The sequence below is a fragment of the Pedobacter sp. GR22-10 genome, assembly GCF_026239715.1.
Lineage (GTDB): Bacteria > Bacteroidota > Bacteroidia > Sphingobacteriales > Sphingobacteriaceae > Pedobacter.
Genome location: NZ_JAPIVR010000001.1, coordinates 1 through 57,671, shown reverse-complemented (window position 1 = coordinate 57,671; position 57,671 = coordinate 1). Strand labels below are relative to the sequence as shown.

38 protein-coding genes (1 of these 38 running past the window's edge) are annotated in these 57,671 nt (G+C 40.2%); 23 read left to right on the top strand and 15 right to left on the bottom strand.

The features are described from left to right. The 6 genes from cmk to OQX64_RS00165 all read left to right on the top strand — a co-directional run. Window positions 1-308: the 3' end of a (d)CMP kinase gene (gene cmk / locus OQX64_RS00190; protein WP_265816967.1), read on the top strand. It extends 373 nt beyond the left edge of the window; 308 of the gene's 681 nt are visible here — the last part of the coding sequence; its start codon lies off the left edge, out of view; its stop codon occupies window positions 306-308. 182 nt (window positions 309-490) lie between these two features. Further along, window positions 491-1,321 carry a 3-keto-disaccharide hydrolase gene (locus tag OQX64_RS00185; protein WP_265816966.1) on the top strand — a complete coding sequence of 277 codons (831 nt, stop codon included), beginning with the start codon at window positions 491-493 and terminating at the stop codon, window positions 1,319-1,321. 55 nt (window positions 1,322-1,376) lie between these two features. After that, entirely contained in the window at window positions 1,377-2,882 is a 1,506-nt protein-coding gene (locus OQX64_RS00180) for a TPM domain-containing protein (RefSeq protein ID WP_265816965.1), read from the top strand. Window positions 2,883-2,937: 55 nt separating this feature from the next. Further along, window positions 2,938-3,996, top strand: a complete 1,059-nt coding sequence (locus tag OQX64_RS00175; protein WP_265816963.1) for an SH3 domain-containing protein — start codon at window positions 2,938-2,940, stop codon at window positions 3,994-3,996. A gap of 363 nt (window positions 3,997-4,359) precedes the next feature. After that, window positions 4,360-6,294, top strand: a complete 1,935-nt coding sequence (gene rpsA, locus OQX64_RS00170; protein WP_029288947.1) for a 30S ribosomal protein S1 — start codon at window positions 4,360-4,362, stop codon at window positions 6,292-6,294. A gap of 373 nt (window positions 6,295-6,667) precedes the next feature. After that, window positions 6,668-8,335, top strand: coding sequence for a beta-N-acetylhexosaminidase (locus OQX64_RS00165; protein ID WP_265816961.1), 1,668 nt, complete (start codon window positions 6,668-6,670; stop codon window positions 8,333-8,335). Here OQX64_RS00165 and OQX64_RS00160 read toward each other — a convergent pair. Further along, a complete protein-coding gene (locus OQX64_RS00160; protein WP_265816960.1) occupies window positions 8,332-9,258 on the bottom strand; it encodes a helix-turn-helix transcriptional regulator in 927 nt (308 codons plus the stop codon). The genes OQX64_RS00165 and OQX64_RS00160 overlap by 4 nt on opposite strands. Window positions 9,259-9,511: 253 nt before the next feature. Here OQX64_RS00160 and OQX64_RS00155 point away from each other — a divergent pair, with 253 nt between their 5' ends. The 7 genes from OQX64_RS00155 (at window position 9,512) to OQX64_RS00125 (ending at window position 19,274) form a co-directional block, all read left to right on the top strand. Next, window positions 9,512-11,017, top strand: a complete 1,506-nt coding sequence (locus OQX64_RS00155) for an aldehyde dehydrogenase family protein (protein WP_265816959.1) — start codon at window positions 9,512-9,514, stop codon at window positions 11,015-11,017. Window positions 11,018-11,166: 149 nt separating this feature from the next. Further along, a complete protein-coding gene (locus OQX64_RS00150; RefSeq protein ID WP_265816957.1) occupies window positions 11,167-11,541 on the top strand; it encodes a DUF779 domain-containing protein in 375 nt (124 codons plus the stop codon). A gap of 106 nt (window positions 11,542-11,647) precedes the next feature. Beyond that, window positions 11,648-11,854: a hypothetical protein gene (locus OQX64_RS00145; protein WP_265816956.1), complete on the top strand. Its 207-nt coding sequence runs from the start codon at window positions 11,648-11,650 to the stop codon at window positions 11,852-11,854. A gap of 698 nt (window positions 11,855-12,552) precedes the next feature. Then, window positions 12,553-13,107 carry a bifunctional pyr operon transcriptional regulator/uracil phosphoribosyltransferase PyrR gene (gene pyrR, locus OQX64_RS00140; RefSeq protein ID WP_088300974.1) on the top strand — a complete coding sequence of 185 codons (555 nt, stop codon included), beginning with the start codon at window positions 12,553-12,555 and terminating at the stop codon, window positions 13,105-13,107. 93 nt (window positions 13,108-13,200) lie between these two features. Then, window positions 13,201-14,130, top strand: coding sequence for an aspartate carbamoyltransferase catalytic subunit (locus OQX64_RS00135; RefSeq protein WP_010600217.1), 930 nt, complete (start codon window positions 13,201-13,203; stop codon window positions 14,128-14,130). A gap of 418 nt (window positions 14,131-14,548) precedes the next feature. Continuing rightward, a complete protein-coding gene (locus OQX64_RS00130) occupies window positions 14,549-17,572 on the top strand; it encodes a tetratricopeptide repeat protein (RefSeq protein ID WP_265816954.1) in 3,024 nt (1,007 codons plus the stop codon). A 1-nt stretch (window position 17,573) separates the two neighbouring features. Further along, window positions 17,574-19,274: a TonB-dependent receptor gene (locus OQX64_RS00125; protein WP_265816952.1), complete on the top strand. Its 1,701-nt coding sequence runs from the start codon at window positions 17,574-17,576 to the stop codon at window positions 19,272-19,274. A 91-nt stretch (window positions 19,275-19,365) separates the two neighbouring features. Here the strand turns inward: OQX64_RS00125 and OQX64_RS00120 are convergent, their stop codons facing one another. From OQX64_RS00120 to OQX64_RS00105, 4 genes are read right to left on the bottom strand one after another with little or no spacing between them, the layout of a single operon-like run. Beyond that, window positions 19,366-20,967 carry a SusD/RagB family nutrient-binding outer membrane lipoprotein gene (locus OQX64_RS00120; RefSeq protein ID WP_265816951.1) on the bottom strand — a complete coding sequence of 534 codons (1,602 nt, stop codon included), beginning with the start codon at window positions 20,965-20,967 and terminating at the stop codon, window positions 19,366-19,368. A 3-nt stretch (window positions 20,968-20,970) separates the two neighbouring features. Next, window positions 20,971-24,072, bottom strand: coding sequence for a SusC/RagA family TonB-linked outer membrane protein (locus OQX64_RS00115; protein ID WP_265816950.1), 3,102 nt, complete (start codon window positions 24,070-24,072; stop codon window positions 20,971-20,973). 31 nt (window positions 24,073-24,103) lie between these two features. Then, window positions 24,104-25,096: a FecR domain-containing protein gene (locus OQX64_RS00110; protein WP_265816949.1), complete on the bottom strand. Its 993-nt coding sequence runs from the start codon at window positions 25,094-25,096 to the stop codon at window positions 24,104-24,106. Between the two features lie 46 nt (window positions 25,097-25,142). Then, window positions 25,143-25,784, bottom strand: coding sequence for an RNA polymerase sigma-70 factor (locus tag OQX64_RS00105; protein WP_265816947.1), 642 nt, complete (start codon window positions 25,782-25,784; stop codon window positions 25,143-25,145). A gap of 285 nt (window positions 25,785-26,069) precedes the next feature. Between OQX64_RS00105 and OQX64_RS00100 the strand changes: the two genes are divergently transcribed. Both OQX64_RS00100 and OQX64_RS00095 read left to right on the top strand, forming a co-directional pair. Further along, the gene (locus OQX64_RS00100; RefSeq protein ID WP_265816946.1) at window positions 26,070-29,189 is read left to right on the top strand and encodes a SusC/RagA family TonB-linked outer membrane protein; all 3,120 of its coding nucleotides are present in this window, start codon (window positions 26,070-26,072) and stop codon (window positions 29,187-29,189) included. A 17-nt stretch (window positions 29,190-29,206) separates the two neighbouring features. Further along, window positions 29,207-30,844: a SusD/RagB family nutrient-binding outer membrane lipoprotein gene (locus OQX64_RS00095; RefSeq protein ID WP_265816945.1), complete on the top strand. Its 1,638-nt coding sequence runs from the start codon at window positions 29,207-29,209 to the stop codon at window positions 30,842-30,844. Between the two features lie 223 nt (window positions 30,845-31,067). Here the strand turns inward: OQX64_RS00095 and OQX64_RS00090 are convergent, their stop codons facing one another. From OQX64_RS00090 to OQX64_RS00050, 9 genes are read right to left on the bottom strand one after another with little or no spacing between them, the layout of a single operon-like run. Then, window positions 31,068-32,447 carry a YeiH family protein gene (locus tag OQX64_RS00090; protein ID WP_265816944.1) on the bottom strand — a complete coding sequence of 460 codons (1,380 nt, stop codon included), beginning with the start codon at window positions 32,445-32,447 and terminating at the stop codon, window positions 31,068-31,070. Window positions 32,448-32,463: 16 nt separating this feature from the next. Then, on the bottom strand, window positions 32,464-33,906 hold the full coding sequence (locus OQX64_RS00085; RefSeq protein WP_265816943.1) for a phytoene desaturase family protein: 1,443 nt from the start codon (window positions 33,904-33,906) through the stop codon (window positions 32,464-32,466). A gap of 11 nt (window positions 33,907-33,917) precedes the next feature. Then, complete coding sequence (soxC, locus tag OQX64_RS00080; protein ID WP_265816941.1) at window positions 33,918-35,162, bottom strand: sulfite dehydrogenase; 1,245 nt, start codon at window positions 35,160-35,162, stop codon at window positions 33,918-33,920. Next, window positions 35,162-35,761 carry a c-type cytochrome gene (locus OQX64_RS00075; protein ID WP_265816940.1) on the bottom strand — a complete coding sequence of 200 codons (600 nt, stop codon included), beginning with the start codon at window positions 35,759-35,761 and terminating at the stop codon, window positions 35,162-35,164. The genes soxC and OQX64_RS00075 overlap by 1 nt, the downstream gene beginning before the upstream one ends. 3 nt (window positions 35,762-35,764) lie before the next feature. Further along, window positions 35,765-37,447: a hypothetical protein gene (locus OQX64_RS00070; protein WP_265816939.1), complete on the bottom strand. Its 1,683-nt coding sequence runs from the start codon at window positions 37,445-37,447 to the stop codon at window positions 35,765-35,767. 28 nt (window positions 37,448-37,475) lie between these two features. After that, window positions 37,476-38,810 carry a DoxX family protein gene (locus tag OQX64_RS00065; protein WP_265816938.1) on the bottom strand — a complete coding sequence of 445 codons (1,335 nt, stop codon included), beginning with the start codon at window positions 38,808-38,810 and terminating at the stop codon, window positions 37,476-37,478. A 7-nt stretch (window positions 38,811-38,817) separates the two neighbouring features. Then, entirely contained in the window at window positions 38,818-39,732 is a 915-nt protein-coding gene (locus tag OQX64_RS00060) for a cyanophycinase (protein ID WP_265816937.1), read from the bottom strand. Window positions 39,733-39,741: 9 nt separating this feature from the next. After that, the gene (locus tag OQX64_RS00055; protein ID WP_265816936.1) at window positions 39,742-41,094 is read right to left on the bottom strand and encodes a RagB/SusD family nutrient uptake outer membrane protein; all 1,353 of its coding nucleotides are present in this window, start codon (window positions 41,092-41,094) and stop codon (window positions 39,742-39,744) included. A gap of 15 nt (window positions 41,095-41,109) precedes the next feature. Then, complete coding sequence (locus OQX64_RS00050) at window positions 41,110-44,229, bottom strand: SusC/RagA family TonB-linked outer membrane protein (protein ID WP_265816935.1); 3,120 nt, start codon at window positions 44,227-44,229, stop codon at window positions 41,110-41,112. A 633-nt stretch (window positions 44,230-44,862) separates the two neighbouring features. Between OQX64_RS00050 and OQX64_RS00045 the strand changes: the two genes are divergently transcribed. The 8 genes from OQX64_RS00045 to OQX64_RS00010 all read left to right on the top strand — a co-directional run bounded on the left by OQX64_RS00045 (window position 44,863) and on the right by OQX64_RS00010 (window position 55,936). After that, window positions 44,863-46,593: a hypothetical protein gene (locus OQX64_RS00045; protein WP_265816934.1), complete on the top strand. Its 1,731-nt coding sequence runs from the start codon at window positions 44,863-44,865 to the stop codon at window positions 46,591-46,593. Next, complete coding sequence (locus tag OQX64_RS00040) at window positions 46,593-47,300, top strand: MotA/TolQ/ExbB proton channel family protein (protein WP_088300989.1); 708 nt, start codon at window positions 46,593-46,595, stop codon at window positions 47,298-47,300. Before OQX64_RS00045 ends, OQX64_RS00040 begins: the two co-directional genes overlap by 1 nt. Continuing rightward, entirely contained in the window at window positions 47,300-47,701 is a 402-nt protein-coding gene (locus OQX64_RS00035; protein WP_088300990.1) for an ExbD/TolR family protein, read from the top strand. The genes OQX64_RS00040 and OQX64_RS00035 overlap by 1 nt, the downstream gene beginning before the upstream one ends. Beyond that, a complete protein-coding gene (locus OQX64_RS00030) occupies window positions 47,701-48,519 on the top strand; it encodes an energy transducer TonB (protein WP_088300991.1) in 819 nt (272 codons plus the stop codon). The genes OQX64_RS00035 and OQX64_RS00030 overlap by 1 nt, the downstream gene beginning before the upstream one ends. A gap of 140 nt (window positions 48,520-48,659) precedes the next feature. Then, window positions 48,660-49,949: a bifunctional folylpolyglutamate synthase/dihydrofolate synthase gene (locus OQX64_RS00025; protein ID WP_265816932.1), complete on the top strand. Its 1,290-nt coding sequence runs from the start codon at window positions 48,660-48,662 to the stop codon at window positions 49,947-49,949. Window positions 49,950-50,018: 69 nt separating this feature from the next. After that, complete coding sequence (gene pafA, locus OQX64_RS00020) at window positions 50,019-51,677, top strand: alkaline phosphatase PafA (protein ID WP_265816931.1); 1,659 nt, start codon at window positions 50,019-50,021, stop codon at window positions 51,675-51,677. 391 nt (window positions 51,678-52,068) lie between these two features. Further along, entirely contained in the window at window positions 52,069-52,437 is a 369-nt protein-coding gene (locus OQX64_RS00015; protein WP_265816930.1) for a VOC family protein, read from the top strand. 127 nt (window positions 52,438-52,564) lie between these two features. Continuing rightward, window positions 52,565-55,936 (top strand): methylmalonyl-CoA mutase family protein, encoded by a 3,372-nt coding sequence (locus tag OQX64_RS00010; RefSeq protein WP_265816929.1) that lies wholly within the window; start codon window positions 52,565-52,567, stop codon window positions 55,934-55,936. A 60-nt stretch (window positions 55,937-55,996) separates the two neighbouring features. On the opposite strand, the gene OQX64_RS00005 is transcribed toward OQX64_RS00010, so the two are convergent. Beyond that, on the bottom strand, window positions 55,997-56,977 hold the full coding sequence (locus tag OQX64_RS00005; RefSeq protein WP_088300995.1) for an acyl-ACP desaturase: 981 nt from the start codon (window positions 56,975-56,977) through the stop codon (window positions 55,997-55,999). Window positions 56,978-57,671 lie beyond the last annotated feature (694 nt).

Sequence of the window (57,671 nt, the reverse complement as noted above, 5' to 3'; positions counted from 1 at the left end):
TTGTAATGGATGGCCGCGATATCGGCACCACTGTTTTCCCAAATTCCCCGTTAAAGTTTTTCATGACAGCTGATCCGAAAATCCGGGCAGAACGCAGGTTTAAAGAGCTGGAGAGCAAGGGTAATAACCTCACCACACTGGAGGAAGTTTTTGAAAACCTGGCCCATCGCGATTATGCAGATACCACCCGTAAAGAAAGCCCTTTGGTTCGTGCTGATGATGCTATTATTTTAGACAATACCAATTTAACACAAGACGAGCAGCTGGCTTTCGCCATAGGAAAAGTAGAACCTTTGCTGGATCGGTAAGGCGGAGAAGTGGATTCGTTGTCCAGATGCTGAAGCTGATTAGGATTTAGCGGTGTAGCACTTAATGCTTTTCAAATAATCGTTTACCGGTACCAGCAACGCTGAACTGAAATTGCCAGGTGAACACTATTTCCCGGAGAATAAAAAAATTCATATTTTTAGCAGCTAACCACTAAGCCGCTATGAAATTAAAATATTCCCCGCTCCTGTTTCTTTTTTTTATTTGTTTAAATTTTAATGTCCTGGCGCAAAAAGGCTGGATTAATCTTTTCAACGGAAAAGATTTGAAAGACTGGAACATTAAAATTGCCAAACACAATTATCAGGATAATTACGCCAATACCTTTCGGGTCGAAAATGGCTTAATGAAAGTGAGTTATGATGGTTACCAGGAATTTGACCAGCAATATGGCCATATCTTTTACAAAAAGCCTTTTTCAGCCTATTTATTAAAGGTAACCTATCGGTTTGTAGGCAAACAGGCCAAGGGTGGTGAAGGTTGGGCACTGCGCAATAGTGGCGCTATGCTGCACTGTCAGGATCCGGCAACGATGCTGAAAGATCAGGACTTCCCTATTTCTATTGAAGCACAAATTTTAGGTGGCGATGGAGAACATTTACGGCATACCAGTAATGTCTGCACCCCCGGTACGCTAATCAATTATCAGGGTAAACTTTTTACCGATCATTGTCTGGATTCAAAGTCGAAAACTTATTCCGGAGAACAGTGGGTTACTGCAGAATTTCTGGTTCTTGGAGATTCTGTCATTAAACACATCATCAATAAAGAAGTGGTATTGGAATATACCAAGCCCCAAATTGGCGGTGATAATGTTTCCAATTACGATCCCAAAGTAAAAATTGATGGCACCCCTTTAAAATCCGGCTATATCTCGCTTCAAAGTGAAAGTCATCCCATTGAATTTAAAACCGTTAAACTTTTTGACCTGAAACCTTACCTGAAAAACAAAACAAAACTTGATCAGGTAATTAATCAACTGTTGGAAAAGTAAGGTTAATTATCTATTGCTATAATAAGCATCATAAAACTTAAATTCCGATAGATAAATGATACGCCTACCCCATTCTTTCATCAAAAATTTTATACCTGTTATATTTTTATTTATAACGACAATTGCTTTCGGACAAAAAGCTTATACCGTAGCAGAACTTCCAGATCCTAAAAAACATGGCGGAGGCTGGGTCAGTGATCCCGATCAGATTTTAACACCTGACGATATTTTACAGATTAACAGCACGATCTCTACATTCGAAAGCAAAACGAATGTTCAGGTAGCTATTGTCATCGTGAAAGATTTTGACCACAATCAGGAAGATTTCGATTTTGCTTACCACCTCTTTAACACATGGGGAATCGGATCAAAAACCAGCAATAATGGTTTACTTTTATTTATAGCTAAAGACCGCCGCAAGTACCGGTTTATCACCGGAACGGGGATTGAAGGTGTTCTACCCGACGTAAAGCTTAAACACCTGGCAGAACAAAATTTAATTCCGGCTTTCAGGGAGAATAATTTCGGCACCGGCATTATCAATACCATTGATGCTATTGGCATAATTATTTTAAATCCAGATAACCACGCAGAACTAAATCAATTTTTCACACAAAAGGACAGCAATAGTTCATTAGAGAACTTTTGGATTCCCATGTCGCTCATCATTTTAGGCTTTTGGGCTGTTTTTAAAATTGTAAATAAGCAGTCTAATAAGGAAAAGAAATCAAAATCTTCAAAACAGGAAAGTTATGATCCTGCGCTTATTAAAGGCTGTGCCGGCTTTATTTTTTTTGGTTTCCTTTTAGTATTCGCCATAGTATTTTTCGGAGGGTTCGATCTTATTGAAAAAATAAAACTAGCCCAAATACCTATTATTGCTTTTATTATTTTATCCATCATGCTTTTCTTCAGGTATTTGTTTTTCATTGCCTCCATCAGAAATCAACACCAGGACGATAAAAATTTCTTTAATGCAGTTAAGGCTTTTCATCAGAAAAACTGGTGGCTAATCTTTTTTTCTCCGTTCATCATCTTTGCGATTATCAGGCACCTGATCAAGAGAGCTAAAACTAATGATCGTTTTAAGCCTGTGTTAGATAGCAAAAACGACGAGATGATACGTGTTGATAGGGATATTAACATAGAGGGAAGTCCTTATTTAACACCAGGGCAACGTAAAGAAGAAGTGGAGAAAGTATACGATTACGACATTTGGGAAAATACCGAGAAAACAGAGCATGTTATTAAAAAATGGCCTGCTGAAAAATTCGACGATTATTTGGAGTGCCCGGCCTGTGGATTTAAAACCTACAAATTAAATAAAAAAATCACAACCAAATCTGCAACCTATAGCCATGAAGGACAAGCCAAAATCATTAATGAGTGCAGCTTCTGCAAAAAAACTGAGTTTATCAGATGGATCACACTGCCCATGTTGGTTAAGTCAAGCAGCTCATCATCGGGTTCATCTTCATCAGGCAGCAGTTCTTCATCGTCCTCTTCAAGTAGCTGGGGCGGTGGCAGCAGTAGCGGTGGCGGCACCGGAGGAAGCTGGTAAAGGCTTACTTTTAGATTCTTTTCTGTGCTAATCAAAACTATTTTATAATTTTGGCATGCTTGGCACAATGTCTGCGCTGAGCGTAATTGCCAAATCATTCTTTACAGATTTGCAGAATCCCAATATTATGACCAGAATTTTCTTCTTAGTTATTGCGCTTTTTATTTTTTCCAGCCAGGTAATGGCTCAGGATTTATACCGTGTAACTGCGGATAAACTGAGGGTTAGACAATCCAAAGACGCAAACAGTAAAGTAATTGCCAATATCATCCAAAATGAAAAAGTGACCGTTTTAGATGCCAGTGATGCCAAATTTTATAAGATCAAACTTCGCAATAAAGAAGGCTGGGTAAGTAAAGATTTCCTTGAAAAAATTGCTGCACCGGCCCAGGCTGAACCAGCAAAAACCGGAACAACAGCACCTGCTGCAGTTGATACGACAACGTCCGCGAATAAGGATATTTACAAGGCCACTACAGATAACCTAAGGGTAAGATCAAGTGCAGACCCGAAAAGCAAAGTAATCGGATACCTACCTGAAAATGAAAATGTTGCCGTTTTGGATTCCTCCAACACGAGTTATTTCAAAATTAAAGTGTCAAATGGCGAGGGTTGGGTAAGCAAAGCGTTTTTAGCCAGGGTATCACCCGTAAATAAACCGGTTGCGAAAAAACCTGCGGTATCGGTTGAAGTACCGCAGATTGCCAAAGATTATTCAAATATCATTCTGTTTGCCATTGTTGCACTGGTTTTTGGCACCATTCTTTATTTTATTTTTAAATATTCCAATCAGAATAAAATACTGATTGGCATTTCTGCAATAGTGGTTCTGGTGGTGGTTTATTTTTGCTTTGTTACATTTATACAGCCCAAAACAGTTTCAGGAACTTATATCAGCGATAGCGACACCCAATATAAAACTTTCGACTTTGGAACACAGGATTCTGTTGTGGTAAAAGATACCTATACTGATTCTACTTTTAAAGCAAAGTATGTGATTGAAGGCGATATGATCAAACTTTATGATCAGCAAAATATGATTTTACTGTTGATCAGGGATGAAAAAACGCTGGTTGGAGAAGGTTTTACAAGGGGGACTTTTAAGAAGAGATAAATCTGGATCATAACATTAATTATCTTTAAAAGCTATTGTTGATAACAATGAGTATTTTTTTGCAAAGGCTTTGTTTATAAACCCGGTAGAGCGGATAGCCCACAGCGCAGCGAGGACTATAAGCGATGACGGGACTACTGTATCCGAAGAATTACTGCACCTTCATTTACAAAAAAATAATAAAAATCACATTCATATCATTTGAATTTTACAATTTAGATGCGGAAATAAATGCAGCATAACGAGTGGTAGAATCTTAATAACCTAAAAATCAGCAACATTTATTAAAAAAATCTTTTCTATTAATTAAAATATTTTTACCTTTGCAGTCCCTAAATAGGGAAAAAAGGAGATAATTAATTAATGGCTAAAAAACAAGTAGCAGAAAAAGAATTAGCAGCTAAAACAGCTGAACTTCAGGGAGAAGGCGGACGCCTGACTGAAAAAGAAACGATTGAATCAGAAGCTGATTCAGTTTCGATCGAATCGATTAAATCATCATTAGCAACACCAACCGAAGATTTCGACTGGGATGCAGATGAAAAAGTTTTTGGTAATTACAATGATGCAGACCGTAAAAAGTTTGAAGATATGTATGCCGGAACATTCAATCAGATCACTAAAGGTGAAATCATTAGCGGTATCGTTGTTTCTATTAACAACAAAGACGTCGTATTAAACGTAGGTTTTAAATCAGACGGTTTAGTTTCTACTTCAGAATTCCGTGATACACCAGATCTTAAAATCGGCGATTCAGTTGACGTTTTCGTTGAAGCACCAGAAGATGCTAACGGTCAATTGATCCTTTCTCGCAAAAGAGCAAAAACCCAAAGATCATGGGAAGCGATTAACGAGGCACTTGAAAATGATAGAATCATCAACGGTTTCGTTAAGAGCCGTACTAAAGGTGGTTTAATTGTTGATATCATGGGCGTTGAAGCTTTCTTACCAGGATCTCAGATTGATATTAAACCTATCCGCGATTACGATGTATACGTGGGTAAAACAATGGAATTTAAAGTTGTTAAAATTAACCATGAGTTTAAAAACGTAGTTGTTTCTCATAAAGTGTTAATTGAAGACGATTTAGAAAGCCAAAAAGTTGAAATCGTTTCTAAATTAGAAAAAGGACAAGTATTAGAAGGTACTGTTAAAAATATTACTGACTTCGGTGTGTTCATCGATTTAGGTGGTGTTGATGGTTTACTTCACATTACTGATATTTCTTGGGGCCGCATAGAGCATCCGAAAGAAGTATTATCATTAGATGAAAAAATCAACGTGGTTGTTTTAGATTTCGATGATGAGAAAAAACGTATCGCTTTAGGCTTAAAACAATTAACGCCACACCCTTGGGAAAATTTAGATGCTAACTTAGCTGTTGGTTCTAAAGTAAAAGGAAAAATCGTAACTGTTGCAGATTACGGTGCTTTCTTAGAAATCATCCCTGGTGTTGAAGGTTTAATCCACGTGTCTGAAATGAGCTGGTCACAAAACTTAAGAAATCCACAGGAGTTCTTAAAAGTTGGTGATGAGATCGAAGCTGAAGTGTTAACTTTAGACAGAGACGAGCGCAAAATGAGCTTAGGTATTAAACAATTATCTAACGATCCATGGCAAGAAGTAGCTGCTAAATTCCCTGTTGGAAGCAAGCACCAGGCTACTGTTAAAAACATGACTAACTTCGGTGTTTTTGTTGAAATCGAAGAAGGTATTGATGGTTTGATCCACATCTCTGACTTATCTTGGTCTAAAAAAGTAAACCACCCTAACGAATTCACTAAAGTTGGTGATGTATTAGACGTAGTTGTTTTGGAATTAGACGTTGATAACCGCAAACTAAGCTTAGGTCACAAACAATTAGAAGAAAACCCTTGGGATACTTTCGAAACGATCTTTACTTTAGATTCGGTTCACCAGGGTACTGTTGTTAAAGTAACTGATAAAGGTGCTGTGATTGCTTTACCATATGGTGTAGAAGGTTTCGTACCAACTAAACACATGGTTAAAGAAGATGGTACTTCAGTTAAAGCTGAGGAAACCAATGACTTCAAAATCATTGAATTCAACAAAGAAGCAAAACGTATCGTAGTATCTCACGCCCGTATCTGGGAAGAGGTTAAAGCTGAAGCGGTAGCAGAAGAAAGAAATGCTAAGAAAAAAGAAGCTAAAGCTGCTGTAACTGCGGTTAAAAAAGTTAAAGATTCTGTAGAGAAATCTACTTTAGGAGACTTAGACGTATTGGCTCAATTGAAATCGCAATTAGAAGGCGAAGAAAGCAAAGCTAAAAAAGGCTAGTTCTTTTTAACTGAATATATTAATCCCGATAGCGAAAGTTATCGGGATTTTTTTGTGTTCAAAGTTTTCGTCATTGAGAGGAGGCTTTTCAGCCGACCAAGCAATCTTATTTTCATTCACTATATAAGAAATGTAAGAACATTAAAGAAATTTGCAACATGAGCTTATATTTTTCTTAGATGCCTTATATCGTCAATCATAATTAGAAAACCAAAGTAATAGCTCATCGGCAACTCCTGCCCCGCTATACTTGCTGCCGTGAAAAACGGCATTCATCCTATCGGGTTTATGTAACATCAGTAGTTCGTTCTGCCCAACCATTTCCTTTCATCCGCCTATAATTCTTACTTTTGAAAAGGAAAATCCTTTTATAATGAAGAAATTTATCTTTTTGTTTCTAGTCTTAAATGCTTTCAAACTTTCTGCACAGGAAGTTAATATCATCCCGCTACCTGTTCAACTCGATATAAAGCAAAAAACTTCACCGTTTACCATCGATCAAAACACACTGATTATTGCGCCTGACTCTCTAATTAACAGCATCTCGTTTTTCACAGATTATCTTTCGAAATATTATGGCATTGTGATCGGCAGAGATAGTACTTCCAATAAAAAAGACAACGTCATCAAGCTGCAAGTAAATACGATCAAAACTTTAAATCCAGATCGGTATGAGCTTTTTTCAGATGATAAGCAAATCCAAATCAGTGCTTCATCCCCAAAAGGAATTTTCTACGGCATCCAAACGTTAATTCAACTGCTACCCTATTCCCGTAAAGCTTTTCCTGTTCAAATTCCTTCGGTTTCTATTGTCGATTATCCACGCTTCGATTACAGGGGAATGCACCTGGATGTGAGTCGCCATTTTTTTGACGTAGCTTTTGTAAAGCAATACATTGATTATTTAGCACTTCATAAAATGAATTATTTCCACTGGCATTTAACTGATGACCATGGCTGGAGAATCGAAATAAAAAAATACCCAAAATTGACAGAGATAGGTGCCTGGAGAGAGGGCAGCATTATAGGTTTGTGGCCTGGAAAAGGGAATGAAAACATTAAATATCAGGTATTGCCAACGGAAGTGAAAATTACGCCAAAAGAAGCTGTGATCAAAACAGACGGCATTAAACACGGCGGATACTATACCCAGGAACAGATTAAGGATGTAATTGATTATGCGGCTAAGCGCTACATTACCATTATCCCGGAAATTGAAATGCCTGCACACAGTATGGCTTTACTTGCCGCCTACCCGAAATTAGGAACCGAGCCAAATAAAAAATACGAAGTTGCCCAAACCTGGGGCATGATGAACAAATACAACAATGTACTACAGGCTTCTGACACGACATTCAAATTCCTGGAAAATGTATTAACTGAAGTGATGGATTTATTTCCATCGCCATATATTCACATTGGTGGTGATGAAGCTGCTAAAGTTTGGTGGAAACAATCGTCCGTTTCGCAACAGATTATGAAAGCAAATGGCTTAAAAACAGAAAGCGAGCTACAAAGTTATTTCATCAGAATGATTGAAAAATTTGTAAAAAGCAAAGGCAAAACCATTATTGGCTGGAATGAAATTTTACAGGGTGGCCTGGCCCCAAACGCAGTTGTAATGAGCTGGCAGGGCGAAAAAGGTGGCATTGAAGCCGCAAAGCAAACCCATAAAGTAATCATGACTCCTGAAGACAAGTTTTATTTTAACCATGCCCAATTTGTCCAGGAAGATAGTTTAACGGCAGGCAAAGCTTCCCTCCTTGCTGATGTTTACCAGTATGACCCTCTTCCTGCCGAATTAAATACCGAACAAGCAAAATACATTTGGGGCGGGCAGGGTTGTTTGTGGAGTGAGTACATCACCAATCCCGTAAAAGTACAATATCAGCTTTTCCCAAGGTTAGATGCGCTGAGTGAAATTTTGTGGAGTCCGAAAAACAAACGAAATTATCCGGATTTTAAAAAACGTTTGAAAACTCAATTTAAACGCTATGATTTGATGGGCATCACCTATTCCGAAAAATATCTGGAAAATTAATGAATGAGCTGTTTTGACATTTGTAACTGATAGTTACCAGGTGTAATACCAACAACCTTTTTAAAAATTCTGATGAAGTAATTGGCATCATTAAATCCAAGTTCATAACTAATTGAAGTTACCTTTGCCCCAGATTGCGCCAGTAAAACCTTTGCCCTATTTATTTTCTCAGTCAGGATAAAATCATTCGGACTAATGCCTAACTCCCGCTTAAATAACCTGTAAAAACTTGCTTTGCTCATACAGGCTTTATCACTTAAACTCTTGATACTAATTTTCTCGCTTAAATTTGATTTAATATAATTCAATACAAAGGCCAGTGGATTTTGATTAAGGTTATAGGCCTCATCAGTGATGGTTTTGAAGTTTTGCATTTGCATAATCCTGACTAAAAGTTCTTTGAGGGTTAAATCTGCCAGAACATCTTTTTCTTTTGCGCCTTCTGAACAAATCCTGATTACTTTGTTAATGAGGTATGCAATTTCTTCATTGTTGTAAAAATGATACTCATCGTAATTTAACAACCATTTTTCATCGCTTCCCTCTTTAGGAAAGAATTCGTTCAGGTAAGCTATTGTTTTTTTAATCTGATCCTGATCTATAGCGAGTGCTATACACTGTGTCGGACTACGGTGGCTTGCTTCCGGAAAATCAATTTTCATGGTTACAGAAGGCGGAACAATAACCGTTTGCCCTGGAAAATAATCAAATCCATTTTTATCAAAGAGATGCATGACCTTTTTTCCTCTTAACATACTTGTAATGACGAAATCATTAAAAGTTAGCGGCACCAGGTAAGATTCTGCATAAGTTTCAAAAACGTTTAATTCGCAATGTGATAAAGTATATGAAGTTCTGTTTTCAACTAATGTTTGTAATTTTTCGATTTTACTTAAACTGACCTGGTCTAATATATGTGGCATAACAATAAAGATTTTGGTTAGAGCGCATTGCTGATTACTCAAATATATAGATAAGTATTTTCACAAAGGCCATACAGACTGCAACAATAATGCTATTACTTGATGCAATTATACTACCTCTACAGGCGGATTTACCATTAGGTTTGTATTAACCAGGTCTTCATTCGCTAAAAATCATGATGAGCAATTCGATCTAAACTTGATTTAGTGAAATGCTTTGGGTGTTTTTATCATTAAAAAATCAATAATAATTATGGAAAATTTAATCGAGAAACCAACATTTAAATCCCATTACGATAACTATATCGGCGGAAAATTCGTAGCGCCAGTAAAAGGTGCCTACTTTGATAACATCTCTCCGATTGACGGAAAGGTTTTTACAAAAGCCGCTCATTCTACCAAAGAAGATTTAGAACTTGCTGTAGATGCCGCACATGATGCTTTCCAAACTTGGAGCAAAACTTCATCAACTGAACGGAGCATCATTTTGAATAAAATTGCTCAACGTATGGAAGATAATTTAGAATATCTGGCCACTGTAGAAACGATTGATAATGGTAAGGCCGTTCGTGAAACATTAGCTGCAGATTTGCCTTTAGGCATTGATCACTTCAGGTACTTTGCTGGTGTAATCCGTGCGGAGGAAGGCTCACTTTCAGAATTGGACGCCAATACGGTTTCGCTGATTGTACACGAACCAATTGGTGTAGTGGCACAGATTATCCCCTGGAATTTCCCGCTGTTAATGGGGATCTGGAAACTGGCTCCTGCCTTAGCCGCAGGTAATTGTGTGGTCTTAAAACCAGCAGAAAGCACACCAATTTCCATCATGGTTTTGATGGAGCTCATTGGCGATTTATTGCCTCCGGGCGTAATCAATGTCGTAAACGGTTTTGGCGCAGAACTCGGACGTGCATTAGTTACCAATCCTAAAGTTTCAAAGGCAGCTTTCACCGGATCAACACCAACAGGTAGATTGGTGATGCAATATGCAACTGAAAATATTATCCCGGTTACTTTAGAGTTGGGTGGAAAATCGCCAAACGTTTTCTTCAGTTCTGTGATGGATGAAGATGATGCGTTTTTAGATAAAGCAGTAGAAGGTGCGGTGATGTTTGCCTTAAATCAGGGTGAAATCTGTACTTGTCCGTCTCGTTTGTTAATTCAGGAAGATATTTATGAAAAGTTCATCGCCAAAGTAATAGAGAGAACGGAGTCTATTAAAATCGGTAGCCCATTAGATCGCACTGTGATGATGGGTGCTCAGGCCTCGAAAATTCAGTTTGAAAAAATTGCCCAGTACATTAAATTAGGAAAAGAAGAAGGTGCAGAAGTGCTCACAGGTGGCGAGGTGAATGAATTACCTGGTGAGCTGGGTGGCGGATATTATATTAAACCCACCATTTTTAAAGGGTATAATAAAATGCGGATTTTCCAAGAAGAAATTTTTGGTCCGGTGCTGGCTGTAACCACTTTTAAAACAGTTGAGGAAGCGATAGAGATCGCGAATGACACACTTTACGGTTTGGGTGCAGGTGTTTGGACCAGAGATGCACATGAGCTTTACCAGGTGCCGAGGGCCATTCAGGCTGGTCGCGTTTGGGTAAATCAATATCACTCCTATCCTGCAGGTGCGCCATTTGGGGGGTATAAACAATCGGGTGTGGGAAGAGAAAATCATAAAATGATGCTCGGTCATTATCGCCAGACTAAAAATATGTTAATCTCTTACGATAAAAATAAATTAGGTTTCTTTTAGTTAGATCATGGCTTATGGTGAATTAGCTTATAGCCTGATGTTTCTTAAGAACCTAATCATGAGATAAATGAGACGAACATCACGGCTATAAACCATGAACCATATAACTATCAAAATATGAAGCGACATAAAACCATCTATACACTATTATGATAGCGCGAATAGACAGTACAGGGAAAGCTAAAGAGCTGATTGCAATTCTTAAAGAAAAACATGGGGAGCTCATGTTCTATCAAGCCGGAGGATGCTGCGAAGGCACACAACCCCAATGCTTCGAAAAAGGCGGCTATTATCTACGCATGAGAGATGTTTGCCTTGGAGAAGTAGAAAGTTGTGAATTCTGGGTGGACAGAGATCTTTTTGAATATTGGAAATTTTCACACTTTACGCTGGATGTTTTGGATGGTTTCGGCGTTGGCGGATTTTCATTGGAAACACCTTTGCAAAAAACTTTCAAAATCCATTATCGCCTTTTTACTGAAGAGGAACTTAAAAATCTGGTACCTGTTAAAACTGCAGATTAAATACTATTTTTTCTTTTAAGGTCAGTTCGGCATAATCCGGCTGACTTTTTTATTTTATGGCAATTGGTATTGAAAATAAATACAATCTTTGCATCAAATTATAACCATGAGAAAAGTTTTTGCAGTTGCTTGCACCATCTTCACCTTATTTCTTTTAAAAGAAACCGTGAATGTTTTTATTACCGATGAAGCAGATATTGTGAAACAACGTGGAATTTTCATCGTGATTTGGCTAAGCATCTTTATTCCGTTTTTAATCTTAAGTCTTTGGTTATGGTCGCCTAAAAACAAGGACCGAGATGCAGAACAGTAAGCATTAATCTATCGGTCCTTGTCCAGACGAACGAAACAAAGAATCCAATTTATTTATAGTTTCAAGCTTGGCCATTATAGCCCATTATGATTTCTGTTGGTGCAACGCAAATCAATAAAAAGGTAGGACGAAAGGCAGAAGTTTATTGATTAAGATAATCGCTATTGCCCAAATAATTATCCCGCAGATTTAGAGGACTTCCGCAGAAGCGAATAGTAAAAATCTGCGAAATCATTTTGATCTGAGGGCAAAGCCAGGCATAACCTTATATCACTTTACAGCGCACGAGTTCGCTTATTTAATTCTATATTTATTAATAACCAACCAAGAAATAATCGCTATTGCTTAAATAATTGTCCCGCAGATTTAGAGGACTTCCGCAGAAGCGAATAGTAAATCTGCGAAATCACTTTGATCTGCGGGCCAAAGCCAGGCATAACCTTATGTCATTTTACAGCGCAAGATTTAACTTATTTAATTCAATATTTATTATAACGAACTAAGAAATAATCGCTATTGCTTAAACAATTATCCAGAAAACATCAATTAGCCTATCGGTCCGGTGTCACACCGACCGAAAACAAAAAATTAAATTTTAAATGTTGCTACAGAAGAATTTAGCATACAAACTACAAAACAATAGACATCTAACTTTTCTACCTTAAAACATTTTTCTATATTTGCCCAATCCTTCTCCAATGCAAAAGAAAACAATCTTTGACGGACAAAAAATTCAGATTACAATTAAGCGGCTTTGCCATCAGTTAATTGAAAATCACGACGATTTCGCAAATACCGTTCTAATTGGCATTCAGCCAAGAGGAATCTTTTTGGCTGACCGGATTCACCAGGAACTGCAACTCATTTTAAAAAATAAAAAAATCCTTAAGGGCAATCTCGACATTACCTTTTTCAGAGATGATTTCCGCAGAAAGGATGGTTTGGTAACAGCGAGCAGCAATTCCATCGACTTTATTATCGAGGGAAAAAAAGTTGTGCTGATTGATGATGTATTATGGACTGGCCGAACCATCAGGGCAGCACTTGATGCCTTGCTGGCATATGGCCGTCCGGAAAAAGTAGAACTGCTGGTGTTAATAGACCGCAGATTTAGCAGGCATTTACCCATCGAACCAGATTATACGGGCCATGTGGTAGATAGCTTAAATTCACAACAGGTGAAGGTTACCTGGGCAAGCGAAGGAGCAGAAGACAAAGTGATTTTATTATCTGAACCACCCTTGCCAAAATAAGCATAAACGCTTTACGGAGGGTATTTTGGCATAGAGCGCTATCTGACAGTTAATAACATTATAATAAACAGATAAAAAACAATACTATAGAAAATGGCAGCAGACAAACTATCAACCCGACATCTTTTAGGCATTAAAGATATTAACCGGAATGATATCGAATTGATTTTCGAAACTGCAGATAATTTTAAGGAAGTAATTAACAGACCAATCAAAAAGGTTCCTTCACTTCGTGACATTACCATTGCCAATATCTTTTTCGAAAACTCTACCCGAACAAAACTTTCATTCGAACTTGCTGAAAAGAGACTTTCGGCTGATGTGGTTAATTTTGCAGCCTCTTCCTCCTCTGTAAGTAAAGGCGAAACACTGATTGACACCGTAAATAACATCTTATCGATGAAAGTGGATATGGTAGTGATGCGTCACCCTTATGCCGGTGCAGGTCAGTTTTTGAGTAAACACGTTAAAGCGCAGATCGTAAATGCCGGAGATGGGGCACACGAACATCCAACACAGGCTTTGCTTGATGCTTTCTCTATCCGTCAGAAATTAGGTGATGTTTCCGGAAAAAAGGTCGTCATTGTTGGTGATATTCTCCACTCCAGGGTAGCCATCTCTAATATCCTTTGCCTGCAGCGTTTAGGTGCAGAAGTGATGGTATGCGGCCCGACAACATTGATACCAAAACACATTCATCAACTGGGCGTGAAGGTAGAACATAACCTGATCAAAGCGCTAAACTGGTGTGATGTAGCCAATATGCTCCGCATTCAACTCGAGCGTCAGGACATTAAATATTTCCCGTCATTACGGGAATATGCGATGATGTACGGTCTAAACAAACAGATTCTGGATAACCTTGATAAAGAAATTATCGTCATGCACCCCGGCCCGATTAACCGAGGCGTAGAAATTACCAGTGATGTAGCCGACAGCAAACAATCCATCATCCTGGAACAGGTAGAAAATGGTGTGGCGGTAAGAATGGCAGTGCTTTATTTACTGGCAAGCCAGGGTTAAGTTTGGAGTTTTGAGTCCAAAGTCTAGCGTCCGGCATTAGTATTAGTAGTGGGTTGTAAAAAATATTCAGGAATTGAAAGCATGTTTCCGGACCTGACAGAGATAATTAATCTTCAGCTTCTTTACTATAATGGCGGATGCGGCGGCACAAATAAACAACTGTACCAATGACGAATGACTATTGAACTCCTGGCCGAAATAAACCTCCTTTTTCAACAATCAGATCTACCCTGATACCAAACTAAAAAACCTTTCGTTAAAGTGTGTTATTAACAGATGTTAATTACTTATGTTGATAAACAGCAATACTATTTTTAATTTAGTACCAACCCTATTTGAAACCGATGGAACCTTTAAGCCTTAATCTCCTGCAATTATGGATTATAACGGCATCATCTCATGAAAAAGATATAGCATAATGAAAAAAAAATACTTATTAATTCCGCTACTTTTGGCAGGAAGTTTTAGCTCGTATGCACAGGTTAGTGCCGTCCAAAACCTCAATAAAAACTATCAAACCGGCTTAGAATTATTAGATAAAGAAAAATACACTGCTGCGGCACAACAGTTTAAGCTGGTAGAACAGCATCTTTATAAACCCTCTACCCAGACAGAGAGTAATGCCGAATTATCCCTGTTAAAAGAGAATGCAAAATTTTATGCTGCAGTTTGTGCACTTGAATTAACGAATAGCGATGCAGAAAGCTTGTTTCAGGCATTTATACGCGATTATCCACTCAATCCAAATACCAAACTGGCCTACTTTTACGTGGGTAAAACTTATTTCGGACAAAAAAACTATCAAAAAGCTTTAGAATGGTTTGAAAAAACTGATCCCTCTACGCTTTCTGCCAAGCAGAGAAACGAATACCAGTTTAAGCAGGGTTATTCTTATTTCGAATTAAAACAATATGATAAGGCAGAACCTTTGTTTGAGCAGGTGAAAAAAGAGGAAGGCGATTTCCAGGAAAGTGCCACCTATTATTTCGCCTACATCAATTACCTGAACAAGGAATACAAAACGGCATTGGCCAACTTCGAAAAGTTAAAGGGCTCTCCAACTTATGAAGCGAGTTATCCTTATTACATCACTTCGATGTATTATTTGGATGAACGCTATGATGATGTGATCAGCTATGCGCTGGAATCGATTCAAAAAACGAAGCAACAGTTCGAACCGGAAATGCTGAGCCTGGTTGCCGCTTCTTATTTCGCAAAATCAGACTTTAAAAATGCTGAAAAATATTTTGCTGAATTTTATGCGAAAGATAAAAACGACACCAAAAACAATCTTTTTATTTATCAGTATGGTTATTCCCTATTACAAAATAAAAAATATAAAGAATCTGTAGCGGTACTCGAGAAATTAAATTCGGACGATGTTTACCTTCAAAACGGAATGCATACTTTGGGTAAAGCATTTATCCAGCTCGGTAATAAACAAAAAGCACAAAGCGCTTTTTTCAGGGCTTCACGTTTAGATTTTGATAAAGGCATTCAGGAAGAAGCCTGGTTAAGCTATGCCAAGCTGAGTTACGAACTGGATTTCCATCAACAGGCTTTGGAGGCCACACAAGGTTTTTTAAAGGCTTTTCCTAAATCACGTAAAATAAATGAAGCCAAAACCTTATTAGGCGAAGTTTTATTAACCACTAAAAACTATCAGGCCGCAGTAGATATCTTGGAGCCTATTCCAGATAAAACTTTAGAAGCCAGAGAAGCCTATCAGAAGGTGACTTATTTCCGGGGTTTGGAATTTTATAACGAGCGGGCATTTCCTAATGCATTATCTATGTTTTTACGTTCAGATAAATATCCTGAAGATAACGAAATCTATGCATTAAACACCTATTGGAAAGCTGAATCGATGTATGAGTTACGTAAATTCGGTGAAGCAGTATCTACTTTTGAGAAATTCCTTAAACTGCCTGGTGCAGACAAAACAGGTGTTTACAATTTCGCAAATTATGCCTTAGCCTATGCTGCTTTTGAAGATGAAAAGTACAGCAAAGCCGCTAATTATTTCGAGAAGTTTTTAGCCGGAAATGATAAGGACCAGAAAACAATTGACGATGCCACCATCCGTTTAGCCGATTCATACTTTGTGAATAAGAGCTATGGTCAGGCGATGAGCAATTACAATAAAATCATCAGCAGACATACTTCTTCAGAAGATTATGCAACCTTCCAGAAAGGAATGATCCAGGGATTGGAAACGCAATACGATGCAAAAATTGCAACCATGCAAAGCTTGTTATCACAGTTTCCAAATTCGAACTATGCTGATGATGCGGGTTTTGAAACGGCTTATACCTATTTTAACAAAGGTGATTTTGATAAATCTAAATCTGATTTAGTGGCTTTAGTAGCCAAATACCCGCGAAGCAGCTACGTACCAAAAGCTTTGGTAACGATTGGTTTGGTTCAATATAACCAGGATCAGGATGATGCGGCTTTAGAATCCTTTAAAAAGGTAGTGACAGAATATCCTGCCGTAGATGAATCCAAACAGGCAATGGAATCCATCAAAAATATTTATGTAGACCGTGGCGATGCGAATGGATTTATCAACTATGCAAACACCACTCCACTTGGAAATTATTCTAACACGGAGCAAGACAACATCATTTTTGCCGCAGCAAACAACCTTTACTTAAAGGGCGATGCCAATGGTGCTTTTCAAGCCGTAAACGCCTACTTTGATAAATTCCCAAAAGCCATTCATACTAAGGAAGCCAAATTCATCAGGGCAGAATCTTTAGTAAAATTGAATCGTCCGGATGAGGCCATTGCAGATTATGAATTTATTTTGAACGACTGGACGAGCGATTATACCGAACGTTCGCTCGTGAGCATTTCCCAGTTGTTCCTGAATCAGAAAAAATATAACGAAGCCATTGTTTATTTAAAACGTTTAGAAACCACCACTGATTACAAATCTCACTATGGTTTCGCCATCAACAACCTGTTAAAGGCTTACACCGCCCTGAACATGCCAGATGACATGATTAAATATGCACAGCTGACGAAAGAATCGGAAAAAGCTTCCGAAGAAGAAAAAAACAGTTCTGGTTTATTCTCTGGTAAAGCTTATTTACTGAAAGGTGATACTACCGCTGCGGTAAAAGAATTTAAAAATGTAGTGGCTAAAACCAAAACCATTGCTGCAGCAGAGGCAAAATACAATCTTGCGCTGGTAGAATATAACAAAGGCGATTACAAAACATCTTCGAAAACCTGTTTCGACCTGGTTAACAATATGGCATCTTATGATTATTGGGTAGCGAAAGCATTTATCCTGTTATCAGATAATTATGTTGCATTGAAAGATAACTTGCAGGCAAAAAGTACGCTTTTAAGTATCATTGATAATTACGAAGGCAAGGATGATATCATCCCAACAGCCAAAGAGAAACTAGAAAAACTAAACCAGAAGAAGTAAGATGATGAAGTCAATTAAATATATATATAGTTCACTGTTTTTTATAGCTGCCGGATTAATGACTGCGCAGGCGCAGGAAAAAAAGACAGAGGAAAAAGCAGTGGTTAATGAAGAGATTGAAGTGGTTCGTCCGTACAAGCCTATCTTGGCAGAAGCAGTAAAACTAAGAAGGAGTCCGAACCTGGATGACGTAAAAATCTATAAGGCAAAACTGAATTACAGCATTACTGACAGAAAGCTGGAAATTAACAGCGATATCCAAAAATTACAGGCACAAGCTGTAGCGGATGAAAAAGAAAGTATCTTAATTAATAATTATGTTAAAGGTGGCATAGGTAACCTGGGTACTATTTTTGGCGAAGCTTATTTTAACAATGGAAAAGATGAAGGTTTGCAGTTTGGTGGTTATTTCAAACACTTTAGTCAGGAAGGGAAACTAAACAAACAAAACAGCAGCGACCAGCAATTGAGTGTTTTCGGTCGCAGCATTTTAGATCAGCACACCGTAAGTGGTCGCATTAATGTTCAGCGTCATGGAACAAATTTTTACGGAATTGATACCGACAGACCAACCTTTAATACAGACCCTCAGAAACAGGCATTGACATTTGTGGAACTGGAGGGTGAGTTGGTAAAAAACTTTACTGAAGATCCGGATGCTTTAAGTTATGCGCTGAAAGCCAATGGTTATATCTGGTCGGATAAATTTGAAGCAAAAGAAAACTATTTAACCTTAAACGGTTATCTAAACAAAAGAATCAGTTCTTTTAACTTAGGTTTGGCTGCGTCTACAGAATTTGGAAATACTAAAGATGCTTTGACCAGTGTTGGTAACAACTTACTTCGTTTAAATCCATACATCCGCTTGCAGGTTAAGGGGGCAAAAGTAACCGCTGGGGTAAACTTCGTTCAGGAGTTTGGTGCTTTCAGTAGCACAAGGATCTTCCCTGCTGTTACAGCTGATTTCACTTTAATTCCGGATTATTTACAAGTTTTTGGGGAAGTAAAAGGTGATGTGAACAGAAACTCTTTAAGAGGTTTTACAGAAGAAAACCCATGGTTAAATAGTAATATCCTGATTAAAAACACGGTTGAAAAATTGAGTTTCAGTGCAGGGATTAAAGGAACTGGTGGCCCCGGCTTTGGTTATAAAGCAAGAGTATATGTTAAACAATTTGATGACATGCCGTTATTCATTAACAACTTTGATAACCTGAACAAATTTGACGTGATCTACGATTTCGGCAAAACCAAGTTAACGGGTATTGAAGGGGAGCTTTCGGTACAGGTAAGTGATGCTTTAAAATGGACTGGAAAGTTAAATGTTGACGATTGGAAACCTGCTCAGGAAACTTACTCATGGTTTAAGCCAGGACTAAAGGTTAGTTCGAATTTCCTTTATACTTACAATAAAAAATTAAGTTTCAACGCTGCTGTAGTAATTCAGGATGATGTGAAAGCAAAAGTAAACGTACAAACGCCGGTAAATCCTTTGCAATATTTGGTACCGAATACCGGGATCGAACGTATCGAAACAGTTAAAGGTTTCGTTGATTTAGGTATTGGTGCAGATTATAGAATCAATAATAAATTCTCTGTTTTTGCAAAGGCCAATAACCTTTTAAATAGTAAGTATAACAGATTTTTGTATTACCAGGTAAACGGTTTAAACATTTTTGGCGGATTGACTTATTCGTTTTAAATAAGCGTTAAAATTTATCAAAAAGCGGCAGTATCATGGTACTGCCGCTTTTTGATTTTAGCTGTATCCTGACAAAAGACGAGAATGATTTTTAACGATCCCACCAAACCCTCGAAGTCAGTACATCTCCACCTGGCATCCTACTTACGGCATCTCTGTAATTTTGTGGATTATTCAGAATCTCTGTTGAGAGGTAGATCATTCGCCTCGGAATAGTGGCATTCGTTACGTTTCCTCTATAGTTCACCGGAACCAGCTTAGGATAATCACTCCGCTTCCAGTTTAACCAGGCTTCAATAAAATTAAAGTTAGTGCCCGTAGCAATCCAGTATTGTGTATTTATATTATTTAGTGACGCTTCTGTACTGCTTTCATCAAGGAGATTTTGGCTAACGAAATGGTTAATGCTGGTTGCATTTACTGTAGCTAAGGGATCTAATTGAGCAAGAGACTGGATAGCACCCGCTAGTCCATTGGCATAGTGAATTGGTGCAGTTCCTTCAATATTCCATCCCCTTACTTTAGCTTCTGCCAATAGAAACTCAGTTTCTGCATAGCTTAATATAAAAATTGGTCCGCCGAGTTTGAGGTATACGTTGGTGCGTGGCCTAGAATATTTTCCAAGCGGAGCAAAATCACTTCCACTCCCTGTACCGCCGGGATAATCTGGAGCCTGACTGATATCCGTAGCCCCGCCTTGTAAATCATATCCATTCGGAAGCCCCAGCTGAACACTTGCGTCTGTATTTCCGGTGAGGTTTTGATCTGCGCTTTTTGCCAGTCCATCATTAGGCACTTCTCCTATTACGCCGAGCCTGGGGTCATTCGTCTTGCGGAGCTGATCAATCAATGTTTTGCTCCATCGCACTTCGAGATAATCTGAATAAGTTCTGAGTGCAAGTGAACTTCCATTCTGGCTCTCAAAAGAAGAAGCATCAGTAATTAAAATTGCATTATCACTAATGTTAGCAAAGGTTTTACCCGCTGCCTTTTCAGCCCAGACTTTCGCCTTTTCCGGATTTACTTTGGTTAATCTCATGGCAATACGAAGCATTAAAGAATAACCAAACTTTCTCCATTTATTGATATCGCCTTTGTAAAAAAGATCGGCAGTTGGTCCGGGTTTGTTCGAATCAAGCTGAGTTGTTGCAGTTTCGAGATCATTCAGCATCTGGTTATAAATAGCTTCCTGCCGATCATAAACCGGAAATTTGATTCCTTCGATCGCTTTTGCCGCTTGCGTGTAGGGTACATCTCCGTAGGTATCAGTAATTCGTTGTAAAATCAATACAAACATGATATCGCCAATTGCTATTAAATTTTGATTGGCGCCCGGGTTTTTCAATTTAGCCAGTCGCTGCATCTCCCGGATATAGGAGGCATCTTTATAACCTTCGTCAAAAATCCTACCCTGATAATCGGTAAAACTGCCGACGTTTATATATTTATCGCCATTGTTATAATAATTGTAAGTAGAAGCAAACAGTTGCATCATCGTACTTTGATACAATAGCTGGTAATAACCGAGATTGGCATATTTCAACTGCGCCTGCGAGAGTAAATTGTTAGGATCGAAATTCTCTTCGGTAAGTTTGGTTGGGTCAGTATTAATCTCATCCAGTTTCGACTTTGAACAACCATTCATTAAAACGAGAAATGAAATTCCTATTGCACTTATCCTTTTCCAATTCATGGTTTATCTGAATTTAAAGTTAAAATTGATTCCAAAAGTCCGGGTGGCGGGTAGTGAAGCCCCCTCTATTCCTGCATAACCAAGTGTTGGCGAAAACTGTGATTCAGGATCAACATTATCACTGTATTTAAGCAAGGTAAATATATTTCGTGCAACCAAATCTATGTTGACACTGCTAAAAGGAGTATTTTTAAGAAATTGATTCGTAAAAGCATAACCCAACGTGGCCTGACGGAGTTTTATGAAACTGCCGTTGAGTACTGATAATGCCGAAACATTCGTAGCCAGTTCGGGATAGTAAGCGTAGGCCGGAACATTTACCGTATTCCTTTGGCCACTTTCGGTTACCCCATCTGCAACAATACCGGTTTCCCGACCCACGAGTGTTGCTTTATTAAGTCCTTGTACATAACTGTAATATGCTGTTGCAGATAAAATTTTATTGCCGAAACGATAGTCGATTAAAAATGACAGATTAAACTGTTTGTAAGTGATGCTATTGGTGATTCCTCCGTATAAAGCGGGCATGGTACCACCCATCGGGATAAAATTACCCCGCTTCGGAATCCCATCGGATCCGATGATAACATTTCCACTGGCATCGCGGAGGTAATCGTAAGCCATAATCTGCGTAATCGGTTTACCAACAACCAGTGCCGTATTGGCATTCAATGGCCTGTATGTTCCGGTGAGCGTATAATTGCTATTCCCGTCTATAGAAAGTAACGTATTTTTCACCTTCGTCATGTTCAGGTTAATCTGCCATTTACTATTAGTTGTTAAGAGGGGTGTATAACCGAGCGCCAGTTCAATTCCCCTGTTCCGGGTAGCACCAAGATTAACATAAGCAGAGGTAAAACCTGTAGTTACAGATTGCTTGGCATTGATGATTTCGTTATGGGTAAGGCGGTTAAAATAGGTAAAATCAATATTAAAACGGCTATTAAAAAATTTGAGATCCAGACCAGCTTCTATTTCATTCAGGGTAAAAGGCTTCAGGTTGTAATTAGGCAGGTCGCCGGAAAAGCCGCCTATTGGCGTTCCATTTACATGATGATCAATGTTGTAATAAATCTGCGTGGTATAAGGCATGATGGGTTCGCCACTGGTTTTGGCAAAATCTAATCTTAGTTTACCGAAATCCAGGCCTTTCCATTTCAGCAGATCTGAAAAGATGAAACTGCCTGATACACCGGGAACGAAAATTCCACGGTTATTGACTGGCAAGGTAGAATAGATATCATAACGGCCGGTTACGGAGAAATTGAGAAAACGTAAGTAACTCAAATCTGCTGTGTAATAGGCCGATTCCGTGACAATCCTGGAAACATTGAACATCCTGGTACTGCTGATTAGATTTTCCGGAACGTATAAATAAGGTGTGATAAATTGCGAGCCTTTCAACTGTTCGCCATTGCCCTTTCTTTCTCGGTAATTTGCACCCAGCGAGAGTTCAAGGCTCAATTGATCGCTCAGTTTTTTATTTGCGCTGAGTAAAACATCACTGTTAAATTCAGCAGTTTTGTTTTGATCGTAAGCATTGATACCACCTTGCCTGTTAATCGAAAATGCCGTTCCGGTAGGTAAAATACTCACCACTTTATCTTTACTTAAATCATAGCCAACCCGTCCCTGAAGCGACATCCAACTTGCCAGTTGATACCTCATCACAGCAGAAGTAATGTAGCGGTTTCGGTTGGCGTAATCGGCTTGCTTATTCATTAAAAAATAAGGGTTCGTTTTATATTCATCGGCATTCCATCGCCGCTCGAAACCGGTTTCTGAATCAAAACCAGGGGCGAGAATCGACTGATCCAGGCTGGTAGCTAAAGCTGAAATCCCATAGTTAGCATTTAAAGGTCCGTCGCTTAAATAACTTTTATTTTTATTCCGTTCATCAATATAATTTCCGGTCAGGCTTAATGAAAGCTTCTTGGTTAGTGCCAGACTTCCGTAAAAATTGATTGATTTTCGGTTGAGTGCACCATTGGTTAAAATGGAATTATAGTCTAAGTTAGAAACTGAAACCCGGTAATTATTGCTGGTATTTCTGCCCGTAAGTGAAAGGGTATTGGTAACTGCAGGTGCTGTTCGATAAAAAGTCTGGATGTTATTTTTCGCCGGATTATATGGCCGCATGGAACCATCAACCTGCATGGTTAATTGTCCGTCCATGATTTCTCCCCAACTAAGCAAACCCGTGTTAATGGCATTATACAAATCTGAAGGACGTTTATTCTGCGCACCCTGACCATAAAAATATTGATAATCGGTGGAGTTCACCGGAATATCAAAAGCCAGATTTGCGTTATATTCCAATTTCGGATCGGCAGTTTCCCCACCACTTTTAAGGTTAATCAGGATTACACCATTTGCGGCCCTTGCACCATATAAGGCCGAAGCGGCCGAACCCTTCAGAATCGTGATGGTTTCAATATCATCAGGATTGATGTTGCTGATACCGTCGCCATAATCGGCACCACCATATTCGTTGGCACTTCCCCTGATACTATTATCGATGGGTACACCGTTGATCACAAATAAAGGTGAGGCGGCAGTCATGCTCGAAACACCACGAATCAATACCCGCGCCGCAGATCCTGGTCCGCCATTTACACCAGTGATATTCAAGCCGGCAACCCTGCCCTGCAAAGCCATGATTAAATTGCTTTCTCTTGCTTTTGAAATGGATGATCCTTTGATAGTTGTTAAAGCATAGCCTACTTTTTCATTATCTTTTTCAATCCCCAGAGCGGTAATTACAACCTCTTTCAATACACGACCGCTATCTGCTGGTAATTTCCCTTCAGCCGTTTTTCTGATTACAATTAAATTATTTGGCAACAGCGAATAGGCATAACCGCTATTGCGCAGCAGTTGATCCACTACTTTGAGTGTTTCCTCTTTTTCTACTTTAACGGAAACCTGATGTTTCGGAATTTGCGCTTCACTGTAAGCGAAGTGATAAATGGTTTGTTGCGATATGGAGGTGATCACCTCCTCAAAATCTGCATTGTTAAAGTTGAGCGTAACCTTTGTTTGCGCAGCTGCATAAAACGGAAAAAGCATTCCGATAAATAATACGACTTTTTGCAGCAAACCCATGGCCACAAATATACGTGGCTAATGCTTTGTACTAGCGGAAGATATAGACATTTTTACCCTTTATTGAATAATTAAAGTTTTCAATGAATTTTAATGCATCTAACGCTTCATTAATATTTTCTTTCGTAAAGTGAGCGGTAAACTTCATCTTTTTCAAATCGGGATCTTTAAAATATATCTTGATATCATAATGCCTTTCAAAAAGCCTGGAAACCTGATCGAAATTTTTATTTTTAAAAACGAGTTCATGGCTCGTCCATGCAGTTTCTTCTACACCGCCACTTTCAGTTTGACTTACTAGGCCTTTGCCATCTACCAAGGTGAATTTATCATTTGGCCGTAAAGTAAAGGGTTGTTTATCGCCATTTTTAAGTGCAATCTCAACTTTACCGCGGATTAAAGTAGTTTCGGCGAAATCATCATCAGGATAGTTTTTAACATTAAAAGCAGTCCCCAACACTTGCACGTCCATTTTTTCAGTATGCACAATGAAAGGATGTTGCGGGTCTTTTTTTACATCGAAAAATGCTTCTCCGGATAGATAAACATTTCTATCATCGCCACTAAACTTTTTCGGATACCTGAACAGGCTTGCAGCATTAATTTTGACAACAGATCCATCTCCAAGTGTAATCGTTTTAATATCAGCGGCTTTAGTCTGCGCTTTCACTAAGACTAAATGGCTGGAATCGTCTGAAAAAAGTGCCTCTCTATAGTATAATAAAACGGCTCCTGATACGATGGCAACCATGGCAGCAATTCTTAACCAAAGGAACCTTTTACTTTTTAAAACTTTTAATCGGGTTTCAGCAGGAGCCTGAATCTGGCTTTTAATGCGATCGAAAACCACCTCGATATTTGCTTCTTCTTCCGTTTCAGATTCCAGGTAATTTTGCAACAGTTGATATTCTTTATTTAATGCTGCATGATTTTCTAAAAGTGATTTCAGTTCCATAGATTCATCCGCAGAAATATCTCCGGCCAATTGTTTTCCTAGCAATTCTGTAAATCTCTGATCTGTCATTTTAGTTGTGGTTCTATTTAAAGGTTCCTGTTTTTTTGAAAATTGCCTACAAGTAAGATAAAAAAGATAAGGAGCCCAAGAGCATCAACAACGAAATTATTGTTCCGCTTGGGGTTTCGCCAGACTCCATTTCAGCTAAGGGTTTCAAAATTAACCGAAGTTTGGCAAGTGCTCTGAATAATTGCGTTTGCACGGTTCGGGGTGAAATATTAAGCAATTCGGCCACCTCTTTATATTTCAGTCCGCCTTCTTTAATCAACCTGAACACCTCCCTGGCCTGGGGTGCCAAAGTTTCAATGGCGAGATGAAGTTGTTGATGAAGTTCTTTTGTTTCAAGAATATATTGCGGCGTTTGTGCTGTTGCCGAAATATCTTCATCAACATCTGCTAAATCCATAAACGTAACTGATGATTTTTTTTTAAGGTGTTTTAGCGATTGGTTTTTAACTGCGATAAAAAAATAGCTTTCAGGGTTTAAAACGTGTGTACTTGCGCTACGATTTTCCCAGCACTTCACAAAAACCTCTGTAACCAGATCTTCAGCTGCTTGTTTATCACCAACATAATAAATGGAAAACTTAATCAGCCGGCTATACAAAAACCGGTACAGCTGCTCAAAAGCGTTCATATCACTTTCCAGGCAAATCTTACTCCATAAAACGACCAGATCTGGCTTTGCTGCTTTCAAATTGATTAGTTTAGTTAATCAAACGTAAAGTAATCAAAAAAAATCTAGTCGGCAGCCAGTTTAATAGAAAAATCTGATTCCTCAAATGGCTGCTAAACCTTATTTAATGCCAATAGCCGCATTTTAAGTAAATGATTATCAGGCCCGAAGAAATAAATATTAAAATCATCAGTTTTTCTGTAGGCAATTTATCCTCATAAATGCTCTTAACTGATAGACCATCCAGATGGATTCTGTATGGCGACTAACAATTAACCAAATAATTATTATTCAAAATTATTCTTCATGAATATGAAAAAATCTTTACAGCTCACTTGTTTATTGCTTTATGCATCAACAGGTTTGTACGCAGCTGCACCAATTAATCATTTTAATCACGCGGTTTCCTTCCATTCGGTTTACCAGGATGTGATTAAAGGAACGGTAAAAGATGAAAAGGGCATTACCCTACCCGGCGTAACTGTTGTGATAAAAGGTACAAAAACCGGAACACAAACGAATGCCTCTGGCCAGTATAGCATTTCTGCTAAAGCCGGTGATGTTTTGGTCTTCTCCTTTATTGGTTATCAAAACAAAGAGGTAACGGTGGGTACAGAAAGTACTGTTGATGTTTCGATGGGTGCTGATTCTAAAAACCTGGAAACCGTTGTGGTAACGGCATTGGGTGTTAAAAGGTCAGAAAAATCGTTAACATACAATACACAGCAAGTATCAGGAGATGAATTATCAAAGGTTAAAAGCCCTAACTTAATGAACTCGCTTAACGGAAAAGTAGCAGGCTTAACCATAAGTCCGAGTGCTTCCGGAGTAGGTGGTTCTGCAAAGGTAATTTTACGTGGTAGCCGTTCAGTGAGCGGAAATAACCAGCCTTTGTACGTGATTGATGGGGTTCCGATTAGCAATAACGGTAATGCAAATGGCCAGCAAAACAGTGTATTTGGAGGTGGTCAGGATGGCGGAGACGGAATTTCCAACTTAAATCCTGATGATATTGCAAGCATCACAGTTTTAGAAGGTGCATCTGCGGCAGCATTATATGGTAGCCAGGCGCAGAATGGTGTAATTTTAATCACCACCAAACAAGGTAAATCAGGTAAAACTGAAATTGGTTTCTCTTCAGGTGTAAATATTGATAACATCGCTTACAAACCGAAGTTCCAAAACAGCTACGGACCAGCATCTGCTACTACGAGAGATAGCTGGGGAAGTGCAATTAATAACACTACAGATAATTTAAGTGATTTTTTCCGGACCGGAATTAATACTTCGAATGCAATTAATCTTTCTGGCGGATCTGAAATTGCACAAACTTATTTTTCTTATTCGAACACTTATGCAAGTGGTATTCAGCCAGGAAATAAGTTAAACAGAAACAACATCAACTTACGCGAAACCGCTAAATTTTTAAACAACAAGTTAACGGTTGATGCGAGTGTAAACTACATCAATCAGCGAATTAATAACAGTCCTACTTTAGGTTTATATTTAAATCCGTTGGTGGGTTTATATCTTTTTCCTCGTGGTGTAGATATTAATCCTTATAAAGAGCAGTATTTGCTTTCTAATAATACAGGTACTGCCCGCCAGAACTGGTTAGGTGGTTCGGCAGATATTAATCAAAACCCTTGGTGGTTAACCAATTTAAATCCGAATACGGCTATCCGTAACCGTTTCTTATTAAGCGGAAGCGTAAAATATGATGTAGCCAGCTGGTTAAATGTTCAGGTAAGGGGAAATATGGACAGAACGACTGATGATTATGAAAACCACAGGTTCTCTGGAATCAACGGAAACTTTAATTCTACCGGAACAGGTTATTTTTCACAAAGCAACCAGACTTTTGTACAAAAGTATGTAGATGCGATTGCAAACATTACGGTGCCATTAACCGGATCAGATTTTAAACTGAATGGGTTAATTGGTGGAAGTATTAACGATCAGAAAACTTCTGGTTTGTCTCTTGCAGGAAATTTATCGGCAGTTGATTTCTTTACGCCATCCAACACCATCGTGGCGCAACCTGGTACCTTTACCGGGAATACGTTGACCAATACTACAGCGATTATTCCAAATCACAATCAGTTGCAGGCTGTTTTTGGTAACGCCAACTTATCTTATAAAGACTGGGCATTTTTTACCGTTACAGGAAGAAATGATTGGTCATCGAACTTATCGTACACGCCAAATAATTCTTATTTCTATCCTTCTTTTGGTTTGTCTTTCATTGTTTCGCAAATGTTTAAATTGCCTGAGGCCATCAGCTATGCAAAAGTGAGAGGTACTTATGCTGAAGTTGGTAATACCGTGCCGCCTTATCTTACTTTTATTCAAAACACTTTAAAAGCAGACGGCGCATTATTGTTCAATACAAACAGGGCGTTTAGAGAATTGAAGCCAGAACGTACGAAATCTTTCGAAATTGGAACAGATTTACGCTTCCTGGCTAACCGAATCAACTTTAGCTTCACTTATTACAAAACCAACACCAGAAACCAATATATTCCGGTAATTGCGCCACCATCTTCATTGGTATCTACCGGTTACTTAAATGCTGGAAATGTAGAAAACAAAGGTATCCAATTCATTTTAGGCGCTGATGTGGTGAAAGGTGACGGATTCAACTGGAACACTTCGATTAATGGTTCTGCGAACCGCAATAAAATTATTGATATCGCATCTGAAGACAGAATTTTTAGTATAGACTTAACGGGCGGCGGTAATAATTCTTATATATCCAGGTTAAAAGTTGGTGGTTCTTATGGTGATATTTATGGCTATACCTTACAGAGAGATGCACAAAACAGAATCATTTTAGGTGGAGACGGAACAAGCGCTTCGCCATACACACCATTAAAAAGCGCAGACTTCAATTACATTGGCAATGCCAATCCGAAATTCCAATTGGGTTGGAACAACAGTTTCAGTTATAAAGATTTCAGTTTGAGTTTCCTGGTTGATGGTAAATTTGGCGGAAAGGTGTTATCGTTAACAGAAGCATTAATGGACGAAGCCGGCGCGTCTGAAGCGACTGGCAATGCCAGAAATCAAGGCGGTGTTAAAATTGATGGTGTGGATACGAGAGGAAATGCAGTTTCTGCAAGCATCAATCCACAAAGTTATTATTCTATCGTTGGTGGAAGATCAGGCGTATCTGGCGAATACATTTACAGCGCAACTGTGGTACGTTTAAGAGAAGCCGCTTTAGGTTATACATTCCCGTTAACCAGTAAAACTTTCAAAAGCATGAAATTTTCAGTTACCGGCAGAAACTTAGTGTACTTCTACAAAAAAGCACCATTTGATCCGGAGCTCACGATGTCGACAGGAAATGGTTTATCGGGTATTGATGTATTCAATCAGCCTGCCACCCGTACTTTAGGTTTCAATCTAAATTTAACATTTTAATTCTATTGAAAAACAACATGAAAACGATATATCAAAAATCTGCTGATAAAGGGATTAAAGGATGGTCTGCTGTTTTGCTGGCATCTTTAATGGCCCTGAATTTTGGATGTACCAAAAACTTCGAGGAGTTTAATACCAACCCAACTGCACTTTCACCAGAGCAAACTACTGCCCTTTTAAAATCTGCAATTGGTCCGATAGAGCAGGAAATTTTTCACAACTATCAAATCGCACAGAACTTAAGTGCTGATGCATTTAGCGGTTACATGATGGCACCAACGCCATTTAACGGCGGTATTAACAACATGAACTATTCGCTTAATAACGGATGGAACAGTACCGGCTTTAATGATCAGTATAATTTCGTGATGGCACCGATTTCTAAAATTGGCCAGAGCGAGGTGAAAACGAAATCGCCTGAGGCCTGGGGTATCGCCCTTTTGGTTCAGGTGATGGCGATGAGTAGGGTGACGGATAAATTCGGTCCGATTCCTTATACGACGGCAGGATCATCTTTAATATCTACGCCATATGAAGATCAGAAAACGGTTTACAATGCCTTTTTTAAGCAAATTGATACCGCAGCGAATAACCTACAGGCTTTTATTTCTGCCAATCCAAACAAAACTGCTTTTTATGATAAAGGAGATTTGATTTATTCCGGCGATCCGGTAAAATGGCTGAAACTGGCGAATTCACTGCGTTTACGTTTGGCCACGCGAATTGTGAAAGCTGATGCCGCTACGGCAAAAATTCAGGGAGAAAAAGCATTAAGTGCGCCGGGTGGCTTATTATCTACGGTTACAGACAATGCTGCGGTTGCCCAATCTGGAACCAGAGATAACGATTTATGGGTAGTTACCGTATCTTATGATGGCGATAATGCTTTGGGTGCTGCTTTACAATCGTATTTAGTGGGTTATAATGATCCACGCTTACCCATTTACGCTACACCTGCAACAGATCCCCAGTTTGCTGGTCAGTATGTGGGCATCAGAGCGGGAGCCAATACTTCGTTTAATGGCTTGGGCAAACCTGGATACAGAAATTATTCCAGCTTAAATTCAAGTGATAATTTAAAATCGCCTGCCGGACAAAAAGCACCTCAAATTTTAATGACAGCGGCTGAAGTTTGGTTTTTGAAAGCAGAAGCTGCTCTTCGTGGATGGGCAGGTGCTGGAGATGCACAAACGAATTATGAAACCGGAATTTCTACTTCACTTCAACAGTGGAATGTAAGTGCTGGAAATTATTTAGCGGATGCAACAAGCAAACCAATGGCCTATGTTGATCCGAAAAACCCGGCAAACAATTCCGCAGCCGTAAGTACCATTACGGTGAAGTGGGATGCAGCAGCTACTAATGAGCAAAAGCTGGAAAGAATTATTACGCAAAAATGGTTGGCGATCTTCCCTGACGGACAGGAAGCCTGGTCTGAATTCAGACGTACAGGTTACCCGAAATTGTTTACCGTAGCGAATAATTTCAGCAACGGAACAATTAATACCCAAACGCAAATCAGAAGATTGCCTTATCCATCTACCGAGTTCGGAAATGGTAACAGTGCAGAAGTGGTTAAAGCAGTTGGCTTATTGGGCGGACCTGATAACGGCGGTACCAGATTATGGTGGGACGTTGATAAGGGGAATTTTTAATTCAATTGATAATAGTTTAAAGGTAGGATGACTGAGGTTATCCTACCTTTTTTTGTGGAGTTGAGCGTGAGGAAGGCGTAAGGATAAGAGAGCAAAAATCCAGAGCAGACAACCAAATACAAACGACAAAAAAACAAGCCAATAGATTTAAAAGGATGAATCCTTATTTAACCACCATACCTTGCGGGCATCCCTCCTTGAGCATAAGAAAAGAAGGAATAAGCTAGTTAAAATCCGGGATCGGAAATAAATACCCTCCAAACAAAATATACGACCAAAGTAAAGTCCAGAAAATATTGAAAATTTGTGCGACCACAAACGTCAACGCCGGCTTGCCTCCCTGCAATTTAACCAATGAAGAAAATTTAGCTTCCATGCCGATGGAAATAAAGGCAATCGCAAACCAGATGGTACGTAAACCGTTCAGTGTTGGCCCTACACCTTTAGCCGTTGCTGGTGAAAGCAGAAATGAAAATACTAAGGATGCGCCGACAAATCCCAACACAAATTTTGGAAAGCGTTCCCAAACAATTTTAAGTCCCGGGCTTTTGGTTTTGACAGCCGAAATTTCACCAGTTAAGTTAGCAGGCTTTCTGTAAGCCCACCAGATGGCAATAAAAAAGGCCGCTACACCGATGAACACATTTTGCGAAAACTTAGCAATCACACCAGCTTTTACAGCAATCGGGCCGACTAAATCGCCAGCTGCGGTTACCGTTGCGGTGGTATCTAAAGTTCCGCCAAGCCAGGCACCCCCAATCACTTCCGGGATTTGAAAGTACCGAACCGCCCAGGGTAAAATCACCATCATCGGGATCGCCATAATTAAGACCAGTGTGGTCACATACGACAGTTTTTTCTTGTCGCCATTAATTGCACCAGCCGCTACAATGGCTGCAGATACCCCACAAATAGATACCGCAGATGCCAGGATGATGCCAAATTCATCGTCTACCTTTAATTTTCGGCTTAACCATAAAGAGAAAAACCAAACGGCACTCACTACAATCACTGCCTGGATAATACCGGGTAAACCTGCTTTAATTAAATCAGCAGATAAAATGGTCGTACCTAAAATGACCAGACCGGTTTTGATATAAAACTCTGAGCGAACGGCTTCCTTTAACCAGGTTGGGAGTTTAATCAGATTGCCTAGCAAAATTCCAATGAGCAATGCAAAAACCACATATTCCAATCCGTAATAAGATACGGTCTTGTTTCCACCGATAATGAAAGCAATATTGGCGAGGAGATAAATGAAACTGAAGCCGGCGGCAAACCGGGCAACGTTTCCGCCGGATAAGGCAATGGCGATACTCGCCAATGCCAGAAAGATCACCCCGGTTTCCAGCATGAGCAGCAGATTCGCCGGAGATAAAATTGTATTAAACAACGCTTCACTTCCACTCCATTTATAAGCAGGTAAGGCGATGGTTGTGCCGCTATTGGTTAAAAATAAAACCGTTGCAATGATGATTGAACCCAAAATTACGGCCCACCAGTCTTCCGTTAAAGATTGTAGAAAGGTCTTCTTATCTGGCGTAATTCCCGCATCGGTTAATGCAGCGCTGTTTTCTGTTGCTGTATTCTCTACTGACATCATTTTTTTGTTATAAATTTTATTTGATTTCGATTTTAAAAATATCTTTTAATGTGGCCTTCGCAGCATTGTATCCGCACATGCCATGTACGCCTCCGCCCGGTGGCGTAGAGGAAGAACAGATATAAAGGCCTTTGGCCGAGGTTTTATAGGGCGACCATTTCAGCACCGGCCGGGTAAACAACTGTCTGATGTCCAAAATCCCACCATTAATATCGCCACCGATATAGTTTGGATTATGGGCTTCCATCTGTTCGGTATTAAAGGTATGCCTGGCGAGGATCACATCCTTAAAACCCGGCGCAAAACGTTCTACCTGGTTTTCAATAATGGCGGTCATATCCTGCTTGGAACCATTAGGAACATGGCAATACGCCCAGCCCGTATGTTTTCCGGCTGGCGCACGGGATGAATCAAAAAGACTTTGCTGGGAGAGCAATACAAAAGGTTTTTCAGCCTGCCTGCCTTTACTGGTCATTAACTCTCCTTCTGCTATTTCTTCAAAAGTATTGCCGAGATGAATTGTACCGGCTTTTTTACAGGCTTCGGCCGTAAAGGGAATAGGTTCGGCTAATGCCCAGTCGATTTTAAACACTCCCATTCCATAGCGGTAACGTTCCAGCTGCCATTTGTAAATATTTGAGAATTTATGCCCGGAAATTTTCAGCAATTGTTTTGGCGTTACATCGAAAAGAATGGCATGAGCAGAAGGCAGTTTGGAGAGATCGGTAACAAAATTTCCGGTTTCAATCTTGCCTCCAATGCTGCGAAAGTAACTGCCCAAAGCATTTGCAATGGATACAGAACCTCCTTTCGGAATTGGCCAGCCTTTCAAATGGCCCGCTGCCATCAGCACCAAACCGATAGCCGTTGTACTTAAATTGTTTAAAGGCTGGATAGCGTGGGCAGCCATCCCACCAAATAATCCACGCGCCGCCTGCCCTTTAAAATGATTGACAAAATAGGTAGCACTGGTGAGGGCTTTTAAACCAAAACTGGCCAAGGCCAGCGGGTGTGAAGGAAAACGCAGTGGCCCGAGTGTATCTTTATCAATGAGCGGCCAATCTGAAGTTACAGACATCATCAGTTTTTCGTAAGTGCGGGCATCATCACCCAAAAAACTGGCGGTATGTGAAATCGAGTGATCCAGAATTGCTGCCGTGCCATCATCAAAAGGATGGGCGGCGGCAAGTGTTGGGGAAATAAACTCCAGGCCATGCGCAGCTAAAGGAAGGGTTTTGAGGAAGGGCGAGGCCACAGCCATTGGATGAATCGCTGAGCAAACATCATGTACAAAGCCAGGCAGTGTCAATTCTTCAGAAGCGAGGCCGCCACCAATTTTATCCTTCCCTTCCATCATCAATACAGATAAACCCTGCTGCTGTATTAAAATAGCCGCAGCAAGTCCATTCGGACCAGAACCCACCACTATTGCATCATAATCACGTTTTTCCAAACTCATTTTTATTTCGTCTAATTTTCCGGCTTAAAAAATACAAAGCCATCTTCCCTAATCTGCCAGGCTGTAACCGGGTTCATATGGTAACCACTTATATTCGGCCCCCTTGCCTCAATCAATTGTTTTAATGTAGGCTGTAAATAGCCTGTTTCATCGGTTACCCGGCTTAAAATCGCTGTCGGAGAACCATCCCAGTTCCATAAATATCTGAAATAAGTATGGGCTTTGCTCAAAACCGGTTCCTGTAATTTTGCCATTTCCCAGGTTTTTCCGGCATCGGTGCTCACTTCTACCTGGGTCACTTTCCCCCTTCCGCTCCAGGCCAGGCCACGAATTTCTACATATCCTTTTGTAATCTGCTGCGGATAAGAAGGATAAGTAATGATCGAGCGCGCATCCATCTCAAAGCTAAACATTCTGATTTTATCCTGCACCGGATACGTATATTTTGAAGTTTCTTCCCTAGTCATATAAGGTTCTTCGGATAATTCAATCCTTCTGAGCCATTTTATATTCATATTTCCTTCAAATCCGGGAAGTAACAACCGAATCGGATAACCTTGCTCCGGCCTGATGGCTTCTCCGTTTTGAGCGTAAACAATCATCGCATCATCCCAGGCTTTGGCTAGCGGAATGGTTCGCGTCATCACCGCCGCATCTGCCCCTTCTGCCAGAAACCATTTGGCTCCGGCTTTGATTCCCACTTCGTTAAAGATTGTTGCTAATAGTACGCCCGTCCATTCACTCTGGCTGGTTAAGCCCAAAATATCCTGAGGGGTCATCTCTGCTTTCCCGGTTCTGAAATTTCCGGCACACTCAATAAAACAGGTGCGCGTAACCGATGGAAACCGCTTTAATTCTGCCAGCGTGAACTTCATTGGTTGCTCCACCAGGCCATTAATCAATAATTCATGCTTAAGCGGATCAATTGTTGGAATACCGGCATGGTGCCGCTCAAAATGAAGATCGGAAGGTGTAAGGGTACTGTGAAAATCCTGCAGGGGTGTACGGGAAGAAATATCTGATGGTTTCCGAACAGGGTTTTCGAAACCCGATCGCTTACCTAATGGACTTGGCCCCGGGCCGGGTGTTTTGGTTGGGTCGTCATTAATTACTTCAGGCATACTAACGGGATCCTTTTCCAGGGCGAACAACTCATCAACCGGCAATACCGCAGCAGCCAGAATGCCACCTAACAGGGTTCGCCTGCTCATGTGTCCCGATTTTTTTTCAGGAGCAAATTTTAGTTTCTTTCCCATTATTTAATTTCCGCCCCTCCCCGGCGATCATCCATGATAAAAAGTTTTTTAGCCGGCATCACCACTTTTGGAAGATTGTTAGCATCCAGCACCACATCAGCACCTACAATTTTATTGGCATTTAGCAGGTAAGCACTTAAGCTGTAAACCTCGTTATTGGTTAAGGAACCCGGAAGATTGTACGGCATGGCCCGCCTGATGTAATCAAATAAAGTGGTGGCATAGGGCCAGTAATTGCCGATGGTTTTTGGTTTGGCAGTTGCCAAAGTATCACCCACCAAAGCACCACCTGCTAATTTTACCGCTCCGGTTTGGCGGCCGTTTAAACCATGGCAAACCGCACATTTCGTATCATAAATTACTTTCCCTTTTTTAACATCACCTTGTCCGGCAGGCAATCCCTTTCCATCTGGGCGAACATCAATATCCCAGGCGGTAATCTCTGCACCTGTTGCCGGCCTGCCGAAACCAAATTTTACAGGCTTCTTTACACTATCTGTAAACGGTTGCCGCTTTTGAGCAACGACAAAGGTATCATTTACAGAAAGCAGGATCAGTCCAAACAAAAAGCCAAATATGAATAGTAACCTCTTTTTCATCTCCTAATACTTTCCTGCATTTAAGGTACTTTTGGGTAACACATATGGTCTGTCGTAGCGATTTAAAACAATAGAAACCGAATCATTGTATTCATTTAAACCGCTTAATACCACTTTAGACCCATCTTTGGTCTCATAATGAAGCACCATTCTGTTTCTTTTAATTTCCTTGGGTTGCGCTGCAAACTCCCGGTCTCTCCGGGTAGACCATGCACGCGGATCGATCATTTCTTTCTCATTCCCGATATGTGCCCAGGCGGCTTTGCTAATCCAATCATCCGGTTTTTTAATTTCAGCTGCCGCTTCGTTTTTAGCCTGACCACGAAGCGCCATCACATTTTTATCCTGCAGGTAAAGCACCTTATCGATAGTATCGGCATAGTAATGAAAGGCACGTTGCCCGCCGGCCACACCACTAATTTCGAAGGTCCGCTGAATATCGCGCATCGGACTACCGCCTCCGTTTGAAGGATCAATCAGCACTGGCCGGTTTACCCTGAAAGTAAGTGTAGTCCAGTTTTCGAAGGTAGCCTCCTGCCAGCGGGTAGAATCCAGTGGGTTAAAGGGAATCACCTGTCCGTTTATTTTAAATTCCGTTACCCGATAGTTTCCGCGGAGGTTTTTGACGCCTGCCGTAGCGGGTTGCTTATAGGGATCATATTTAAAATTGATGATCTCGGTGTAAGTCATCACCCCGAAAAAGATCAGGAAGGTTAACACCTTTAAGCCAATCCGCGTGTATTTCCATGCTGGTTTTTTCAGGTTTGGATATACCCGAAAAGGTACGGTATAACGTTCCAGTATGAGTAAGTTGTATAGCTTCGGAATATCATCTGCCAGCAGAAACAATCCCAGAACCACAAAATAAAAAGCATATACATGCACACCCCCATCATAAGCATAATTTACAAAAGTGATGTCGCCCAATGCGGCAATGAGCAAAATGGCTCCGAAAGTGGTCGTTTTCCTGAAGAACAACAGCGCGCCCGCCAGAATTTCGACTACGCCGCCAAATACCTGGTACCAGGGCACAATACCAACTGATAGCCAGTAAATTTTCTGCGCGGTAAAATCACCAAAATTACTGTTCAGCAAACCCAAAGATGGATAAGGCATTTGCGTGGGAAACAATTTGGTGAAGCCGAAGCCAATAATTCCAATACCGGCCCGGTAGCGTACCACCACCCGAATCCAGTAATAAAGCTCGTGATAAGATTTTCGCTTCCGGTCCAATACAGACCAGATGGCACCACCCAGCAACCCGATGAACAATGCAACACCCCAATCGGCATAATCGGCCAGGAAACTTTTCTTTGCGGGCAGTGCAACCGTGTTTGCATTGGCTTTTTTTCCTGAGTTTCCTATTTTGGCTGTGTTCTTTTTATCTTTTCCGGAAGCTGCATTCCCATCCGGAGAGTCTGTAATATCCCGGTTCCGCTGACCGCCAAAAAGAGAAAGGAAACCCGGCTGAAAACGTGCGATATCATAAAGGTCGCGGTAATGCGGACGAAACCAATCCAGCGTCAAAACATTTTTATACCAGTTGGGCGAAAATGGAATACACATGGCCAGCAGGAAGATGAACAACACACGGAATCCGAATTTCTTCAGTGCCGACCAGGGTTTCAGCGTTGTAGGTGAAATACCCCCGGTATCTTGAATTTCGTTTTTACTAAGGTCAGACATGATTTTTTGATTTTACAGTATACTCCATTTAAAGTTTAAGTGCTTTCCGGCGGCTCATTTTTAACGGATATTTTTTATTTATCCGGTTCAATACTACATACAGCGAATCCCTTTTTTCGTTAACCCCTTTTAAAATAATCGTTGCCGTATCTGGCCGGCTGTATTTAAATGTTAACTGCTCACCCTTGTAATGAAAGTTTTTATTCTCCAGCAGAAGCAAATGATTTATCGTATCAAGCTGATAGGCATAATAATGTCTGCCTCCACTACCGGCCAGCTCATAATTTCGTTCCTTATCGCGTGTAAAAATCCGCTCGTCATTCAAAGAATCGATCAATACCGGCCGGTTGGAACGTATACTGATTGTGGCCCATTTTTCAAATACCACATCTTTCCACCGCACCGGATCGGCAGGGTTGTAAGGCAAAACTCTGTTATTGATTTTAAACTCAGTTACATTATAAATACCTGCAGCCCGAGCTAAACCCTCCGTTTTAGGGAACTGATAAGGGTCGCGGTGTGAGCCGGAATAGGTTTTAAATCCATAGAAAAAAATAAAGAAGAAAATGATAAAGCCTTTTACTGCCTGGCGGATAGGTTTAATGTTGCTGTTGAAATATGGTTTAAAAACATTCGGTTGGGTGGGGCGCTCCAGTGCAATGAGGTTGTAAATCCTGATGGCATCAAACCACAACACAAATACCGCAAAGCTGATGAGATATAATGCATAAACATATTCCCCGCCATTGTAGGCCAGATTTGAGATGAACACGTTCCCGGTAAAAACCAGAATAATAATCGCACCAACGGTAGCGGTTTTGCGGAAGAAAAGCAGCAGACCAGCCAGTATTTCAACGCTTCCTAAAAAAGTTTCATAACCGGGCACAATGCCTAAACTCATTGAAAAAAGTTTCCAGTTGGTAAAATCACCATAACTGGTATTCAGGTTACTGATGGATGGAAAAGGTGCCTGCATCGGGAAGAACTTTATGAAGCCATAACCGATAATGCCGATGGCCAGGCGATACCTCACTACTACCCTGAGCCAGTAATAAAGTTCGTTATAATTAGCGTCTTTATATTTCGATCGCGACCAGAAAGCAGTACCTGTTAAGGAGATTACGGCAACAATGAGCCAGTTAAGCAAACTATCCGAACCCGGAATAAACTTCGCCGATAAACGGGTGAGGTCGAAGATATTTCCATAAGAGATATACAGCCAGTTGAAACCAAATACGATCTTGAAAAAATCAATGCTTAACGGCAGTGCCTGAAGCATGAAGAAAAGAAAAAAGAAACGGAAGATCAGTTTTTCTCTTTCCGTCCACCTTCCTGCTGAGATGCTATTTGTTTGAGTCGTCATTTTGATCCTACTTTTTTGCTTTCACAGATTCAACAATCACCTTTCTTGCAGCCAGATCATATTTTTGTCCGTTTTTTAGAAAGAAAAAAGGACCACTTGAAGCTGAGAAATTTTCCCGGCCGTTTGCTACATGCTGGTTGCTATCATGTATAATATGCGCATCATCATAAATGGCAACGAAAGATTTGCCCAATACCTGCAGGGTATCTTGCTGTACCCATACGGCAGTGGCTTCATCTAAACCTATACCAATCAGTTCAGGAGATTGACGAATAAAATCTACCAGGTCAAACTGTCGGTTTCTCACCAGCAAATGCTGATCGATCGCAGAATTTTTAAGAAAACCCAAACCTTGCGTATGATCGCCCACTAAAATATGTGCACCCCTGGTATCACCCCGCCATAAAAAGGAGCCCAGAATGGTTGCACCCGCTGAACTGCCCGCAATTACACCGCCACGGCTCAGCACATCTATAAAGGCCTGGTGCGTAAGGGTATTGAGGTAAGAATCGGCGATTCGCCATTGCCTGCCACCTTCAAAATAAACGGCAGTGGCTTTTTTTAGTGGCGCTATAAACTTTTCACTATTGGCCTCTTTAATATCGCTGGTATGCAGAAGCGTTACATTTCTAATCCCGGTTTGTCGCTTTACCTCTTCAACCCCTTTCTGGTCAAATGCCGCAGAATCGCCGGTAGCTGTAGTAACCACTACCAATACCGCTTTATCCTTGCCGCCAGCCAGTTCTGTAAATTTCTCCCAGATGTCGCGCTGTGAGCCCACATTTCCTCCGATAATGACCAGGCTTCCTTTTTCAGGCCCATGCCTCGTAACTGATCTTCTGATGGTTATCGGCGACGGCTGTGCCAGGATCGAAAAACCAGTGGCAACGAGAGAACAAACGGTTAATGTTAATTTTTTCATAAACATAGCTTAATAACCAGGGTTACGGTTTGCTCCTCCAAGCTGGGGATCTACCAATGTTTCATTATAAGGAATCGGGAAAAGATAAAGGTGCTTATCCGGCAAAGCCAGAACCGTTTGTGCACGATCGGTGCGGACAAGATTAAACCAACGGTCGCCTTCAAAAGCAAATTCCAACTGACGCTCGTTTTCCAAAGCCAGTAAAATCTCTGTCAGTGTTGAAGCCGTGCTGGCGCTCAGGCCTGCCCTGCTTCTCACCGCATTCAAATCTGCTGTTGCGCCGGTAAAATTCCCCTGATAGGCCCTTGCTTCTGAGCGGATTAAATAAAGTTCCGAAACCCTGATCAGGTAAGCAGGATCAGTTCCCAACGGGTTGCGGTAATATAACCTGCCATACCATAAATTTCCCGGAGGAGCAGTTCTGGCAATTAAAGCATTACGGTTGCCACCTATAGCCGGATTATTCAATTGTGCTACCAAAGCATCATTTGGCGACCATTCTCTTCTTCCGCCCAAAGCCGGTGGCAGCCACCAGTTACTGTGATTATTGGTATTTGAAGTAGTATAAGCCAGTTCCAGAATTGATTCGTTTGTGCTGGCTACATTGTTTGCAAAAAAGGCACTGTAAGGCGTAACCAAAGAATAGTTCGCATTATCGCCAATAACCAAGGTGGCAAATTGTTCGGCCAAAGTCCAGTTTTTCTGGTACAGATAAAATCTGGCTTTCAATGCCTGAACGGTGCGTAAAGAAACGCGGTTCCGGTTTACCACAGCAGGCACTAAAGTTTCTGCAGCATTTAAATCCTTCAGTACTTGTGCATAAGTATCCGCCAGGCTGCTTCTTGGAATGTCCGAATTATCTGAAGAAGTATTGGTGGGTCTCAGAATTAACTGAACACCACCCCAGCACCTTGCCAGGTCAAAATAGGCCAATGCCCGAACAAAATAGGCTTCACCCAGGTACTGGTTTCTTAAAGCCGTTGAAAACTGTGGATCGGCCACGCCCGGTACTTTGTCTATAATGTAATTGGCCTGAGAAATGGTTCTGTAAATAGCCGTCCATGCAGACTGTACGTAGCCATTGGTTGCGGAGGTTAAATGTTTGGTAATTTCATTCGGATCAGCCTGCGATCCGGACCATTGAATATCGCCGGCAGAAAGATAGGAAAGGGCCAGAAAGTTAGAGCCATAATAACCGTTGCTGGCCAATAGGTTAAAAAGACCATTAGCTGCAGTAGTGGCGGAACCTGCGTTAATAATCGCCTGATCCTGATCCACCTGAAGTTGTGGTTCTACCTCCAGAAACTTTTTGCAGGAAGTAAACAATACCACGAGAAATAAGATATAAATTACTTTTTTCATAATTGTTACCATGGATTAAAATGTAATGTTTGCGCCGATTTGAAAAGTTCTGGGCACGGGAGGTGTTCCCAGATCGTAACCCAAAACAGTTGCTGATGATGACACATTGATTTCTGGATCGGGCCCCTTGTACTTAGTCCACAAGGCCAGATTCGATCCACTGGCATAAATGCGAACGGCAGACATTTTTATCTTTTTAGTGATGCTTTTCGGAATGTTGTAGCCCAACGTAACATTACTTAAGCGGATAAATGAACCATCTTCAATGTTCCGGCTGGTCGGGCTGATGGTGTAATTCTGTCCAAAAGCAGTAAGTCGAGGCATATCTGTGATATCGCCTGGCTGTTGCCAGCGATCTAACTGATAAACATCCATCGCCCTGTTGGCATCGCGGGTTCCTCCACCCTCCAGGAAGTAGTGGTTATTATTATAAACCTTATTGCCGTAAACGAAGTTGAAGAACACCGATAAATCAAAGCCTTTATAACTGAAATTATTGGTTAAACCTCCATTGAATTTTGGCAGCGCATTTCCTACCGGAACAATATCATTCGCATTGATCACCCCGTTTTTGTCGGCATCTTCATAAACCGCATTTCCCGTTTGCGGATCTACATATAATTGGTTGTACACAAAAAAGGTATACATCGATAAACCCTGTACCATACGTTGAGCGGCATAGGCAGCAACTACCGGCGTTGGTAGTTGCTCAATTTTATTGATGTTTCTGGAGATGTTGAAGTTGGTGCTCCACTTAAAAGCCTGATCAACATTTACACTGCTTACATTAAATTCAAAACCTTTGTTGCTCATTTCGCCGGCATTGGTTAATATGGATGAGAAGCCCTTGCTTGATGCCAGCGGGAGGTTAAGCAATAAATTACTGGTGTACTTTTCATAAACATCACCGCTGATGGTTAAACGATCTTTAAATAAGCTTAAATCCAAACCAATATTCGTTTGGCGGGTACTTTCCCATTTTAAATCAGGGTTAGCCAATTGTGAGGCGATGGTTCCAGGATTGTCCTGATAGTTCGCACCAGCGCCCCATAACCCGCGTGAGGCGAAATCGTTGATGCCATTCTGATTACCGGTAATTCCGATACTTCCTCTTAATTTTAAATCAGAAATCACCGCGACATCTTTTAAGAAATTTTCTTTATTAATACGCCAGGAAATACCTGCAGAAGGAAAATATCCCCATTGATGATTGGCTCCGAAACGGGAAGAACCATCACCGCGAACACTAAAAACCGCGTAATATTTACCAGCATAATTATAATTTAACCTGGCGAAAAATGAGGATAAGGTATATTTAGATTCAGAGGCTGATGAAGTGGTAGTTGCGGCAGAAGCAATCTGCTGAAACGAATCGTTTGGAAAATTGGTTCCCTGAGCTAAAACCTGTTTGCTTACCGCACCTTGAAGTGAATTTCCGATTAATGCACCAAAACTATGATCATCAAAAGTATGGGTATAGTTTAAGGTCTGCTCATTCGTCCAGATGGTATTGTTACTTACACTGTTTGAGCCGAGGTTTCTGTTGGCAATCCCTAAATTGGTTAGGCTATTCCAGTATTGGTATTCATCATACTGATTATAATCAACGCTCCAGCTGGTTTTGAAGGTAAGGTCTTTTAAAATTTTTACCTCTCCATAAACATTGCTGATTAATCGGTTACTTGTACTATTCATATTGGTATTTGCGAGCAAAACATCCAGGTTATCAAATCCGGCCCATTTTCCGGGAGTTCCATCCGCGTTAACCTCAGGTAAATAAGTTGGAGTATGCAATGCAGACTGGAGAATTCCACCCTGTGGGCCATCGCCTACACGGGCATTGGTACGGTAAGTTTGCGTTAAAATATTGCTGGTACCGATGGTGATGAAATCGCCGATTTTCTGGTCGAGGTTAATTTTAAAACTTCCCCTTCTAAAATCATTTGTTTTTAAAGTAGCCTCCTGCTTATTTAATCCACCCCCAATATAATAGGTGGTCTTATCATTTCCGCCAGACACCGATACATCATAATTTTGCAAAAATCCGGTTCTGAAAGCTTTGCCTAACCGATCGTAAGTACTTTGATCCTGAGGCAAACCGCGTGGTGCAGGAGATGCCGTTGGGTTATCCGTTAAGGCTCTGAAAGGCTGAAAGCGATAAGTGGTAGCTGGGTTTGTTCCATTTGCGGCGGCAATTGCAATGGCATCTGCATTCGAATTTCGGTAAAATTCGTTTACCAGTTCTGCATGCTGCGGCCCCGTAGCCAGATCCCATAATTTTGGTGTTTTTGCGGTACCTATATAGGCGCTCAGGCTTACCTTTGGCCCGGTATTGTATTTGCCACGTTTAGTGGTGATGACAATTACCCCGTTGGCTGCCCTGGCACCATAAATGGCCGTCGCATCAGCATCTTTTAACACCGTTACACTCTCAATATCATCCGAATTGATATCCGACAACGGATTATTTGCCTGGCCCTGAGTGGTAATGCGTTGCAGCGATCCGCTGTTTACATAAACCCCGTCAATTACATACAAAGGATCATTACTGGCGTTAATAGAGGTTGTTCCCCTGATTCGGATAAACATCCCGTCACCCGGAACCCCGGTTGATGTACTTACCTGTAAACCGGGTGCTTTCCCCTGTAACTGTTCGGCAAATGTGGCTGTAGGTTTTGTTCTTACTTCATCTACAGCAATAGTAGATACCGCGCCTGTTAGTGATTTCCGGGTTTGTTTGCCATAGCCAACCACTACAACATCATTTAACTGACTATTGGTTTCCTTTAACCGGATTGTTACCGGACTCGTGGACACCACCAGTTCTTTGGTTTCGTAACCCACCGAACTTAAGATTAAGGTATAAGGCAGTTTTTGGCCGGTAACGAAAATAAATTTACCCTCACCATCGGTTGATACAGAATGTGTAACCCCTTTTATACGAACCACTACCCCCGGTAAAGGTTCTTTGGTGGCCGAATCAATGACCAGTCCCTGTAAATTTGAATTAATCAGGGGTGGTGGTTCTACCTGGGCAAAAAGCTTACTGGAAACAGACAGCAGCAGAAAAGAAAAAATCAGGCTGGCTTTTAGAATATACGCTATATACTTTTTCTTATGGAGAAATATTTCCATATTTAAACTGGTTTTATGTTAATGATTATCATTGAATAAAGCTGAGCGGATATCAGTAAGTGATTGGCGTTACAGAACTGATATTCCAACTAACCGGTGAGGCTTCCTTGCCGGTTTTTTTATAAACGGTTAACTCATGGATGAAGGGATTGGATTTGTTAGGGATTGACAGATATTCATAATGCTTTAACTTTTACAGGGTTCCTGATTCATCTGTGGTATCTTCAGAGAATAGGAAGGCGGAACTAACAACTTAAGTACTTGAGTAAGAATTGTTCGTATGGTATTCATCGTAATGACAAACGTAAAAAAAAAATAGTTAATCTACAAAATCGGTAGATTAACTATTTTTATATATTTACAAAGGTCTAAATCCTTTTAGATTACTTTTGATTAGCACAATCGTATTATATTTTATATGCCATTTGCGTAGTAACATACCATTTTTATCTTTGTAACCGTTATCTTTGAAAGAACGCAGCTACCAATTCTCTTAAACCGTAAAATTTGCATGATAAAAATTATTCATTCCTCCCCTATTTCCGGGCTTTTTCAACTCACATTTTGTGAAAACAGCCTTCAAAGCAGTTTAAATGAATATCTTTTTTAATTCTAAAATAATAATTTTACAAAATGGATATCTTATCATACCTTTTTGAACTCTTGCAACAACGCAAAGAAGTTGGTATTGCCGGTTTAGGAACTTTCTTTAAAAAGAAATATCCTGGCAGATACGATAAGGAAAAACAATCTTTCTTACCCCCGGGATTTACTTTGCACTTTACTCCTGAAGTTAAAGAAGAAAATATACTGGAAGACTATGTTGCCGCTAAAAGAAACATATCTGTTGAAAGTGCCGGGTATTACATTTCTAAATTTGTAGAAGAGACTAATCTTCGTCTGGAAGAGGAACATGAAGCCATTTTGGACCGTATTGGCAGACTTTATTTTACAAAGCATGCGGGTTTAAGTTTTGACCCTGCTGAAAACATTACCTATGGTTCTGAATTTTTTGGTCTTCCTGCACTTTCTGAAAACAACATTGAAGAAGTAAAACCAGCTGTAGGCAAACCAGAGGAGGAAGTAAATAGCGAAATACCTGATAAAACGGTTACATCTTCCCCATTTGCAAATCCATCATATCAACATCCCGCAATTGAAAATATTGAACCTGATGAAGTGAAGGATGATTTTAAGCATACTTTAAAACATACCATTCCTGCTGAAGAGGTGAAGGATACACCTGAATTTATAAAGGAGCAGCATGCTGCACATCCGAATCGCTTTGGCCATACCCCTGAAGATGAAGCAGCAGTAAAAGCCGATACAAATTTAACTCCACCAGTTTTACAACCTGAAGAAAATGAAACACCAGCTACTTTAGCAGAAAATAGTGTAATAGAAGAATCCATTGTGGAAACTCCTGAGGTGGTAAAGGCACAACATGCAGCACATCCGAATCGTTTTGGCCATACGCCTGAATCAGAAGAGGCATATAAAGAAGCCGTTCAACAGGCAAATAAAAACACTTCGCAGCTGGAAACTCCTGTTGCCATAAATACTGTGGTTCCTGATGAAACTGCAATTTCAGAAACAGATATCCTTCAACCGGTACCTCACTCAGGTCGTTTCTCATTGAGGGCTGATGCGGATACACCTAAAACATACCTTCATCTGGACGAAAATACAGCAGAGCCGGAACCTGTAATAGATGCGCCTGCTTTCATTAAAGCACAGCATGCCGAACATCCCAATCGCTTTGGTCACGATCCTATTCTACCTGAGGAAGAAACACCGCAAGGCATGTCAACCTGGCTAAAAATAACGATTGCTGTATTGATTGTAATTATCGCAGTAGCCATCACCTATCTGATTAAACCAGAACTATTTACAGGCCAGATATCGCCTGCTCAACCTATTAAAACCGTTACAGACACAGCTCAGGTTACTGTTGATCCGGCAAAAGCCAGACAAGACTCTGCTGCCAAAACTGATAGCATTCTGAAAGTAAACCAGGTACAGAAAAAAACAGATTCACTTGGTAAACTGACAGAAAAGCCAGTGGTTAAGCCTCCTGTAGAAACGCCTAAAGAAAGTCAAATCCCGGTTAATACCGGTCCGTCTACCTTTAACGTAATTGCGGCATCTTTCCAATCAGAAAAGAAAGCTTTGGTTTTTATCAAACAAATGGAAAAAATAGGTTTGAAAGCAGAAATTGCAAAACTTCCGGGCCGTTTAAAAAAGGTAAGCATTGCAAGTTTTAAAACGCAAAAAGAAGCTGAAGTGCAAAAAGAGATTTTGCAGAAAAAACTAAAAGGAAAAGGATTTTTTGTACAACAAATATTTACCAACACACAACCATAATGATTACTTTATTAATTCAAGACACCACGCAAGCGATTCAAGACACAGCCAATGCGGTTAACCAGGCGTTAACACAGCCCGCTCCGCAAGAACTTCACTTTATCGACCTTCTTTTTAAAGGCGGCTGGGTAATGATTCCGCTGGCATTTCTGGCATTTTTAGCCCTTGTTATATTTGTAGAACGTTACTTAACCATTAAAAAAGCGACAAAAGATGAAGCTAACCTTATGGGACAGATCAGGTCATATATCCATTCCGGAAATTTAGACGGGGCCATGTCGTTGCTAAAAAATAATAACTCTCCACTTTCACGCATGTTGCAGAAAGGTTTAAAACGCATCGGTCGCCCGATTAAGGATATTGAAGGCGCCATTGAAAACGTGGGTAAATTAGAGGTTTCCAAACTGGAAAAGAATATCAGTATCCTCGGTATTGTTGCTGGTATTGCACCCATGCTTGGTTTCGTCGGAACCATCGTTGGGGTAATTACCATCTTTCACCAGGTATCCATTAAAGGCGCTATTGAAATTGGTACCATTTCAGGAGGTTTATATACTAAAATGATCACCTCTGCATCCGGTTTAATAATCGGTATTATTGCTTATGTGTTGTACCACATCTTAAACATTATGGTAGAAAAAATCATCCTTAAAATGGAGACAGATGCTATTGATTTTATTGATTTATTAGAAGAACCAAGCAAATAATGAATTTACGCAAAAGAACAAAAGGAAGTGTAGAAGTACATACATCAGCACTGAACGACATTATGTTCTTTCTGATGTTGTTTTTCTTATTGGCCTCGGCTGTCGTAAATCCACAGGTGGTTAAATTATTATTGCCACAATCTTCCAGCGGACAACAATCAACAGCAAAGAAAGCCGTAACGGTGAGTATAGATGATAAGTTCAATTATTTCGTTGATAAGAAACCTGTAGCTGCTGAAGGTTTACAATCTGCCATTGAGGTTTACCAGAAAGCTGCGCCTGATATGACGATCGTTTTATATGTGGCAAAAAATGTTCCGGCAGAAAACATCATGGTGGCTTATGATGTAGCAAACAAATTGAAATTAAAACTCGTTTTAGCTGTAGAGCCTAAAAAATAATGAATAATACTACAGAAGAAAATAATTATCCAAAAGCCATTGCCATTTCCAGCGGAATCATGGCTGTTTTGCTTGCGATTAGCTTTTTGATCGTGATAAATTCTTTTGAGCCCCCCGAAGAGATCGGAATGGGTGGTATGGTGGTGAACTATGGCACGGCTGAAACCGGGATGGGCGATGATTATACCAGTATTGAAGAACCTTCTGCAGATCCAAATGCCAATAATAAAGCACCTGATAAAGTTGTACCAGAAGAAAAAGTAACGGAAAATACAACGGTAGAAACCGGAGAAAAAGAAATTCAGACCCAAAACACCGAAGAAGCAATTGCTGTAAACACCAAGCCAACCAAAACGAAGGCGGCTACCCCAACTACAGCAACTGAAGATAAACCTTCGAAACCGGTCGTAAACCAAAATGCGCTTTACAAAGGCAAGAAAAGTACCGGCCAGGGCGGTGGAGATGGAACCGGAAATACGCCGGGTAACCAGGGTTCTGTAAATGGTGATCCTTTAGCCAACAATTATGGTGCAGGCGGTTCAGGATTTGGCAATACACCACTCCCATTGAGGCGCTTTGCAAATTTAGAAAAACCAACAGATGATGGTCAGAAGACAGGCCGGATTGTGATCAGGGTATATTTTAACCGGAACGGAAAAATTGTTAAGGCCACCCAAAACCTTAAGGGATCTACCACAACCGACACTGAATTGGTGAATAAATGTATTCAGGCGGTGTTAAATTCTTCAATCATTAAAGCCGAAGAAGGTGGAGATAATCAAACTGGCTTAGTTACTTTTAATTTTGGCGTAAACTAGCTTTACATCACTTTAAATTTCACATATTGTAATACTAACACAAAAGGGCACGGTATTTTATCCGTGCCCTTTTGTGTTTAGATGCTTTTTTTAAAAAGATTTCAATTTCACTTTGAATCCCCTTGATGTATATTTGCGCCATGAATTACCAGCAGACACTTGATTTTTTATACAGTAAACTTCCCATGTTTACCCGTGTTGGCGCGTCAGCATTTAAAAAGGATTTAACCAATACCATTTTATTATGCGAAGCAATTGATCATCCGCAAAGAAAATTTAAAAGTATTCATGTGGCTGGCACCAATGGTAAAGGTTCTACATCACACATGCTGGCAGCAGTGTTACAGGCGCAAGGCTATAAAACAGGTTTATATACCTCACCGCACCTTAAAGATTTTCGAGAGCGCATCCGGATCAATGGAAAAATGATGCCGAAGCAGGATGTGGTCGACTTTGTTTCCGCTCAGCGAACACTCATGGAAGACATCCAACCCTCTTTTTTTGAAGTAACGGTAGCCATGGCTTTTGATCATTTCGCAAAAAACAAAGTAGACATTGCCGTTATTGAAGTTGGCCTGGGCGGACGTTTAGATTCTACCAACATTATCAGTCCTGAAATTTCTGTGATTACCAATATCAGCATGGATCACATGAATATGCTTGGAAATACTATTGAAGAAATTGCCGGTGAAAAAGCAGGTATCATTAAAGCCAATACACCAGTCATTATTGGTGAAACACAAGACAAATCATCGGCTGTTTTCATTGCAAAAGCTACAGAAGCAAATGCACCGATCGTATTTGCGGATGAGATTTTAAAGGCTGCCGATTTTGAATTAAAGGATAACCTGCTTTTCTTATCTATCCTTCGGGAAGATAAAATACAATACAAAAATCTGCAGAGCGACCTTACTGGCTTCTATCAGCAAAAGAACATCGTGACCGTTTTGGAAGCATTGCATGTTCTTGAAAAGGAAACGGAATTCAAAATTGCAGAAAAAAGTATTTACAAAGGACTCAAAAACGTAAAAAAATACACTGGTTTGCAGGGCCGGTGGCAAACTTTGCAAACCAGTCCGCTGGTAATTTGTGATACCGGTCACAATGAAGCCGGTATTGCAGAAGTGATGAAAAACATTCACCAAACGCCCTACGAAAAATTGCACATCGTTTTTGGAATGGTGAAGGACAAAGATATTTCGAAGGTTTTATCACTACTGCCGCTGCAAGCTACCTATTATTTTTGTATGCCTGATTTGGAAAGAGGGTTACCTGAAGCTGAGCTGGCAGAACAGGCATCTGCATATCATCTTGTGGGTAAAACATATACTTCAGTTTCAGCAGCAAAGGAAGCCGCGTTAAAAAATGCAACGGTAAATGATCTGATTTATATCGGCGGAAGCACGTTCGTAGTAGCGGAAGCGATATAAAAACTTTACAAAAACTTCAAAAGTTCTTCATCTTAAAATGATTAATTTTGGCCTTTACTAAAAAACAGAATGAAGAAAATTTCTTATTTACTCTTTTCACTCGCACTCCTCTCCGGTTCAATCGCATCAGCACAAACCAAAAAAACACCACAAAATCAATCCCAGACATTTCCTGCTGAAGTGGCACGACCTAAACTGGTGGTAGGCCTGGTGGTTGATCAGATGCGTTGGGATTACTTATACCGTTATTACAACCGCTATACCAATGGAGGCTTTAAGAGATTAGTTAACGAGGGTTTTTCTGTTGAAAATACGTTTATTCCTTATACCCCAACTTATACGGCCTGTGGCCACACCTGTATTTATACAGGCTCCATCCCGGCCATTCATGGCATTATCGGCAACGACTGGTATGATCCTGAAACAAAAAGAAGCGTGTATTGCACTGAAGATACCAGTGTCGTAACTGTGGGCAGTACACCATCACCCGAAGGCAATATGTCGCCAAAAAATATGTTAACTTCAACCATTACAGATGAGTTAAGGTTAGCCACTAATTTCCGCGGTAAAGTCATCGGAATTTCTTTGAAAGACAGGGGATCTATTCTTCCTGCAGGGCATGCTGCAAATGCGGCATACTGGTATCAGGGAACTACTGGTAACTGGATCACCAGTAGCTATTATATGAAAGAAGTACCAACCTGGATTGCAGATTATAATAAACTTAAACTCGCAAATAAGTTTTATGCAAAAAACTGGGAAACATTATATCCGATTAACACTTATGTGAACAGTACTGCGGATGAACAGGTTTATGAAGGAAAACAAAGTACTTTTCCGCATAGCCTTGCGCAGTTTGCCGGTAAAAATTACGATGCCATCAGAAGCACACCTTACGGCAACACCATTACCCTTGACCTTGCCAAATTAGCCATCCTTTCTGAAGATTTAGGTCAGGATAACATCACTGATTTCTTAGCGGTAAGTTGTTCTTCTACCGATTATGTTGGTCATGCTTATGGCCCGAATTCAGTAGAAGCTGAGGATACCTATTTACGTTTGGATAAAGACATTGAAGAATTTTTCAATTATCTGGATAAGAAAGTTGGCAAAGGAAATTACACTGTATTTTTAACGGCAGACCACGGTGCGGCTCATGTACCTGGCTTTATGCAGGCCAATAAATTACCTTCAGGCGTGGTAAGTGACAGAGATATTGCCAGTAAACTAAATGCTTATCTCAATGATAAATTCAAGGTCGAGAATATTGTGTTAAGATCAATGAACAACCAGATTATTTTTGATCACGATAAAACAGATCAGCTGAATGTAAGCTTTGATGTAGTAAAATCGGCATCAATAGAATTTTTGAAAAAGATGGATGGCTTTGCCAATGTGGTAGACATTTCAAAAATTTCTCAGGCAACTTTACCGGAGGTTCAAAAGAAAATGATCACCAATGGTTACAATGCCAGAAGAAGCGGAGACCTTTATTACATTTTAAATCCGAACTGGTTTAACGGTAGCAGCACAGGTACTACCCATGGCAACTGGAATCCATATGATGCTCACATTCCATTGGTTTTTATGGGCTGGGGAATCAAGCCAGGTGCATCAAATAAAACACATTACATGACTGATATTGCCCCTACCCTCGCTGCCTTGCTGCATATTCAAATGCCAAATGGCAATGTTGGCGAACCGATTACAGAAATTACCAATAAATAATTCATAAAAACTATGCCTACCAGCATAGTTTTTTTTTTATTTTACATATAATCCTCACCCTGAATTCATTTCAGGGTCTTTTGAGGTACCCTTAAATTTATTAGACCAAAAATCTCAAGTAATCTCCACCTATACCTGATATGCACTTAAATGTCTATATGGTTAAAAATCAAGTATACTATTTTCTAATCACCAAGGATGATCTTCGATGATAATGGCAAAGAATAATATTGAACCACCTTAGTCAGTTTAGCATGCCCCCAGATATAAATGTACAATATGAAACTATACCTGATATGCACTTAAATGCCTATATGGTTAAAAATCAAGTATACTATTTCTAATCACGAGGATGATCTTCTATTTTGAACCATTTTTATCATTTTAGATCATGTCAACATATACAGCAACCAAACTCACGCCCATGCTCGAAACGCATGATATACAGGCCACCTTAACATTTTACACTGAAATATTAAACTTCACCTGTAGTAAAAAGTCCGATGATGTTAGCTGGTTAGCCCTCAGCAAAGATGAAATAGAAATCATGTTCTGCACACCTAATCAGCACCGTAACATACATAAACCCATCATGAGTGGCTCACTTTATATCAAAACAAATGAAGTGGCAACATTATGGGAAAATTTAAAAAGTAAATGTAAAATCTGTTATCCACTGGAAGATTTCGATTACGGCATGAGGGAGTTTGCCATTTATGACAATAATGGCTATTTGTTGCAATTCGGACAGGATTTATAGCTGAACCAAAAGCCATAACGGTATAGGGTATACCTGGCCGGAGCTACTTATTTTAGTACATTTGCATACCAAATATTTGGGAACAAGGATGAGTCGTTTAAGTACAGCCGCCTTTAAATCCTATTGTATGCAACCAGTAGAAATATACAAACCAAAAAATAAAATTCGTTTTGTAACCGCTGCCTCCCTTTTCGATGGCCACGATGCCACCATTAATATCATGCGTCGGATTTTACAGTCATCCGGAGCAGAAGTCATCCATCTTGGTCATAACCGATCAGTCGAAGAAGTGGTAAATTGCGCCATACAGGAAGATGTTCAGGGCATCGCCATGACGTCCTATCAAGGCGGACATATAGAATATTTTAAATACATGCACGATCTTTTAAAGGAAAAAGGTTCAGGGCATATCAAAATATTTGCCGGCGGCGGTGGGGTAATTTTACCTGCAGAAATTGAAGAACTTGAGGCCTACGGGATTTCTAAAATCTACTCTCCGGATGATGGTCGCAAAATGGGTTTACAGGGAATGATCAATGATATGTTGATTCAAACTGATTTCATGACGAATGACGGGATTACAAACGAATTGCAAACCATCCCAACAAAAGACGTAAAGGCCATTGCCGGAGCAATTACGGTTGCAGAAAATGATCCGGAAGGTGCCCAGAAATTCGTGGATGAATTAAAGAAACTTTCAAAAAATAACACGGCTCCAATTTTAGGAATTACAGGAACAGGCGGAGCAGGTAAATCATCATTGGTAGACGAACTGGTTCGTCGTTTCTTGGTGGAAGTGCCAGACAAAACATTGGCTATCATTTCCATTGATCCATCCAAAAGAAAAACCGGTGGGGCATTATTAGGCGATCGCATTCGCATGAATGCCATCAATAATCCTAGAGTTTATATGCGATCACTTGCTACGCGGCAGGCGAATCTCGCTTTATCCAAAAATGTACAGGAAAGTATCGATATCTGTAAAGCGGCAGGTTACGATTTAATTATCGTGGAAACTTCCGGAATTGGCCAGTCTGATACCGAAATTACCGAACATTGTGATGTTTCATTGTATGTGATGACACCTGAATTTGGTGCCGCTACACAACTGGAAAAAATTGACATGCTTGATTTTGCCGATCTGGTTGCTTTAAACAAATTTGATAAACGTGGTGCTTTGGATGCACTTCGCGATGTACGCAAGCAGTACAAACGTAATCACAATCTTTTTGAGGTGAGCGATGATAAAATTCCTGTTTATGGTACCATGGCATCGCAGTTTAATGATCCGGGCATGAATAACCTCTTTGTTGCCTTGATGGAACAAATTAACATTAAAACCGGAACAGATTTTCAGGCGAAAATGGAACTCACTTCAGATCAGTCAGAAAAAATTTATATCATTCCACCTGATCGCATCCGTTACCTGGCAGAAATAGCTGAAGGAAGCCAGGCCTATCATGAATGGGTAGATAAACAAGCCAGCATTGCCCGAAAAATGTATCAGCTGAAAGGCGTTCTCGATCTTGCACAAGATCATCCATCGCTCTCTTTAAGTGAAGGTTTACAGGAGGCATATATATTATTTGAGGAACAATTGGATGGTGAATGTAAGCGCCTGCTTCGTCAATGGCCGGAAACCAAAAAGACTTATCAGGAAAAGTTTTTTATCTATAAAGTACGTGATAAGGAAATTAAGCAACCACTATATTACGAGTCACTATCCAAGCTAAACATTCCTAAAGTTTCTTTACCCCGATATGAAGATTGGGGCGATATTTTAAGATGGTTACTTACAGAGAACCTACCAGGAGAGTTCCCGTATGCCGCTGGCGTTTTCCCGTTAAAACGAGAGGGTGAAGATCCAACCAGAATGTTTGCAGGTGAGGGTGGTCCCGAACGTACAAATAAACGTTTTCATTATGTTTCACTCGGACAGCCGGCACATCGGCTTTCTACCGCGTTTGATTCCGTGACCCTATATGGAGAAGATCCGCACATCCGCCCCGATATTTATGGTAAAATCGGGAACTCAGGGGTAAGTATTGCCACTCTTGATGATGCCAAAAAACTGTATTCAGGTTTCGACCTTTGTGCTCCTTCCACATCCGTTTCCATGACCATTAATGGGCCTGCGCCGATGTTGCTGGGCTTTTTCATGAATGCCGCTATCGATCAGCAATGTGAAAAGTATATCCTCGAAAACAATCTACAGGAAGAAACAGTGCAAAAGATAGATAAAATTTACCAGGCAAAAAATATCCGGCGCCCTTCATACAATGGCGAACTTCCTGAAGGAAATAATGGACTGGGATTAATGCTTCTGGGTGTAACCGGAGAGGAGGTTTTACCTTTGGAAGTTTACCAGACCATCAAGGCAAAAGCCATCAGTGCAGTTCGTGGAACGGTACAAGCAGATATTTTAAAAGAAGATCAGGCACAAAACACCTGTATCTTCTCCACAGAATTTGCACTTAGAATGATGGGCGACATTCAAAAGTATTTTATTGATGAAAAAGTCCGTAATTTTTATTCTGTATCAATTTCCGGATACCATATTGCCGAGGCAGGGGCAAACCCCATTTCCCAACTTGCTTTTACCTTAAGCAATGGTTTTACGTTTGTAGAATATTACTTGAGCAGAGGCATGCACATTGATGATTTTGCACCCAATCTTTCTTTCTTTTTCTCCAATGGGATAGACCCCGAATATGCTGTGATTGGTAGGGTGGCACGGAGAATCTGGGCAAAAGCAATCAAAAATAAATATAAAGGAAATGACCGGTCGCAAAAATTAAAATACCATATTCAAACTTCCGGACGCTCCCTGCATGCGCAGGAAATAGATTTTAATGATATCAGGACAACCTTACAGGCACTTTATGCCATCTATGACAACTGTAATTCATTACATACCAATGCATATGATGAAGCCATTACCACACCTACAGAAGAATCTGTTCGTCGCGCCATGGCCATTCAACTCATTATTAATAGGGAATTAGGATTGGCTAAGAATGAAAACCCACTGCAGGGCGCATTCATAATTGAAGAATTAACCGATCTGGTTGAAGATGCCGTATTACAGGAATTTAAAAGAATTAACGACCGGGGTGGCGTTTTAGGTGCGATGGAAACCATGTACCAGCGTGGAAAAATTCAGGAAGAAAGTTTATATTATGAGACCCTTAAACATAATGGTGATTATCCGATAGTAGGAGTTAATACTTTTTTAAATAAGAATGGTTCGCCTACTATAGTTCCAGGTGAGGTGATACGGGCTACTGAAGAAGAAAAGCAATACCAGATCAATGCCCTCCAAAATTTTCAGCAAAGAAATGCAGCTCAATCAGATCACCTGCTCAAAAAACTTCAGAAATCTGCCATTGATGGAGAAAATATATTCGAACAGCTAATGGAAGTTTGTAAAGTTTGTTCCCTTGGTCAGATCAGCCATGCACTTTATCAGGTTGGCGGGCAATACCGCCGAAACATGTAGCACAAAAAAGTCCCGTTATGATTTTTTCAAAACGGGACTTTCAATAATATTTCAGGGCTTTTAACCAGCAATCCAGCTAAATTTATAATCAATGGTGGGTGTCTTCATCCGTTCTGCCACACGCAATAAACGGGAAGGCAATGCCATAATATAATCACGGGCTTTTTCACCGGCATCATTTAAATCCTGCATACCGTCAATTTTCCAGTCTTCAATTAACTGTTGCATAATTTCTACGTAATCAACCGCTGTATAAACACCTAAGCGTTGTGCTGCATCTGTAAAGTGACCAAATGTCTGACCAATTTTCAAACCCACTTCACGTAAAAAGTGTGCAGGCATTACAATTTTTTTACGCATCATATCCTCAAAAGCAAGCATGGCCTCATTAGGATCTACTTCGAAAATACGATTCATGAAATCCTTATAAGCTTTAGCATGTCTCGCTTCATCAGAAGCAATAACCCCACACATTTTAGACAATAGGGTATCGCCATCTCTTTTGGCTAGGGAAGCTACCCTTCTGTGCGAAATATTGGTAGCCAACTCCTGAAAGGAAGTGTAAATAAAGTTACGGTACGGATCATGTCCGGTTCCGATGTCAAAACCATCAGCAATTAAATATTGTGTAGAGATTTCCATCTGGCGCATATCTACACGACCTGATAAATATAAATACTTATTTAACAAATCACCATGACGGTTTTCTTCAGCTGTCCAGTGTCTGTTCCATTTCATCCAGCCACCATCTTCTTTCATGCTTGGTCCCTGCACCATGGCCAACCATGATTCGTAGGTAGGTAAGGCTTCTTCAGTAATGGTATCGCCTATTAAAACAGCTACCAGGTCATATGATAAATCTTTTGCATTTTCTCTCAAGATTCTAATATCCTGATAAAAAGTATCACTTGTAGAATCAGGTAGAAAATCAGATGGTTGCCAATTGGTATCAATAGGCTTAAGGTATGTATCCATCATGTCGAGCATATACTTCTCAATATGCACCATTACTTCCCTTCTTTTTTCTGCAAAAAAACTCATTACTCGTTTATATAAATTTTGTTAAAAACAAAGGTAACCAAATATTACGGCAAACCTTATTTTATTAACACATTTGCATAGAATCAGTTTTAAATATGATCTTTATTACTAATCTCATAATGAGGGAAATTGATACCTGATCATCTACTATCGATTAAACCATATGTTGAAAAATCATGCCACTTGATAATAAAGTAAATTCACTGAATACTCAGAACAATTTGCAAACGAAAGTCAGCAACGATTGGCTATTTCAGTCCTGCTGTACACGACAATCTTTTTGTTGAGATATTTCTGGAAATAGCATGTTATGGTTAACAAAAAGGATTTTCGTTGCCATCAGGTTTATTAAAGACAGGCCTGGTGCCTTTTTTGAAAGCCTGCGCCTGCTGAGATGTTTAAATCCACTCTTCTCAGATCCTGAATCCCATTCAGGAGAACTAAACAAGGGCTTCGGAAAACATTGATTGAGAATAACTTTTAAACCTGCTTTTCTTCAGACTCCAAATGCGACTACACAACGTTTCATCACCCTAAATCCGCGAAATCTCCGAAATCCGCGGGAAACAATTATAGATGAGCCCATTTTGATGTTCGTCGATCCGTTGTTGATTAGTACCCTTAAAAACATCCCGGATCATATCTCAGTAATATTCAAACAACAATTCAGCCTTTGCTCTTTGTTCCTTGGTCT

Excerpts from the sequence above, each read along its gene's own strand:
- OQX64_RS00050 (WP_265816935.1), bottom strand. The coding sequence starts at position 44,229 with ATGGAAATATTTCTCCATAAGAAAAAGTATATAGCGTATATTCTAAAA.
- soxC (WP_265816941.1), bottom strand. The coding sequence starts at position 35,162 with ATGGGAAAGAAACTAAAATTTGCTCCTGAAAAAAAATCGGGACACATG.
- OQX64_RS00065 (WP_265816938.1), bottom strand. The coding sequence starts at position 38,810 with ATGACGACTCAAACAAATAGCATCTCAGCAGGAAGGTGGACGGAAAGA.
- OQX64_RS00165 (WP_265816961.1), top strand. The coding sequence starts at position 6,668 with ATGAAGAAATTTATCTTTTTGTTTCTAGTCTTAAATGCTTTCAAACTT.
- OQX64_RS00025 (WP_265816932.1), top strand. The coding sequence starts at position 48,660 with ATGAATTACCAGCAGACACTTGATTTTTTATACAGTAAACTTCCCATG.
- OQX64_RS00085 (WP_265816943.1), bottom strand. The coding sequence starts at position 33,906 with ATGAGTTTGGAAAAACGTGATTATGATGCAATAGTGGTGGGTTCTGGT.
- OQX64_RS00115 (WP_265816950.1), bottom strand. The coding sequence starts at position 24,072 with ATGGGTTTGCTGCAAAAAGTCGTATTATTTATCGGAATGCTTTTTCCG.
- OQX64_RS00090 (WP_265816944.1), bottom strand. The coding sequence starts at position 32,447 with ATGATGTCAGTAGAGAATACAGCAACAGAAAACAGCGCTGCATTAACC.
- OQX64_RS00075 (WP_265816940.1), bottom strand. The coding sequence starts at position 35,761 with ATGAAAAAGAGGTTACTATTCATATTTGGCTTTTTGTTTGGACTGATC.
- OQX64_RS00155 (WP_265816959.1), top strand. The coding sequence starts at position 9,512 with ATGGAAAATTTAATCGAGAAACCAACATTTAAATCCCATTACGATAAC.
- OQX64_RS00130 (WP_265816954.1), top strand. The coding sequence starts at position 14,549 with ATGAAAAAAAAATACTTATTAATTCCGCTACTTTTGGCAGGAAGTTTT.
- OQX64_RS00100 (WP_265816946.1), top strand. The coding sequence starts at position 26,070 with ATGAATATGAAAAAATCTTTACAGCTCACTTGTTTATTGCTTTATGCA.
- OQX64_RS00010 (WP_265816929.1), top strand. The coding sequence starts at position 52,565 with ATGCAACCAGTAGAAATATACAAACCAAAAAATAAAATTCGTTTTGTA.
- OQX64_RS00110 (WP_265816949.1), bottom strand. The coding sequence starts at position 25,096 with ATGACAGATCAGAGATTTACAGAATTGCTAGGAAAACAATTGGCCGGA.
- OQX64_RS00180 (WP_265816965.1), top strand. The coding sequence starts at position 1,377 with ATGATACGCCTACCCCATTCTTTCATCAAAAATTTTATACCTGTTATA.
- OQX64_RS00070 (WP_265816939.1), bottom strand. The coding sequence starts at position 37,447 with ATGTCTGACCTTAGTAAAAACGAAATTCAAGATACCGGGGGTATTTCA.
- OQX64_RS00030 (WP_088300991.1), top strand. The coding sequence starts at position 47,701 with ATGAATAATACTACAGAAGAAAATAATTATCCAAAAGCCATTGCCATT.
- pafA (WP_265816931.1), top strand. The coding sequence starts at position 50,019 with ATGAAGAAAATTTCTTATTTACTCTTTTCACTCGCACTCCTCTCCGGT.
- OQX64_RS00045 (WP_265816934.1), top strand. The coding sequence starts at position 44,863 with ATGGATATCTTATCATACCTTTTTGAACTCTTGCAACAACGCAAAGAA.
- OQX64_RS00185 (WP_265816966.1), top strand. The coding sequence starts at position 491 with ATGAAATTAAAATATTCCCCGCTCCTGTTTCTTTTTTTTATTTGTTTA.
- OQX64_RS00135 (WP_010600217.1), top strand. The coding sequence starts at position 13,201 with ATGGCAGCAGACAAACTATCAACCCGACATCTTTTAGGCATTAAAGAT.
- pyrR (WP_088300974.1), top strand. The coding sequence starts at position 12,553 with ATGCAAAAGAAAACAATCTTTGACGGACAAAAAATTCAGATTACAATT.
- OQX64_RS00055 (WP_265816936.1), bottom strand. The coding sequence starts at position 41,094 with ATGAAAAAAGTAATTTATATCTTATTTCTCGTGGTATTGTTTACTTCC.
- OQX64_RS00150 (WP_265816957.1), top strand. The coding sequence starts at position 11,167 with ATGATAGCGCGAATAGACAGTACAGGGAAAGCTAAAGAGCTGATTGCA.
- OQX64_RS00060 (WP_265816937.1), bottom strand. The coding sequence starts at position 39,732 with ATGAAAAAATTAACATTAACCGTTTGTTCTCTCGTTGCCACTGGTTTT.
- OQX64_RS00125 (WP_265816952.1), top strand. The coding sequence starts at position 17,574 with ATGATGAAGTCAATTAAATATATATATAGTTCACTGTTTTTTATAGCT.
- OQX64_RS00160 (WP_265816960.1), bottom strand. The coding sequence starts at position 9,258 with ATGCCACATATATTAGACCAGGTCAGTTTAAGTAAAATCGAAAAATTA.
- OQX64_RS00120 (WP_265816951.1), bottom strand. The coding sequence starts at position 20,967 with ATGAATTGGAAAAGGATAAGTGCAATAGGAATTTCATTTCTCGTTTTA.
- OQX64_RS00015 (WP_265816930.1), top strand. The coding sequence starts at position 52,069 with ATGTCAACATATACAGCAACCAAACTCACGCCCATGCTCGAAACGCAT.
- OQX64_RS00035 (WP_088300990.1), top strand. The coding sequence starts at position 47,300 with ATGAATTTACGCAAAAGAACAAAAGGAAGTGTAGAAGTACATACATCA.
- OQX64_RS00005 (WP_088300995.1), bottom strand. The coding sequence starts at position 56,977 with ATGAGTTTTTTTGCAGAAAAAAGAAGGGAAGTAATGGTGCATATTGAG.
- rpsA (WP_029288947.1), top strand. The coding sequence starts at position 4,360 with ATGGCTAAAAAACAAGTAGCAGAAAAAGAATTAGCAGCTAAAACAGCT.
- OQX64_RS00175 (WP_265816963.1), top strand. The coding sequence starts at position 2,938 with ATGCTTGGCACAATGTCTGCGCTGAGCGTAATTGCCAAATCATTCTTT.
- OQX64_RS00145 (WP_265816956.1), top strand. The coding sequence starts at position 11,648 with ATGAGAAAAGTTTTTGCAGTTGCTTGCACCATCTTCACCTTATTTCTT.
- OQX64_RS00040 (WP_088300989.1), top strand. The coding sequence starts at position 46,593 with ATGATTACTTTATTAATTCAAGACACCACGCAAGCGATTCAAGACACA.
- OQX64_RS00095 (WP_265816945.1), top strand. The coding sequence starts at position 29,207 with ATGAAAACGATATATCAAAAATCTGCTGATAAAGGGATTAAAGGATGG.